The sequence below is a fragment of the Variovorax cryoconiti genome (genome assembly GCF_051216395.1).
Classification (GTDB): Bacteria; Pseudomonadota; Gammaproteobacteria; order Burkholderiales; family Burkholderiaceae_C; genus Variovorax.
On the sequence record NZ_JBPJZI010000003.1, the window covers coordinates 391628 to 447082 of the forward strand.

Here is a 55455-nt window from a genome sequence, read left to right on the forward strand (position 1 = left end):
GATCGAGCGGCCGTCGTGCCGCAGCAGGCGAGCGGCCGGTGGCGTGCGGCGCGGCCGCATCGGCCCGATGCCGTCGGCCAGTGCCAGATGCACAGGCGCCACCATGAAGGCCAGGGCTGCGGCCGCCAGCAGGCGCCGGCGGAGTCCGCCCGGGCCGGCGTGCCGCGTGATCGAGGGGTGGTGGGATGGAGTCATGAGGTGTTGCCAGTGAGGTGGGTCCAGAGCGCCTCGCAGCGCGTGTCGTCGATGTCGAAGCGCGGCATGGTTCGCGGCAGCATCACGTGCGCCGGATCGATGCCCTCGCGCAAGGTGCGGCAGAAAGTGCTCAGGTCATAGGCGACGGGCGGCCCGCCCCGACGCGACAGGGCGGCGCGCAGGTGCTGGCTGTCGAGCGGTGGTCCGGGCAAAGCCGGCCAGCCGTTGGCGGCGAGCGGTGTGACCGGGCCGGCATGGCATTGGCTGCAGCGCGCCGTCCGGGCCGGCAAGGGTGTCGCGTGGCCCGACAACGTGGCGGTGAGCGGCTCGCGGCCGTCGAACAGCCGCGCACCGCGCGCTTCGGTCGCGGTCACGTTGCGTGCGACCCAGACGGTGGTGGCCAACGCCAGCAGCAGGGCCATCACGATCACGGCGATCGCCGTGCGCGTGGCGCGCCGACGCCCGGAGCCGGGCGCTTGCTTCATCGCCACGACCTCAGCGGATGTTGACCGTGCGCGCCACGCTGGGCACGCCCTGCGCGTCGAGCGCGAAGAGCATGTAGTTGCCGGTGAGCAGCATCCCGCGATCGGACGGAATCGAGAGTGCGTAGTCGCCCGCGCTGCCGGTGAAGTTGACCGGAATGCGCCGTTGGTCGGTGTTCACCGAATGCGTCGTCGACGCCATGCGCACCAGCGCGAAGCGGCTCACTGCGCGATCGGTCTTGACCGCGATGGTTTCGCCCCATGTCGCTTTGGCGGGCGCAGCGGTGAGTGTCGGGCGCGGCGCGGGCGAGCCGTCGGGTGCGAGCAGATAGGGTGGTGTGTAGATCTCTGCGTCGGCGTGGTCGCCGGCGCAGTTGCATAGGCCACCACCGCCCGACATCACGCGGCCGTCCATCAGCAACAGCGCGGTGCTGTGATAGTTGCGGGCCGTCTTCATGGCCGGCAGCGTGATGAACGTCTCGGTGATGGGGTTCCACAGCTCCGCCGCGAGCACGCCGAAATCGTCCGAAAAGCCCACGGGCTGCGTCTGGCCGCCGACGACGATCACTTCGCCGTTCGGCAGCACCACGCTGTTCAAGAAGGTGCGGCCATAGGCCAGCGGCGCGACCTTGCGCACCGTCGCGGGCTTGGGCGGGCCGGCGTTGATGTCGATGATGTAGGCGCTCTTGAACGCTTCCCCCCAGTCATGGTTGGGCGCGCCGCCCAGCTTGAGGATCTTGCCGGTGTCGTACATCACGGCGCTGCCGGTCATGGCGTAGGCGTCGTCGCCGCGCGGGCCGGCCTGGATGATCGCGCCCTTGCCGCGCGTGTCGATCCAGTGCATTGCGGCACTCGGTCCGGCCTGGAACACCCAGCCGCCCGCCTGGCCGAACAACCACATGTGGTTGTCGGCGCGGTAGACGCCTCGGCCGTCGGATCCGTTGAGCGGCGGGTCGGCCACGTTGCTGGCGTCCGGCATGTTCGCCGGCACGCCGGCCAGCGCGCGCCAGGTCTTGTTGGTGACCGACCAGACCTCGCCGACCTTGCCGCCCTGTCCGCCGCTCCATGAACCGCCGACCGTGAAGACCGAGCCGTCGGACATCGTGGTGCTGGCGTTGTAGGCCCGCGGCACGTTCAGCGTCGCGCTCCTCGTCCATTTGGCCGTCGCGGTGTCGTAGAGGGAGGTCTGGCCCGCATCGTTGCCGCCCGACACCATGATGGCGCCGTCGGCCAGCATGCTGAGACCTTCGCAGAACATCTCGTGGCCGGGGTTGATCGCGGTGGCCGCAGTTGCCTTCTTTTCGACCGGATCGAACACCGAGGTGTAGGTGGCCGTGCTTTCGGGTCCAGGACCGAAATATGTGGGGGCGCGCGCCGACCAGATCAGGATCTTGCCGTCGGGCAGGTTGGCTGCCGATGCCGGCACCAGGGGCAGCGCGATCGGGTCGGTCCAGGGGCGGATCGCGGCGGTCGACTGGGCCGCGGTGTAGCCCGCCGCGGTGAAGCGGTAGTCCACGGCAGGGAGCCAGGTGTCGCCGTGGCGGGTCTGCAGGCGGGCGATCAGCTCACCGCCATCGACCGGCAGCCCGGCGACGGCGAGGTGCGTGTCGGCGGTCGTGCCGTCGAACAGCGGGGCAGCAGTGCCGGGCCGCGCGACCGTGAGCCGGTAGGCGTCCGCGTCGCTGGCGGTCCAGTCGAAGGTCACGCGCGCGCCACCGAGCTTGCTGGGCGCGCTGGGGCTGAGGAGCACGGCGGCCTGGGGGGCAGGCGCAGGGGCGGGTGATGGCGACGGGGATGGGGATGGTGCGGGCGAGGGCGCCGGCGCCGGCGTCGGCACCTCGCTACCGCTGCCGGATCCCCCGGCCGCCGTGCCGCCGGATTCACCGCCACCACCGCCGCCGCAGGCGGCCAAAAGGGAAAGCGTCGCGCAGGCGAGCGCCAGCGCCCGAGGTGGGAATCGGTTCATATGAACTCTTTCGTATTAATGTGTGACAGGGCGCAGGCTAGCCATGCCAATGGGCTTTGCCAACCCCGGCCCACCTCGGTCGCGGCAAAATGCGTGAATGAATGCGCTCAACGTTTCGGAATATGTGCAGACCCTCGGGCTGCAGGCCAAGGCCGCCTCGGCCCTGATGGCCAAGGCGGACGCCGCCACCAAGAACAAGGCCCTGAAGGCGCTGGCCCGCCGTCTGCGCGAAAGCGCCACCGACCTGGCGCCGGCCAATGCGAGCGACATCGAACGCGCCACGGCCGCCGGCCTGTCGGCACCGATGGTCGACCGCCTCAAGCTCACGCCGAAGGTCATCGAAACGGTGGCGCTCGGCTGCGAGCAGCTGGCGGCCATGCCCGACGTGATCGGCGAGATCAGCGGCATGAAGCAGCAGCCCAGCGGCATTCGCGTCGGCCAGATGCGGGTGCCGATCGGCGTCTTCGGCATGATCTACGAGAGTCGGCCCAACGTGACCATCGAGGCCGCGAGCCTGGCCATCAAGAGTGGCAACGCCGCCATCCTGCGCGGCGGCTCGGAAGCCATCGAGTCGAACAAGGCGCTGGCCGAGCTGGTGTCGGCCTCACTCGCCGAAGCCGGCCTGCCGGTGGATGCGGTGCAATTGGTGCAGACGACCGACCGCGAGGCGGTGGGCCAGCTCATCGCCATGCCGCAGTTCGTCGACGTGATCATCCCGCGCGGCGGCAAGGGGCTCATCGAGCGCATCAGCCGCGACGCCAAGGTGCCGGTCATCAAGCACCTGGACGGCAACTGCCACGTCTACGTCGACGACAGCGCGCCGCTGGACATGGCGCTCCGGGTGGTCGACAACGCCAAGACCCAGAAGTACAGCCCCTGCAACGCCGCCGAGGGCCTGCTGGTGGCGGCCTCGGTGGCCGAGCTCTTCCTGCCCGAGATCGGTGCGGTGTTCGCGGCCAAGGGCGTCGAGATGCGTTGCGACCCGGCGGCCGCGCGCATCCTGCGGGCCGAGGGGGCGCTGCACGGCGAGACGGGGACGATCGTCGATGCGGTCGAGTCGGACTGGTCGGAGGAATACCTGGCGGCGGTGATCAGCATCAAGGTGGTGGACGGCGTCGACGAGGCCATCGCGCACATCAACCGCTACTCGAGCCACCACACCGACGCGATCATCACGCGCGACCACATCAACGCACAGCGCTTCTTGCGCGAGGTCGACTCGGCCAGCGTCATGGTGAATGCGAGCACGCGCTTCGCGGACGGCTTCGAGTTCGGGCTGGGCGCGGAAATCGGCATCAGCACTGACAAGTTCCATGCGCGGGGCCCGGTGGGCATCGAAGGCCTGACCTCCCTCAAATACGTGGTGCTGGGGCAGGGCGAAATTCGAAGCTGAAAGCCGGACTGAAGGGCGCGATGCCGGAAACGCACTGTTTTCGGCTTGTCATCGGGGCGGGTGGCCCCAAATCCTACAATTGCAGTCCACCTTTCTGCAGAAATCGCATAAGAAGGCCGCCCGCATGGTCCCCCATCTCGTCACCGCCCTGACCGGCCCGATCAATGAACTCGAACAGCGCGTCCTGGATTCCACGCCAGCGATCGAACGCTGGTTCCGGCTGGAATGGATGGAGCACACGCCGCCCTTCTACAGCTCGGTCGACATCCGCAACGCCGGCTTCAAGCTGGCGCCGGTCGACACCAACCTCTTCCCCGGCGGCTGGAACAACCTGACGCAACAGATGCTGCCGCTGGCCGTGCAGGCGGCACAGGCGGCCATCGAGAAGATCTGCCCGGAGGCGCGCAACCTGCTCGTCATTCCGGAGAACCATTCGCGCAACACCTTCTACCTGGCGAACATCGCGCAGCTGGTGCGCATCTTCCACATGGCCGGGCTGAACGTGCGGGTCGGCTCGATCGATCCGGCGATCAAGTCGCCCAAGAAGATCGAGCTGCCCAACGGCGACACGGTCACGCTCGAGCCGGTGGTGCGCACCAAGCGCCGCCTGGGCATCAAGAACTTCGACCCCTGCACGATCCTGATGAACAACGACCTGTCGGCGGGCACGCCCGGCATCGTCGAGGACCTGCACGAGCAGTACCTGCTGCCGCCGGTGCATGCGGGCTGGTCGGTGCGCCGCAAGAGCAACCACTTCCGCAGCTACGAAGAGATTTCCAAGCGCTTCGGCAAGCTGCTGGGCATCGACCCCTGGCTGATCAACCCGATGTCCAGCCTGGCCCAGGGCGTGAACCTGGGCGAAGGCGTCGGCGTGGACGTGATCACCAGCCACGTCGACGCGATGCTCACCAAGGTGCGCCGCAAGTACAAGGAATACGGCATCAACGAGAAGCCGTTCGTCGTCGTCAAGGCCGACAGCGGCCCCGGCGGCACCAGCGTGATGACGGTGCGCGACGCGCGCGAGGTCGAGGCGCTGAGCGCCCATGCGCACAGCCAGACCAGCTCGAAGGGCAGTGCCCCGGCGCTGATGGACCTGATCATCCAGGAAGGCGTGCTGACGAACGAGCGCGTGCACGACGGCGTGGCCGAGCCGGTGGTCTACATGATGGACCGCTACGTGGTGGGCGGTTTCTACCGCGTGCACGCCGACCGCGGCATCGACGAAAGCCTGAAGTCGCCCGGCGCCAGCTTCGTTCCGTTGGCTTTTTCCGACAGCGCGCACCTGCCCCAACCCGGCGCCAAGCCCGGTGCCAGCGCCCCCAATCGCTTCTACATGTATGGCGTGATCGGCCGTCTGGCCATGGTGGCTGCGAGCTACGAGCTCGAGGCGACCGACCCGGACGCCGAGGTCTACGAGTAGGCGGCAATACCCGGCCGTAGCACATTTCGTCCCCTTGCGGGGACTGGCGGCACGGGCAAAATAGCCGTCCTCTATAGCCAACGGAAATCCAGGGTGGGGTGGACGCAGCGGACGCATCCGTTGCTTCTCAGCCCGCCGGTGCCAGGCACCGACGCCTTTTTCCACGACTTCGTGTCAGCCCCCAAATCTTCCTCCGCCGGCCTGATCATCGGTGCCATCGGCGTCGTCTACGGCGACATCGGCACCAGCGTCCTCTATGCCACCAAGGAGGTCTTCGGCCACGGCCATGTGCCGTTCACGCACGAGAACGTCTACGGCATCCTGTCGATGTTCTTCTGGACGCTGACCATCATCGTCTCGCTCAAATACGTGGTGCTGGTGCTGCGCGCCGACAACGAGGGCGAAGGCGGCCTGGTCGCGATGCTGGCGCTGGCCTCGCGGGCGGTGGCCGACAAGCCGCGGGTGCGCAATGTGCTGCTGGCCGTCGGCATCTTCGGCACCTCGCTGTTCTATGGCGACGGGGTCATCACGCCGGCCATCTCGGTGCTGTCGGCGGTCGAGGGCCTGGAGGTGGTGTCGCCGCACTTCAAGCACTACGTGATCCCGATCACGCTGGTGGTGCTGTTCTGCCTTTTCGCCGTGCAAAAGCGCGGCACCGCGGGCATCGGCAAGTTCTTCGGCCCGATCACGCTGGCCTGGTTCCTCGTGCTGGCGGTGCTGGGCGTGTCGCAGATCCTCGGCCACCCGTCGATCCTCAAGGCGATGAGCCCGCACTACGCACTGAAATTCATCTGGGACAACCCGATGACCAGTTTCATCGTGCTGGGCGCCACCGTGCTGTGCGTCACCGGCGCCGAGGCGCTCTATGCCGACCTCGGCCACTTTGGCAAGGGGCCGATCCGCATCGCATGGTTCTCCGTCGTGATGCCTGCGCTGACGCTCAACTACTTCGGCCAGGGCGCCCTGCTGCTGGAGAACCCGGAGGCGGTGAAGAACCCCTTCTTCATGATGGCGCCCGAGTGGGCGCTGATCCCGCTGGTGCTGCTGGCGACGCTGGCGACGGTGATCGCCTCGCAGGCCCTCATCACCGGCGCCTTCAGCGTGACGCGCCAGGTCATCCAGCTGGGCTACCTGCCGCGCCTGAACATCGAGCACACCAGCGTGCGCGCGGCCGGCCAGATCTACATCCCCTTCATCAACTGGGGCCTGTTCGTGGCGATCGTGCTGGCGGTGGTGATGTTCCGCTCGTCGAGCAACCTGGCGGCGGCCTACGGCATCGCGGTGACCACCGACATGCTGATCACCACGGTGCTGACCTTCTTCGTCATCCGCTATGCCTGGAAGCTGCCGCTGCTGCTGTGCGTCGGCGCCACGGCCGCCTTCTTCGTGGTCGACTTCGCCTTCTTTGCATCGAACCTGCTGAAGCTGCCCGACGGCGGCTGGTTCCCGCTGTTGATCGGCGGCGCCATCTTCATGCTGATGATCACCTGGAAGGAAGGCCGGCGTCTGATGGGCGAGGTGCAGCGCACGGATGCGATCGACCTGCGCAGTTTTCTCGATGCGGTCTTCGTGAGTCCGCCGGCGCGGGTCGACGGCACGGCGGTGTTCCTCACTGCCGAGCCGGGCGTCACGCCCAATGCGCTGCTGCACAACCTCAAGCACAACAAGGTGCTGCACGAGCAGAACCTGTTCGTCACCGTGCGCAACCACGAGGTGCCGTGGATCCCGATGGACAAGCGCATCGAAGTGGAGGCCCTGGGCCGCCACTGTTGGCAGGTGATGGTGCACTACGGCTTCAAGAACGACGTCGACCTGCCGCGCGCGCTCGAGAACGCACGCCTGCGCGGCTGCCAGCTCGAGCCGATGACGACCAGCTACTTCCTGTCGCGCGACGTCGTCATCCCGACGCTCGGCAGCGGCATGGCGCCGTGGCGCGAGAAGCTCTTCGCGCAGATGCACCACAACGCGAGCGGCGCGGCGAACTTCCTGAACCTGCCGAACAACGCGGTGGTGGAGCTCGGGTCGAAGATCGAGATCTGAGGCCGGGGCGGGCAGCGCGGCAAGCTTTGTGCTTGAGGGTTCCCATGCCCGAACCCGTTACCGCCGCCGCCACCGCCGCCATGCCCACCCTGCGCCACAGCCATTTCGAGGACGCCCAGGCGATCTTCGCCGGCACGCTGTTCGTGTCGCTGGCGCTCATCCTGTTCAACCAGGTCGGGCTGCTGACCGGCGGCGCGGCGGGCCTGGCCTTCCTGCTGCACTACGTCACCGGCATCAGCTTCGGCAAGCTGTTCTTCCTGATCAACCTGCCCTTCTACGGTTTCGCGTGGATGCGCATGGGGCGGGAGTTCACGGTCAAGACCTTCATCGCGATCACGATGCTCTCGGCCATGACGGAATGGTCGCCCGCGCTCTTCGCCATCGATCGCCTGCATCCCGCGTACGCGGCCGTGCTGGGCGGGCTGTTGCTCGGCGCGGGCTGTCTCTTCCTGGCGCGGCATCGCGGCAGCCTGGGCGGCGCGACCATCGTTTCGCTCTACATGCAGGAGAAGCACGGCTGGCGCGCCGGCAAGGTGCAGATGGGCATCGACTGCAGCATCGTCGCGCTGGCCTTTCTCGTCATCGAACCCAGCCGGGTTCTGTATTCGGTGCTGGCGGCGGTGGTGATGAGCGTGTTCCTCGCCGTCAACCACAAGCCCGGCCGCTACATGGCGATGTAGCGTTCAGCCGAGACCGAGCATCTGGCCCAGGCTGCGCTCCGACGCGGGGCGGTCGAGCGCGATGTTGCGCTCGAGCACCAGCAGGTGTTCTTCCATGAGCCGCACCGCCGTGTCGGCGTCGCCGCGCGCGATGGCGTCGACCACCTCGGCATGTTCGTCGTGCTCGCAGGCGGCGTTGCCGGGCGGTTCGTAGAGCGCCACGATGAGCGAACAGCGCGACATCAGCTCCGTCAGGTAGCGCTCCAGGATCGGGTTGCGCGCCAGCCGCGCCACGCGCAGGTGGAAGCTGCTCGCCAGCCGCGCCCATTCGGGTTGGGCGAGGCGGTGCATCGCGCCATGCTCTTCCTTGAGGTGCCGGCGCAGTTCGGCGATGTCGGCCTTCTTCGCATTGCGAACTGCCATGCGCACCAGCGCGGCCTCCAGGGCGCGCCGGGCCTCGAAGATCTGCCGCGTCTCTTCCGGCGAGGGCATCGCGACGATGGCGCCGCGGTTCGGCCGCAGCTCGACGATGTGGTCGTGCGCCAGGCGCTGCAGCACCTTGCGCACCAGCGCGCGGCTCACGCCGAACAGCTCGCACAGAGAAGCCTCCGGCAGTTTGGTGCCGGGCGCCAGCCGCTGGTTGGTCACGCCTTCGAAGACGGAGCGGTAGATGCGCTCTTCGATGTCGTCGTCCTTGCTGTCGGTCGTCATGCGAAGTCGGCTGGACGTTCCACCGCCAGCTGTTGCATGTGCGCGGCGATCGCGCCCGGCGTGGTGAACCACACGTCGCCGCGGTCGCGCGCACGCGCCAGGTGCTCAAGCGCCGTGCGCAGGTGCCGCAGCCGGTACGGCTGTCCGACGATGTACGGATGCAGTGCGAGCCCCATCACCAGCGGCTGCGCGCGCGACTGCTCGCGCATCTCGTCGAAGTTGTCGATCACCATGGCGGTGAAATCCTTCGCGTCCATCAGGCGGCCGACGATCATCGGGATGTCGTTGAGCTCCTGCGGATACGGCACCGACCAGAGCGCGCCGCCGCCGCGGGTGCGCATGCGCACCGGCTGGTCGTCATGGCACCAGTTGAGCGTGTAGCCGTAGCCGGTCTCGGCCAGCAGGTCGGGCGTCAGGTGGGTCTCGGAGATCCACGGCGACAGCCAGCCGGCCGGCGTCTGGCCGCTCTCGCGCTGCATGCGGTCGCGGCAGCGCACCAGCAGGGCGCGCTCGTGCGTTTCGTCGAGCACGCCTTGCCGCTCCGCGTTGCTGTGGCCGTGGCCGATGAGCTCGTCGCCGCGGGCCACGCAGGCCTGCACCAGTTCCGGGCAATGGTCGTAGAGGGCCGTGTTGATCAGCGCGCCCGTCGGCAGGCCGAGTGCGTCGAACAGATCGAGGCAGCGCCACGCGCCCACGCGGTTGCCGTATTCGCGCCAGCCGTGGTTGAGCACGTCGGGCTGCGGCGAGGCCGGGCCAATGTTGGCGCCCAGCCCGTCGCCGAAGGCGAAGTGCTCGATGTTGAAGCCCAGGTACACCGCCAGCCGTGCGCCGTTCGGCCACACGTAATCGGGACGGCGCGTGATGGGGCGGTAGTCGAAGCGGTCGTGCGTGGGGAGCCGATCGGGCCAGCGGGTCGTCATGCGGCGATTTTCACAGGGTCGCCAGACCGGCGCGCACCATCAGCCATTCGGCGCTGTCGTTCCACACGTCCATCTGCGTGATGAGGCCCTGGCGCACCACGTAGCGGTCGACGTAGCGGTTGCCCTCGAAGGCCTCGCCGTCGGGCCAGGCGCCGTAGAGCGTGCCCAGGCTGTAGACCACGGCTTCTTCTGGCGTGCCGCCGGCCACCACCTCGGTGCGCTCGATCTTCTTCTTGACCCACGCATAGCGCTTGGCGTTGAAGGCCGAGGTGTCCCCGGGCTGCGTCATCGGACGGTTGCCGGTGAAGCGGATGCGGATGTCCGGCGCGGTGTAGCGCGACGCGGACACGGGGTCGGGAATCATGACCAGGCGCAGGAATTCGTCGACCACGGCGGCGGGGTCGGTGATCGCCGGTGCGTCGGTCGGGCGGGTGGTGTGCATTGTTTTCTCCATCAGGGGCCAGCGTGGTGCATGGCCGGTCGGTGTGCGTCGGTGCAGCAAGTCCCGTGCCGATTGTCGACTCGATATCGTTTGTATTGTCGACAATTATCTGAACAGATTGTCGACTTGGCACGCGCTTTGCATCCGTTTCGTCAACGCCGACTCGGCGCGCCTTCGATGCACCGACTTGGGTGCGTCATCCACGTCAGCCCCATCCATGTCGTTTTTCAGGAGCTCTTCCATGACCCGCTTCACCTTGCGCTTCAACCGCCGCACGCTCTGCCTGGCCGCCGCGGCCGCCTGCCTGACCTCGGGCACCGCGGCGCTTGCCGCCGAGCCCATCAAGATCGGCCTGGTGACGGCCCTGTCGGGCCAGTCGGCACTGGCCGGCGAAGCCATCACGCGCGGCCTCACCGTGGCCATCGACGAGATCAACGCCAAGGGCGGCCTGCTCGGCGGTCGCCAGCTCGAACTGGTGCGCCGTGACGACGAGGCGAACCCCGCCAAGGGCGTGGTGGCCGCGCGCGAACTGATCTTCAAGGAGAAGGTGGCGGTGCTGTTCGGCGGGCTCGACACGCCGGTGTCGATGGCCATCGTGCCGATCGCCAACCAGGAGAAGACGCCTTTCATGGGCCCCTGGGCCGCGGGCACGCCGATCACCAAGAACGGCGCCAACCCCAACTACGCCTTCCGCGTATCGGCAGTCGACGAGATCGTCAACGTCGGCATGCTCGACTACGCGCAGAAGAACTTCAAGTCGAGCAAGTTCGGCATGATCCTGGTGAACAACCCGTGGGGCGAATCGAACGAGAAGGGCCTGCAGGCCGCGCTCGCCGCCAAGGGTCTGAAGGCCGTGGGTGTCGAGAAGTTCGAAGGCAGCGACGTCGACGTGGTGCCGCAACTCACGCGCCTGAAGGCGGCCGGCGCCGACACGCTCTTCCTGGTCGGCAACGTCGGCCCGTCGGCGCAGGTGGTGAAGTCGCTCGACCGCATGGGCTGGCAGGTGCCGATCGTCTCGCATTGGGGCCCGGCCGGCGGCCGCTTCACCGAGCTCGCCGGCCCGTCGGCCAAGAGCGTGCACTTCGTGCAGACCTACAGTTTCTTCGGCAAGCAGTCGCCGGTGGGCGAGAAGGTGATCGCCGCGCTCAAGGCCAAGTACCCGGCCATCAAGGGGCCGGACGACATCACGCCCGCCGTGGGCGTGGCCAACGCCTACGACGGCATGCAGCTCGCCGCATTGGCCATCGCGGCTGCCGGCTCGACCGACGGCGACGCGGTGCGCCAGGGCTTCTACAAGATCGGCAAATACGAAGGCCTGATCAAGACCTACGACAAGCCCTTCTCGCCGACGGTGCACGACGCCGTGACCGCCAGCGACTACGTGTGGGCGCAGTTCATCGACAACCGCATCCTGCCCGTGGGCATGGTCGCCGCGAAGTAAAGGGCGCGCATGCTGTTGTCTGCGTGGATCAGCGGGCTGGGGCTCGGGAGCATGTACGGGCTGATCGCCCTGGGCTTCTACGTCACCTTCGCCGTGTCGGGCACCGTCAACTTCGCGCAGGGCAGCGCGATGATGCTGGGGGCGGTGTTCACCTTCTGGTTCGCGCAGACGCTGGGCTGGCCGATGCCGCTGGCCATCGTGCTGGCGCTGGCGCTGTGCGGCGTGTATGGCCTGCTGGTGGAGTTCGCCGCAGTGCGGCCCTTCGCGAGCCGCGGCTCTGACGCCTGGCTCATGGCCACCGTCGCGCTCGGCATCGTGGTCGACAACCTGGTGATGTTCACCTTCGGCAAGGAGCCGCGCAGCCTGCCGTCGCCGCTGGCCGTCACGCCGCTGCAGATCGGTGACCTCGGCCTGGGCGTGTACCCGCTGCAATTGATCATTCCCGTCGTCGGCCTGGCGCTGGCGGCGGCGCTGCACGTCATTGCGCGCCGCACGCGCTGGGGCATCGGCATGCTGGCGGTGGTGCAGAACCCGGCGGCCGCGCGGCTGATGGGCATCCCGATCCGGCGCGCGGTGGCGGTGGCCTTCGCGCTGTCGGCGGTGTTCGCCGGCGTAGCGGGCGTGCTCATCGCGCCGCTCTTCAACGTGCAGGCCGACATGGGCACGCTGTTCGGGCTCAAGGCCTTCGCGGTCGCCATCCTCGGCGGCATCACCAGCGCCTGGGGCGTGATGATCGCCGGGTTGCTCTTCGGCCTGGCCGAGGCGCTGATCACGTCGACGCTCGGTTCCGGCTACACGCAGATCCTCACCTTCGCGCTGGTGATCGTGGTGCTCGCGATGCGGCCGCAGGGGCTGTTCGGTCGCGCGGCGGTGAAGAAGGTATGAGCGCTGCAGGTATGCGCTGGCGCACGTGGATCGGGCTGATCGGGCTCGTGGCGATGATGGCTGCGGGCGTCGCGCTGGCGGCCACGGTCAACGGCTACTACGTCTTCGTGCTGGCCAACGTCGCGCTGTTCGCGATCGTGGGCATCGGGCTCAACGTGCTGGTGGGGCTGACGGGGCAGGTGTCCTTCGGCCACGTCGGCTTCTATGCAATCGGCGCGTACGCCGTCGCCATCCTCACCGGCAAGGCCGGCTGGAGCTTCTGGGCGGCCTGGCCGGTCGGTGCGCTGCTGGCGGGCGCCATGGGCGCGCTGCTGGCGCTGCCGGCGTTGCGGGCACGCGGGCCGTACCTGGCGATGATCACCATCGCCTTCGGCTTCATCGTCGAGCATGCGATCGTCGAAGCGCGCGACCTCACGGGCGGACAGAACGGCATCATGGGCATCGCCGGCCCGGTGCTCGGCGGCTTCGCGCAGGGCGAGCGTGCGGCTGCGATGCTGGCCGTGGTCACGGCCGGCGTGGCGCTCGCGGCCTTCGCATTGCTCTCGCGTGGCGGCTGGGGCGCGGCGATGCGCGCGGTGCGCGACAGCGAGACGGCGGCCGAATCGATCGGGCTCGACCCGCTGCGCATCAAGACGGTGGCCTTTGCTGTCTCCGCGTTGTGCGCCGGTGCGGCGGGTGGCCTGTTCGCGCCGCTGTCGGGCTTCGTCACGCCGCACACCTTCGGCTTCGGCCAGTCGATCCTCTTCGTGCTGGTGGTGATGATCGGCGGCGCGGGCTCCATCGGCGGGCCGCTGGTGGGTGCGCTCATCGTCGGTCTGCTGCCTGAAGCACTGGCGAGCCTGGAGGAATACCGGCTGCTGTTCTTCGGCCTGCTGCTGCTGGTCGTGCTGTGGGCGGCGCCGGACGGTGCGGCGGGCCTGTGGCGCCGCGTGATGTCGCGCCTGATGCCAGCGAAGGCGTCGGTGCCGACCGCGTCGTCGAACGCGCCCGTTGCGCTGCTGTCGCGCTCTCTCGGTGCAGCGCTCACGGCCGACGGCCTGACGATGCAGTTCGGCGGCGTGCGCGCGGTGAGCGATCTCGGCTTCGAGACGCGCGCCGGCGGCATCACCAGCCTGATCGGCCCGAACGGTGCCGGCAAGACCACGGCGCTCAACATGCTGAGCGGCTTCTACCAACCCACCGGCGGCGGCTTCCGGCTCGGCACGACGCCGCTGCAGGGCCTGCGCGCCTTCCGCATCGCGCGTTCCGGCGTGGCACGCACCTACCAGACCTCGCAGCTCTTCGGCAGCCTCAGCGTCGAAGACAACGTGGCGCTCGCGCTGGGTCGCGGCACGCTCGGGCCGTTGCTCGGTGCGAAGCGCTTCCGCGCTGCGTCGGCGCGCGCCCAGGCGCGCCAGCTGCTGGCCTTCTGCGGCTACACCGGCGCAGCCGACACGCCCGCCGCCGACCTGGCGCACGTCGACCGCCGCCTGGTCGAGATCGCCCGCGCGCTGGCCACCTCGCCGCAGGCGCTGCTGCTCGACGAACCCGCGGCCGGCCTGTCGCGCGAAGACAAGGCGCAGCTCGCCGCGCTGCTGCAGCGCATCGCCGCCGCGGGTACCGGCGTGCTGCTGGTCGAGCACGACATGGAACTCGTGATGGGCATCTCGCAGCACATCGTGGTGCTCGATGCCGGCCAGCGCCTGGCGGTCGGCGATGTCGCGGCGATCCAGGCCGACCCGGCGGTGCGCAAGGCCTACCTTGGCGAGGCCATGGTCCCAGGGGATGCGAAGGCCGTGCGCCACGCCGTGCCCGCCGATGCACCGGAGGTGCTGGGCGTCGGCGCGCTCGTCACCGGCTACGGCGCGAGCCCGGTGCTGCACGGCATCGACCTGCGCGTGAAGCGCGGCGAACTGGTCGCGCTGCTGGGCGCCAACGGCGCGGGCAAGTCGACCCTGATGCGTTCGCTCGCCGGCCTGCACCGGCCGGTGAAGGGCGGCATCCACCTGGAAGGCACGGAACTCACCGGCCTGCCGGCCGAGCAGATCGTCGCGCGCGGCCTGGTGCTGGTGCCCGAGGGGCGGCAGGTGTTTCCGGAACTGACGGTGCGCGACAACATCCGCCTCGGCGCCTTCCTCGACAGCCGCGACGTCGATGCGCGGCTCGAATCGATGCTGCAGCGCTTCCCGCGCCTGCGCGAACGGCTGCACCAGCGCGCGGGGCTGCTGTCGGGCGGCGAGCAGCAGATGCTCGCCATCGCCCGCGGCCTGATGTCGAAGCCGCGCGTGCTGCTGCTCGACGAGCCGTCGCTGGGCCTGGCGCCCAAGGTCATCGCCGAGCTGTTCGAGGCGCTCGACGCGCTGCGCAGCGAAGGGCTCACCGTGGTACTGGTCGACCAGATGGCGGCGCTCGCGCTGGCGCTGTGCGACCGCGCGTACGTGATCGAGGGCGGGCGCATCGTGGCGCAGGGCAGTGCGGCCGAGATCGCGGCCGACGGCGCGCTGGCGCGGGCCTACCTCGGCGCGGTCTGAATCCGCGTTCCGGCGCTCGGACGGCGGCGCTTCCCGCTGCCCGGCACAATCGCCGGATGCGTTTCTTCAAGGACCTGAGTCTCTCGGCCTTCACCGCGGGCTTCGTCGCGGTGCTGGTCGGCTTCACCAGCTCGGTCGTCATCGTGTTCCAGGCCGCGCAGGCCTTCGGCGCCACGCCCGAGATGATCGCCTCGTGGATGTGGGCGCTCGGCCTCGGCATGGGCCTCGCGTCGCTGCTGCCGTCGCTGTGGCTGCGCAAGCCGGTGATGATCGCGTGGAGCACACCTGGCGCGGCGGTGCTGGCCACGGCCGGTGCCGGCTACGGCATGGGCGAGGCGGTCGGCGCCTTCATCGTGTGTGCCGCGCTCATCACGCTGGCCGGTGCGACCGGCTGGTTCGAGCGGGTGATGAACCGGATCCCGATGGCCATCGCCTCGGCGCTGCTGGCCGGCGTGCTGGCGCGCTTCGGGCTGTCGGCCTTCGCGGCGGCGCAGACCGCGCTGCCGCTGGTGCTGCTGATGCTCGGCACCTACCTGGTCGGCAAACGGATCGCGCCGCGCTACGCCGTGCCGCTCACGCTGGGCGTCGCCATCGCCTATACGGCGATGCGTGGCGAGCTGGCATGGTCCACCGTGCACTTCAGCCTGGCGATGCCGGTGTTCACGATGCCGGTCTTCACCTGGCAGGCGGCCGTGAGCCTGGCGCTGCCCCTGTTCGTGGTCACGATGGCGTCGCAGAACCTGCCGGGCGTGGCCGCCATCCGCGCGGCCGGCTACGACATGCCGGTCTCGAAGCTCATCACGCTCACCGGCGTGGCCACGCTGGTGCTCGCGCCCTTCGGCGGCTACGCGCTCAACCTGAGCGCCATCACCGCCGCCATCTGCATGGGCCGCGAGGCGCACGAAGACCCGGCGCGGCGTTACACCGCGGCCGTGAGCTGCGGCGCGATCTACGTCGTGATCGGCCTGTTCGGCGCGGCCGTCACTGGCCTGCTCACCGCCTTTCCGAAGGAACTGGTCGCGGCCATCGCCGGGCTGGCGCTGCTGGGCACCATCGGCGGCGGGCTGGCGGCGGCGTTGCGCGACGAGTCGCACCGCGAGGCGGCGCTCATCACCTTCCTCGTCACGCTCTCGGGCGTGAGCCTTGCCGGCATCGGCTCGGCCTTCTGGGGCGTGGTGGCCGGCGCCGTGGCCTTGGCGATCCAGCGCATCGGAAAAAAGGCTGCCGCGGGCAAGGACATCGCACCTGCCTGCAAGATCAAGCAAGACAGCAAGGCGGCCATCCGGGCCGCCGGAAAGACACCATGAGCCGCAACATCCTCTTCGTCGCCGACCCGCTCGACCAGTTCAAGATCTACAAGGACACGACCTTCTCGATGATGCGCGAGGCGCAGCGCCGCGGCTGGCGCATCGCCGCCTGCCTGCCGCAGGACCTGACGTGGAAGTCGGGCGGCGTGGTCACGGCCAACGTGCAGCAGATCACGCTGACCGGCGATGCGACGACCTGGTACCACGTCGACATCGAGGAGTCGAAGGCGCTGAAGGACTTCGACGTCGTGCTGATGCGCAAGGACCCGCCCTTCGACGCCGAGTACATCTACGCCACGCACCTGCTGGAGCAGGCCGAGCGCGAGGGCGCGCGCGTTGTCAACCAACCGCGGGCGCTGCGCGACCACCCGGAAAAGCTCGCGATCATGGAGTTTCCGCAGTTCGTCACGCCGACGCTGGTCACGCGCAGCGCGGGCGCGGTGCGCGACTTCCACGCCGAGCACGGTGACATCATCCTGAAGCCGCTCGACGGCATGGGCGGCATGGGCATCTTCCGCGTCAAGCAGGACGCGATGAACCTCGGCTCCATCATCGAGACGCTCAACAAGGACGGTGCCGAAACCATCATGGTGCAGCGCTTCGTGCCGCAGATCGTGGACGGCGACAAGCGCATCCTGATCATCGGCGGCGTGCCCGCGCCCTTCGTGCTGGCGCGCATCCCGCAGGGCACCGAAGTGCGCGGCAATCTGGCGGCCGGCGGCAAGGGCGTGGCCCAGCCGCTCACGCCGCGCAACCGCGAGATCGCCGAGACCGTGGGCCAGGCGCTGGCGCCGCGCGGCCTGCTGCTGATCGGCCTCGACGTGATCGGCGACAGCGTCACCGAGATCAACGTGACCAGCCCGACCTGCTTCCAGGAGATCACCGAGCAGACCGGCTTCGACGTGCCGGCGATGTTCCTGGATGCGCTGGAAGCGGAATTGAAAAAGGGACCGTGAGGTCCCTTGGGGTGCAACCACGGCGCCGAAGCGCTAGGTGATCAGAATTCGACCGAGGCGGTCAGGCTGAAAGTCCGCGGGTTGCCGAGCACCAGATAGCCCGAGCCCGGGTAGCCGCCGACCGAGGCCCAGTAATCGCGATCGGTCACGTTGTCGACGCGCGCGCGCAGCGTCACCAGCTTGCCGCCGATGTCCGTCACGTAGCGCGCGCCAATGTCCAGCCGCGACCAGCCCGGCACGCGCAGCGTGTTGGTGGCATTGGCGTAGCTGCTGCCCGAGGCGACCAGGCGCGCATCGAGGGACAGGCCGGTCACGCCCGGCACGCTCCAATCGACGCCGATGCTGCCTTGGCGCTTCGGCACGCCGATGACGTCCTTGCCGTCGGTGGTCGCGCTACCGGTTTCCTTCTGCTCGGCGTCGAGCAGCGTCAGGCCGCCCAGCACGCGAAGGCCCTTGACCGGCTCGCCGAAGACGGTGAATTCGACGCCTTGATGGCGGTCCTTGCCGGCCGACGTGAAGAAGCCGTTGTCCACCAGTGCGCGCGGCTTCTCGGTCGAGAAGAAGGCCACGTTGCCACCGATGTTGCCGCCGTCGTACTTGACGCCGACTTCCTTTTGCTTCGAGACGTAGGGCTTGAGCTGTTCGCCTACGTTGCGGACGGGGATGCCGTTCTGTTGGGCCGGTGCGGTTTCGCCCTGCGACAGGCCTTCGATGTAGTTGGCATACACCGACAGGTCGTTACGCGCCTTGAACACGAGGCCGACGACTGGGCTGGTCCGACCTTCGCTGTATGAAGTCTCGACGCCGCCGGCCGCGGTCTGCACGCCGTTGCTGACGACGCGGTAGGAGGTGTCGCGGGTGGCGAGGTTCTGATTGCGCAGGCCCAGCGTGAGCAGCGCGCGGTCGTCCAGGAATGACAGCGTGTCGCCGATGGCGAAGCTGTTCAGGCGCGTCTCGCCGTTGATGGCCGGGCTGTTCAGATCGTTGCCCAGGAAGGTCAGATTGGTCTGCGGGTAGTAGCGAGGCGTGTAGATGTTCGACGCCAGCGTGCCGCCGGCGCCCAGGCCGAGGCCGTAGGCGTTCTTTTTCTCGAGGCCGAAGTACGAGGCGGCAAGTACCCATTCGTGTCCCACGCTGCCGGTGCGCAGCTTGCCGCGCAGGCCGATCTCGGCCGTCTTCACGTCGTCTTCACGGGTGTTGTCGAAGCGCGACGTGGTGAAGGCGCCGGTGCTGCCGTTCGACACCGTGGCGCCGGCCAGCGAGTTGGCTTCGTGGCTGCTGCGTACGCCCGCGGCCGCCCAGGCCGTGATGTCGGAGGTGATGTCGTATTCGCCGCGCACCGTGCCGAAGGTGTCGCGTTCGTTGGAGAAGGTCCACGGCTGGGCGAAGTTGGTCTTGTTGTCGGGGGCGGATGGCACCACCGTCACGGCCGCGCCCAGCGTCACGTTGGGTCGGGTGTTGCTCAGCCGGTGTTCCTGATGGCCGATGTCCGCAGAGATGCGTGCGTTGCGGCTGCGCCAGTCGAGGCCGACCGAGACCACATCGAGCTTGACGTCTTCGTCGTCCACCGCCGTGCCGCCATTGCGGTGCGCGGCGTTGATGCGGATGCCGGTGCTCTGGTCGGGGCCGAAGCGGCGCGAGATGTCGGCCGCCACGTACCCCTGGGAGCCGCTGGAAACGCCGGCGGTGACCTGCGTCAGCGGGTCGTTGCCCGCGCGCTTGGGCAGCAGGTTGATGTTGCCGCCGATGCCACCACCACTGGGCGTTGCGCCGTTCAGGAAGGCGCTGGCGCCGCGCAGCACTTCGACGCGTTCGAACAGTTCCGACGAGATGTACTGGCGCGGCAACAACCCGTACAGGCCGTTGTAGGCGATGTCATCGGAATTCACGATGAAGCCGCGAATGAAGTACGACTCCTGGAAGTTGCCGAAGCCGCGTGCGACACGCACCGTTGGGTCGTTCTGCAGCACGTCGGCCACGCTCTTGGCCTGCTGGTTCTGGATCAGTTCGCTGGTGTAGCTCGTCGTGGAAAACGGCGTGCTCATGATGTCCTGTGTGCCCAGGATGCCGACCCGCCCACCCCGCGCCACCTGCCCGCCCGCATAGGGCTTGGTCAACCCCTCCGCCGACGCATCTGCGCTGGCTTCCACCGTCACGGTCGACAGGGTGCCGGAAGCGGCGGTCGGGGTGGTTTGTGCAGACGCCGACAGCGCGTGCAGCGCAAGCGCCGCGGCCAGGGTGACGGGCCGCAGCGGAAAGCGGATGGAAGACATGAACGGTTCCCTCTTTATTGGAGTGCAAATGAGAACCGTTATTATCTTTGCCGGCTTTCCGGCACGCGCGCAGGCCGCTGCAAAAAGAGCGGCGGCGTTGTTTCCGCGCGACCCCGGTGCTCAGCCGGCCCGGCGGCCGTCGACGAAGACGGCGACCTCGCCCGCCGCGAACGGCGTCCACTGCTCGTTGGTCGTCAGCGGCGCGGTCACGATCACGGCGACGCGGTCGTCGAGCGTGGTGTGCTGCGAGAAGTCCATCTGCACATCCTCGTCGGCCAGCTTCGCCAGCGTGAACGGATGCTGCCGCTCGATGTACCAGAGGTTCGTCGACGCATGTGCCCAGAGCGCCTGGCCGTTCGACAGCATGAAGTTGAAGGTGCCGTGCCTGGCGAGCTGCGGCGCCAGCTCGCGCAGCGTCAGCGTGAGCTCGGCGATGCTGGGCACGTCGGCATGCGACTTGGCCAGTTCCTGCATCACCCAGCAGAAGGCGTGTTCGCTGTCGGTGCTGCCCACCGGATGGAAGTTGCCGTGCAGCCGCGGCCGGAAGTCCTTCAGGTCGCCGTTGTGCGCGAACACCCAGTAGCGGCCCCACAGCTCTCGCACGAAGGGATGGCAGTTCTGCAGGTTGATGGCGCCTTGCGTGGCCTTGCGGATGTGCGCGATGACATTGCGGCTCTTGATCGGATAGCGGCGGATCAGCTCCGCGACCGGCGAATCGCAGGCCGGCAGGTGGTCGACGAAGTGACGCAGGCCGCGGTCCTCGAAGAAGGCGATGCCCCAGCCGTCGGCATGGTGGTCGGTGCGGCCGCCGCGCTGCGCAAAGCCGGTGAAGCTGAAGGTCACGTCGGTGGGCGTGTTGCAGTTCATGCCGAGCAGTTGGCACATAGTCAGGACTCCTTCAGCGGCGTGGGGGCGGTGGTGCGAACGCGCAGTTGCAGGGCCGCCAGGATGGCAATGGCGCACAGCGCCGACAGCATGAAGAACACCTCGTTGAACGCGGCCAGCCGCGCCGGGCTGCTGGCCGCCTGCGCGAGCGAATCGCCATGTGCGGCCAGGCGCCATTCGAGCGCGATGGCGCACAGGCTGACGCCGGCCGCGCCGCCGAGCATGCGCAGGAAGCTGATCGCGCTGGCGCCCTGCGGGATGAGCGGCTTGGCCAGCGGGCGCATCGAGCCCAGGTTGAGCGACGGCAGGATGAAGCCCAGCCCGATGCGTCCGATGATGGCGAAAGCCACCAGCAGCCACAGCGTGCTGCCCAGCGTGAGCACCTTCATCAGCGCGAAAGACACCGCCAGCAGCGCGAGCCCGATGCTGACCAGCAGCCACGTCGGTTGGCGGTCGGCCAGCCGTCCGACCAGCGCGATCGAAATGGCCAGCACGATGCCGGCCGGCAGCATGATGGTGCCCACGTGCGAGGCCGACAGGTGCAGCGCGACCTGCATGTACACCGGCAGCAGGTAGGTCGAGCCGAACAGCGCCGCGCCGTAGATGAACGACACCACGCTGCCCATCGCGAACGGCCGGTAGCCGAAGAGCGCCATGTTCATGAGCGGCGCACCACCACCGGCCGCCAGACGCTTCTGCCACCACACGAAGACGGCCAGCGACACCACGGCGCCCAGCAGAAGCGCGGCGGCCTCGATCGGCGCGTCGCCGCGCAACTCGACCAGGCCATTCAGAAGGCACAGCGTGCCGACCAGCCCGATGAGCAGGCCGCGCCAGTCCAGCCCGCCCGCGCGCATGGCGGTGACGCCGCCCGGCGCCGTGGTCGGCACGAACTTGTAGGCCAGCCAGATCGACGCGAGGCAGAACGGCACCACCATGAAGAAGATGGAGCGCCAGCCGAACAGGTCGACCAGCACGCCGCCGATGCTCGGCCCGATGGCCGGCGCCAGCACCACGCCCATGCCGAAGATGCCGCTGGCGCGGCCCTGCTCATGTGGCTCGAAGGCGCGCAGGATGATGATGGCCGGAATCGGCTGCACCACGCCCGCGGCCAGCCCTTCGGCCACGCGCGCCAGCAGCACCAGCGAGAAGTCGTTGGCCAGCCCGCCGGCGATGCCGCCGGCCAGCAGCAGCACCATCGTGCCGACATAGGTGCGCCGGTAGCCGTAGCGCCCGAGCAGCCAGGGCGTGGTGAGCATCGACACCGTCATGGCCACCATGAAGCCCGAACTCACCCACTGTGCGCGCTCCTGCCCGAGCGCGAAGTGGTGGCTCATGCCGGGGATGGCCACGTTCACGATGGTCGACGACATGATCGACGCCATCGTGCCGACCATCACCGAGAGCAGGAGGAACCAGCGGTAGCGCTCGCCGTAGCGGCTGCGCAGCGAGGGAAGCGGGGTGTCGTTCATCGGGGTGGGTCGGGCGGCGGCATGGCCGTGTTGGCCTGTCCTACAAGGATACGGGTCTTTGCGCTGCGGAGCGCCGCCGCACGGCGCGGACAATGCCAGGGCTGTCACGCCAGTTGCGCGGTTTCACGTCGCACTGTTTTTGCATCTCAAAAGAACATACACCATGGACTCCATCCTTCACGACGGCAGCGGCGCCGCATCGACCGAAGCGCCCGATGCGCCCGCCAGCGACAGCCACTCTCTGGCTGCGGATCTGCGCGCCCCGACGATCAGCCGCGCCTACCAGTGCCAGTGCGGCCGCCCGGTCTTCCTCGGCAACAGCCAGTGCCTGGCTTGCCGCACGCCACTGGGCTACGTCACCGAGCGCCTGGGCGTCGTGCCGCTGGCACCGGCCACCCACGACAACGCCGAACCCGAGACCTTCACCGTGTTCGGCGACACCGGGGGCAAGGCCTGGCGCCGCTGCCACAACTTCCTCACGGCCTCCGGCTGCAACTGGATGGTGCCGGCGCCGCGCGAAGGCGACGCCGCATCGTTCACCGCCGACGGGCTTGCGCCTGGCTTCTGCCTGTCGTGCAGCGCCACGCGCACCATCCCCGACCTGTCGATCGAGAGCAACGGCGACCTGTGGCGCAAGCTCGAGCAGGCCAAGCGTCGCCTGCTGTCGCAACTGCTCGCCCTGGGGCTGCCCGTGGTCACGCGCCATGCCGATCCGGTGCACGGGCTGGCCTTCGACTTCCTCGGCAAGATGCCGGGCGGGCCGCATGTGCTCACCGGGCATGAAGAGGGCGTGATCACGCTCAACGCCGAAGAGGCGGAAGACGCCGTGCGCGAACGCATCCGGGCCGAAATGCGCGAGCCCTACCGCACGCTGGTCGGCCACTTCCGCCACGAGATCGGCCACTACTACTGGGACCTGCTGGTGTTGCCCACGCCCTGGGTGGACGACTACCGTGCTTTGTTCGGCGACGAACGCGCCGACTACGCCACCGCCCTGCGTACCCACTACGAGAACGGCCCGCCGGCCGACTGGGCGAACCGTTTCGTCACCAGCTACGCCAGCTCGCACCCCTGGGAAGACTGGGCCGAGACCTGGGCGCATTACCTCCACATGGCCGACACGGCCGACACGGCGATGAGCTTCGGCGTCGACGCGCAGAACGTCGAACTGGCGAGCGATCTGTTCGAGCCGTCCGACCTGTGGCAGCCGGAGCACCCTGGCGCGATGAAGTTTCTCGACTTCCTCAACGGCTGGGTCCGGCTCACCAATGTGCTGAACGAACTCTCGCGCAGCATGGGCCAGCCGGACTACTACCCCTTCGTGCTGCCGCGCGCGGCCGTGGGCAAGCTGCAGTTCATCCACCAGGTGATCACCGAGCAGCGGCAGCGCAGCCAGACAGGCGCTGCGCAGTCGAAGGGCACGAGCACCGACGTGGCGTTGGACGGCTCCCCATTGAGCGTGCCGCCCGCAACGGGTCAAGCGCCTGCGCCGCCGATCGAGACGGTCGGCATGGTTCAAGGCCAAACCCAAGGCCAGGATCAAACGCAAACGCAAACGCAAACGCAAACGCAAACGCAAACCCAGGCGCAACAGCCCTTCTTCCAGACAGGCTTGCAGCAGAACCAGGGCATGTTCGACCACAACGCGGGCAACGTGCAGCCGCACTGAGGCAAGGTCCAGGGCTGATCGTTCAGACGGTCAGGTCGGCCGCCGCGGCGCAGCGCGCACAGATGCACGCCAGGCCGCGCGCGGTTTCGGGTACCTGCTCCCTGAGCCCTTGATCGAAGCGCGCCGTCATGCACCAGCACGGCCCTTGGGCGACGCCGGTCGTCCGCTCGATTTCCATCGCGCACGCGTTCGTCTCGCCGCAGAGCGGGCAGCGGGCCGGGTCGATGGTGGACAGGGTGGGCATGGTGTGATTGTCGTCCGCACCATCGAGACCGTTCAACGCGCCGCGTCGTCGCTCAAAAAGGCGAAATGCGAGGGCATCGGGCTCGATTCCGGCAGCACGTACACCAGGCCGTGACGCGTGCCCAGTACCGGTTTCACCTGCGTGTCGTAGAAGGCTGCCGGCACGTTGATGCAACCGTAGGAAATGCGGTTGTCGGCGACGCTCGCCGAAGCCAGCCGCTGCAGACGCCGTTCGGCCTTGTTCGTTGCGCGCACGCGGTGCATGGAGATCGCCGCGTCGTAGTCGACCCACACGATGTCTTCGCCAGAGGTGTTTCGGCCGGGCTCCGAGACGAAGCGCCCCGCCGGGGTGGTGCGTTCATGCGGCTGGATCTGCGCCATGGGCCGTTCGCCGATGCCAGGCACCGACGCATCGCCGCGCGCCAGGCCGAGCAGCACCGGCGACGACGCCTTCAACGCGCCGTCGGCGTCATAGATGAAAAGGCGTGCGCCTTGCTTGTCGATCACCGCAAAGGGCTGATGCTGGTTGTCGCCAGCGGCCACGGCGCGCTGTGCGAAGGCACCGGCATTGGCATCGCCGCCAGTTGTCGCATGCGCCGGCACCAGTGCTGCACCGCAGAGCATCGACATGGCGACGAGTCGAGACAGAGAAGAGGGCATGAAGCGGTCCCGAAATCCTGAGAGAGATAGACGATGGGCCGGCGACCGCGTGCGGTCGCCGGCCCTCGTCGACTGGCCAAGCATCGACTTGGCCGTCGAACTCAGTTGCGGTCCGCGCGAGCGGGGCGCATGGCGGGTTCGGCGGGCGCGTTGGGCGCCTGAGCGGGCATGCTGGTCGTGCCGCTGTTCATCGGCGTGGTGCCGGCAGCAGGTGTCGGGGTGCCGGTCGTGCCCATCGGCGTGCCTTGCTGCGTCTGCTGGCCGGCACCGATGGCGGGGTTCGCCACGTTGGGGTTCGGCGGATTGCCCTGCGCCATGGCGACGCCGGCGGCGCCCATCAGCAGAGCGGCGAGAAGGGGAGCGGTGCGCTTGATCATGATGTATCTCCTTGGATGGATGAGAGGGAATCGAACCGGAGGACCCGGCGCTGACGCGATGGACAGCTGCACTCACCCTAGGCGGCTCGGGCGATGCCCCCGTCGTCTCAACGCGCGGTGCCGTGTAGGAGAGGCATGCCCACGGCTGTGGCGCAGGGGGCTTCGGCACTGACGGCCAGGGATGGCGTTGCCATTCGTCGGCAGAACGCGGGCCGGGCGGCATGGATTAGCTGTGCTCGCATGCGGCTCGAAAAATGCTCGTTTGTTCGGAGCGTGGGGTGACTCCTACGATGCCGCATCGACGCCTTCATTCCGGGTCGCCCTGCTTCACTTTTCCAAGGATCTCGCGCCATGCATGCTGCCTTCCCAACCCGCAGACGCCTGCTCGCCGCACTGACCGGTGCGGCTGCGCTGCTGGTACCCGCACTGGCGCCTGCGCAGGACAAGTTTCCGTCCAAGCCCATCCGGGTCATCGTCCCCTTCCCGCCTGGCGGCATCAACGACACGGTTGCGCGGCCGGTGCTCAAGAAGATGGGCGATCTGCTCGACATCGGCTTCGTGATCGAAAACCGCCCTGGCGCCAGCGGCACCATCGGCACCGCCGCCGCAGCCCGTGCAGAGCCCGACGGCTACACGCTGCTGCTAGGCGCGGCCAGCACCATGGCCGTGGTGCCGCACATGATGAAGACGGTGCCCTATTCGCCGACACAGGACTTCGTTCCCGTCGGCGGCATCGCCTCGGTGCCGAGCGTGATGATCAGCGGGCGACTGGACAAGTACCCGAACTACGCCGCCGTGCTCGCCGACCTGAAGGCCCGGCCGGGCGCACTGACCTTCGGCTCGGCCGGTCCCGGCACCTCGCACCACACGCAGATGTCCTTCCTCAACCTTGAACTGGGCACCAGCATGCTGCACGTGCCCTACAAGGGCAGCGGCCCGGCCATGGCCGACCTGCTCGGGGGGCAGATCGATTTCCTGATGGACCCGGTGCCGACCGCGGTCGGGCAGGTGCAGGCCGGCAAGGTGGTGCCGATCGCCATCACCAGCGCCAAACGCTCGCCGCTGCTGCCCAATGTGCCGACCTTCATCGAGCTCGGCGTGAAGAACTTCGAGGTCAGCACCTGGTTCGGCCTGTTCGCGCCAGCCAAGACGCCGCCCGCGGTGCTGGCCCGCCTGACCGGCGCCTTGAACGATGCCCTGCGCGACCCGGAGATCGCGCAGACGATGTCCTCGAAGGGCATGGACCCGTTGCGCAAGTCGCCCGCTGAGATGGCGCAGTACGTGGCGCAGGAGAACGTGCTGTGGAAGGGTGTGATCGAGAAGACGAAAATAGGGCTCGATTGACCGCCTCCCTCGCCTGAATGCGCAGAATGCTCCCGCCGCTCGCCACGCTGCGCCCCTTCGAGGCGGCGGCCCGGCTGGGCTCGTTCACCGCGGCGGCCGACGAGCTGGCGCTGACGCAGGGCGCGGTGAGCCTGCAGATTCGGAACCTCGAGAACTTCCTGGAAAAGCGCCTGTTCGAGCGCCAGGTGCGCCGCGTCGAACTCACGGAGGACGGGCGCCAGTACTACGCCGCCTGCCTGCGCGCACTCGACGAGGTCGAGCGCGCGACGCGGCGCATGCTGGCGCAGCGCGACCACACCATCCTCACCGTGTCGGCCTTGCCGACGCTGGCCACGCTGTGGCTCATGCCGCGGCTCGGCGCCTTCACCTCGGCCTACCCCGACATCGAGGTGCGCGTGGCCACGTCGATCGCGCCGGTCGACTTGCGCGGCAGCGACGTCGACATCGCGCTGCGCGTCGGCAAGCTGCCGGGGCGGCACTACGGGCGCGACCAGCCGGGCATCGACCTGGTCATGACCGACCGCTGGGAGGGCATCGAGGCCGACCTGCTGTTCGACGACACGCTGGTGCCCGTCATCGCCAGCAAGCTGCTCAAGCAGGGCGCGGCGATCGAGTCCGCCGCCGACCTGTTGAAGTACACGCTCATCCACACGGCCAGCCGCCAGAACGCATGGCGCGATTGGTTGATGGCCCTCGGCGTCCCCTACCGCAGCCCCAAGCGTTCGGCGGAGTACGGCCACTTCTTCATGGCGTTGCAGGCCGCGCGCGAATGCAAGGGCATCGCCATCGTGCCGCGCAAGCTGTTCCAGATGTACAGCGAGCAATCGTCCGAACTCGTGGTGCCTTTCGAGGCCGACGTGCCGAGTGCCGGCGAGTACTACATGCTCACCCACGAGTCGCGCGCCGACGATCCGGCCGTGCGCAAGTTCCGCAAGTGGGCGCTGCTCATGGCGGAGGCCGACCGCGACAGCGTGAAGAGCGCGAAGACACCGAAGCCGTCGCGCAAGGGCTGAGTGCATGCATCAGTTCGACCAATGCGGCTGGGAGAAATGCTCGTTTGTCTCGCGTGCTGCGCCTTCTTAAGATTCCTTCATCTCGTTCCATAAGAAAGAAGACATGCCCGCTTCCCGCACACCCCTTCGCGTCGGCATCGCCGGCCTCGGCGCCGTCGGCAAGAAGATCGCGCAGGCGCTCGACGACGACGGCATCCCCGGCATGACGCTGGCAGCCATCGCGGTGCGCGACGAGGTGCGTGCGAAGGCGTCGCTGTCGCTGCGCGCGATGCCGCGCTTCACCGACATCGATCACCTCGCGGAACATTGCGACATCGTCGTCGAATGCGCCCCCGGCGCGCTGCTGGGGCGCATCGCCACGCCGGTGCTCAAGGCCGGCAAGACGATGGTGGTGCTCAGCGCCGGCGCGCTGCTGTCGAACATGGAACTGGTCGACGTCGCGCGCGAGCACGGCGGCACGATCGTCGTGCCGACCGGCGCGCTGCTGGGCCTCGATGCGGTGTGCGCCGCGGCCGAAGGCACGATCGAATCGGTGCGCATGGTCACGCGCAAGCCGGTGCGTGGCCTGGTCGGTGCGCCCTACCTGGTCGAGCACAACATCGTCATCGACGACATCACCGAACCGCTGCGCATCTTCAGCGGCTCGCCGCGCGAGGCGGCGGTCGGCTTCGCGGCCAACCTCAACGTGGCGGTCGCGCTGTCGCTCGCCGGCATCGGGCCGGACCGCACGGTGCTCGAGGTCTGGGCCGATCCGGGCATCGACCGCAACACGCACCGCATCGAGGTGGTGTCCGACTCGGCGTCCTTCTCGATGGAGATCCGCAACATTCCGACCGAGAACCCGAAGACCGGGCGCATCACCGCGCTGAGCGTGATCGCTGCGCTGCGCAAGATGACGGCGCCGCTGCGCGTCGGTACCTGAGCCGGATCGCTCAACGGGTGCGCGGCGGCTTGCGCAGCGCATCGCGCAGGCCGCCGACGATGCCGGCCTGCGCCGGCCGTGCACGCGTCACCATGCCGATCTCGCGGTGGAAGGTGGCGTCGCCCAGCGTGACGACCCGCACGCCCTCGGGCACGCGCCAGTTGGCGCGCACGCGCGGCAGCAGGGCGGCGCCCATGCCCAGGCCCACCAGCTGCACGATGCCTTCGAGCTCGTCCATCTCCACCGCGTCCTGCACCTCGATCGCTTCGCTGCGCAGGAAGCGGTCGACCAGCCGGCCGCCGAAGGACGCGCGGTCGTAGCGCAGGAAGGGTTCGCTGCGGAGGATGCGGCGCCAATCTCGGTTGCTACGGCCCTTGGCCTGCGGCGGCGCCAGCAGCACGAAGGGTTCCTGCCACAGCGGCTCCCACACGAGCTCGGGCGGCAGGCTGAAGGGCGGCCGGATCATCACGGCGGCATCGAGCTCGCCGGCATCGACCATGCCCAGCAGCGCCAGCGACACGCCCGGCACCACGCGCAGCCGCACCTGCGGCACGCTGCGCCGCAGCTCGACCAGCGCGGCCGGCAGCCCGCCCGCCTGCACCGAGGCGATGGCGCCGATGCGCAGCGCCACCGAGAAGTCCGCGGCGGCCGGCCCGGCGTGCAGCTGTTCGGCCATCAGCACCAGGGCCTCGGCGCGCGTGAGCGTGTCGCGGCCGGCCTCGTTGAGCGTGGCGGTGCGGCCCGCGCGGTCGAACAGCGCGAAACCCAGCGAAGCCTCGAGGCGCTGGATCTGCGCGCTCACGGCCGACTGCGTGAGCCCGATGTGTTCGCCGGCGCGCGAGAAGGTGCCGTGGCGCGCCACGGCGATGAAGGTGCGCAGTTCCTTGAGCATCGGTACAGATCAATGAAAGTGATGAGTCAGAGAAAAATATATCGTTTTTCAGAGTCAGCGGATTTTCCTAGACTTCTGCTTTCCTTTTCCAACGACCAGAGACCCCATGACCACCGCTGCCGCCGCCACGATCCCGCCCTTTCACCTCGCCTTCCCGGTGCACGACCTGTCGGCCGCGCGCGCCTTCTACGGCGAACTGCTGGGCTGCCCCGAAGGCCGCAGCTCGCCGGACTGGATCGACTTCAACTTCTACGGCCACCAGATCGTGGCCCACCTGGCGCCCGACGAATGCGCGAATTCCGCGCTCAGCCAGGTCGACGGCCACGGTGTGCCGGTGCGCCACTTCGGCGCCGTGCTGTCGATCCCGCAGTGGGAAGCGCTGGCGGCCAAGCTGAAAGGCGCCGGCACCGAATTCGTCATCGAGCCCTACATCCGCTTCAAGGGCGAACCGGGCGAGCAGGCCACGATGTTCTTCCGCGACCCGTCGGGCAACGCGGTGGAGATCAAGGCCTTCGCCAGCCTCGAATCGCTCTTCGCGAAATGAGCGGCAGCGGCATCGCGCTGTATTGCGCCCAGGCGCAGGCTTCGGCGTGGGCCGACGGCCTGCGCGCGGCCTTGCCCGGCACGCAGATCGACCTGTGGCCCGAGGCTGCGCGCGGCGCGCGGCACGCGATCGTCTGGACGCCCACGCAGGAATTCATGGACGCGCACCCGGCGCTCGAACTGATCTTCAACATGGGCGCGGGCGTCGACGCGCTGCTCCGTCTGCGCCTGCCGCCGAAGGCGCGCATCGTGCGTATCGAGGACGGCGGCATGGCGGTGCAGATGGCCGACTACGTCTGCCATGCGGTGCTGCGGCATTTCCGCGAGTTCGATGTCTACGACCGCACGTCCGCGGCCGGCCAGTGGCTGCAACGCCCGGACCGCGCGCGCAGCGACTTCCCCGTCGGCGTGATGGGCCTGGGCGTGCTCGGCCAGCGCGTGGCGCGTGCGTTGCAGCCCTTCGACTTTCCGGTGCGCGGCTGGAGTCGCTCGCCGAAAACGATCGAGGGCGTGCGCTGCTTCAGCGGCGCCGAGCAGTTCGACGACTTCCTGGCCGCCAGCCGCTTCCTCGTGTGCATGGTGCCGCTCACGTCCGACACCCGCGACATCCTGTGCCGTGCGTCGCTGTCGAAGTTGCAGCCTGGCGGCTACCTGATCAACGTGGCGCGCGGTGCGCACCTGGTCGAGGACGACCTGATCGCGCTGCTCGACAGCGGGCATCTCGCGGGCGCGATGCTCGATGTGACGCGCACCGAGCCGTTGCCCGAAGGCCACCCGTTCTGGTCGCACCCCAAGATCACGATCACGCCGCACATCTCGGCGCAGACCGTGGTGTCGGAATCCATCGCGCAGATGGTCTCGAAGATCCAGGCGGTGCAGCGCGGCGAGGTGCCGGCCGGGCTGGTCGACCCGGCGCGGGGCTACTGAACCCGGCGAGGGATCAGGCCTCGCCCTTCACCTTCAACCGCCACGCATGCAGCAGCGGCTCGGTGTAGCCGCTCGGCTGCTCGACGCCCTTGAACACCAGGTCCTGCGCGGCCATGTAGGCCGCAGAGGTCTTGAAGTGCCCGGCCATCGGCTGGTAGACGCTGTCACCGGCGTTCTGCCCGTCGACCACCGCGGCCATGCGTTCGAAGGTCGCGTTGACCTGTTCCTTCGTCACGATGCCGTGCAGCAGCCAGTTGGCGATGTGCTGGCTGCTGATGCGCAGCGTGGCGCGGTCTTCCATCAGGCCGACGTTGTGGATGTCGGGCACCTTCGAGCAGCCGACGCCCTGGTCGATCCAGCGCACCACGTAGCCCAGGATGCCCTGCACGTTGTTGTCGAGTTCCTGCTGCTTCTCCTCGGCGGTCCACACCGGCTTCGGGGCCACCGGCACCTGCAGCAAGTCGTTCAGGATGTTGTCGCGTTCGGCATTGCCGTCGATCTTCTCCAGTTCCTTCTGCACGTCCGCCACGCTGACCTGGTGGTAGTGCAGCGCGTGCAGCGTGGCGGCGGTGGGCGAGGGCACCCAGGCGGTGTTGGCGCCGGCCTTGGGGTGTGCGATCTTCTGCTTGAGCATGTCGGCCATCAGGTCGGGCATGGCCCACATGCCCTTGCCGATCTGCGCCTTGCCGCGCAGGCCGCACGAGAGGCCGACCAGCACGTTGTTCTTCTCGTAGGCCGCGATCCACGGCGTCGTCTTCATGTCGCCCTTGCGCAGCATCGCGCCGGCCTGCATGGCGGTGTGCATCTCGTCGCCGGTGCGGTCGAGGAAACCGGTGTTGATGAAGGCCACACGCGCGGCGGCTTCGGCGATGCAGGCCTTCAGGTTGACGCTGGTGCGGCGCTCCTCGTCCATGATCCCGAGCTTGACGGTGTTGGCGGGCAGGCCGAGCAGCTGCTCGACACGGCCGAACAGTTCGCTGGCGAAGGCGACCTCGGTCGGGCCGTGCATCTTCGGCTTGACGATGTAGATGCTGCCGGTGCGCGAGTTGCCCTTGCGCTTGAGGTCGATGGTGGCGATGGTGGTGGTCACGACCGCATCGAGGATGCCTTCGGGAATCTCCTTGCCGTTCGCGTACAGGATGGCCGGGTTGGTCATCAGGTGGCCCACATTGCGCAGGAACATGAGCGAGCGGCCGTGGAGCTTCATCGGCTTGCCGTCGGCACCGGTGTATTCGCGGTCGGGGTTGAGTCCGCGCGTGAAGGTCTTGCCGCCCTTGGCGACTTCTTCGGTCAGCGTGCCCTGCACGATGCCGAGCCAGTTCGCATAGGCCGTCACCTTGTCGGCCGCATCGACCACCGCCACCGAGTCTTCGAGGTCGAGGATGGTCGAGAGCGCGGCTTCCGTCACCACGTCGCTCACACCCGCCGGGTCGGTCTTGCCGATGGCCGTGCTGCGATCGATCTGGAGGTCGAGGTGGATGCCGTGGTGTTTGATCAGCACCGACGACGGTGCTGCCGCATCGCCCTGGTACCCGACGAAGGCGGCCGGGTCCTGCAGCGACGTGTCGCTGCTGTGCAGCGTGACGACGAGCCGGCCGTCCTTCACGCGGTAGCCGGTCGCGTCCTTGTGCGAGCCGTTGGCGAGCGGCGCCGCCTGGTCGAGCACGTTGCGCGCGAAGGCGATGACCTTGGCGCCGCGCACCGGGTTGTAGCCCTTGCCCTTCTCGGCGCCGTCGGTCTCGGGGATGGCGTCGGTGCCGTAGAGCGCGTCGTACAGCGAGCCCCAGCGCGCGTTGGCGGCGTTGAGTGCGTAGCGCGCATTCAGGATCGGCACCACCAGCTGCGGGCCGGCCTGCTGCGCGAGCTCGGCGTCGACGTTCGACGTGGTGGTCTGCACGTCCTTCGGCTGCGGCAGCAGGTAGCCGATCTTTTCGAGGAACGCACGGTACGCGGGCATGTCGGTGATCGGGCCGGGGTGGGCCTTGTGCCAGCCGTCCATCTCCGTCTGCAGGCGGTCGCGCTCGGCCAGCAGTGCGATGTTCTTCGGCGCCAGGTCGGCGACGATGGTGTCGAAGCCCTTCCAGAAGGTCGCGCTGTCGACGCCCGTGGCGGGCAGCACCTTGTCTTCGATGAAGCGGTGGAGTTCGTTGGCGACCTGGAGGCCGTGGACGGTGGTGCGATCGGTCATGGAAACCTCGACGGTGGAACGGTGGGGAGACGGAAAAAAACGGTTGGCACGCAGTGTGGGGGCGCACGGGGCGTGTGCACAGCAGTGCGCTTGGCGTCTACTTTATTGCATCTCCAGAAGAAGATTAATCCGCCGTAAATCCATTGATTGATGACCTGAATGTAGGTAATCGACCTCGGAGGCGATCCGGCGCATGGCGACAATGGATGCTTCCCTCGAATTTTTCACGGATCTCCCCGCCATGTCCCAGCCCGATGTGCTGATCAGCGAAGTCGGCCCGCGCGACGGCCTGCAATCGGTCAAGGCCACCATGCCCACGGCCGACAAGCTGCGCTGGATCGACGCGCTCCACGCCGCGGGCGTGCGCGAGATCGAGGTCGCGTCCTTCGTGCCCGCACGGCTGCTGCCGCAGATGGCCGACGCGGTCGAGGTCGTGCGCCACGCCATCACTTTGCCCGGCCTCACCGTGATGGCGCTGGTGCCCAATCGGCGCGGGGCCGAGGCGGCGCTGGCCGCGGGCGTGCACAAGCTCACCGTGCCGGTGTCGGCCAGCGAGGCGCATTCGCTCGCCAACGTGCGCAAGACGCGCGAGGCGATGGTCGACGAAGTGCGCGCCATCGCCGCGCTGCGCCGCGACATCGCGCCGCATGTCGGCTTTGAAGCCGGCCTGTCGACGGCGTTCGGCTGCACGCTGCAGGGCGAGGTGCCGGAAGACGAGGTCATCCGCCTGGCCGCGCAGTGCATCGAGGCGGGGGCCGACGAGGCGGGCCTGTCGGACACCGTGGGCTACGCCAACCCGGCGCAGGTGCGCCGCCTGTTCCGCCGCCTGCGCGCGGAGATCGGCGAGCACGCCGGCGCCGCCCACATGCACAACACGCGCGGGCTCGGCCTGGCCAACTGCCTGGCGGCGTACGAGGAGGGCGTGCGCACCTTCGACGCGTCGCTCGGCGGGCTGGGCGGTTGCCCGTATGCGCCGGGTGCGTCGGGCAACGTGGTCACCGAGGACCTGGTCTTCATGTTCGAGGCCATGGGCGTGCGCACCGGCATCGACATCGAGCGGCTGATCGCGGCCCGCGCGCCGCTGATGGCCGGCCTGCCGGGGGAGCCGGTGTACGGCATGACGCCGGAGGCCGGCTTGCCCAAGGGATTTGCAAAAGGATTCGCCAAGGAAATGAAGCATGTCTGAGCCCACGCCACTGCCTTACGCGAACATCCGCGTCGTCGAGTTCACCCACATGGTCATGGGCCCGACCTGCGGCATGCTGCTGGGCGACCTCGGCGCCGAGGTCATCAAGGTGGAACCGATCGCCGGCGACGACACGCGACGGCTGCTCGGTTCCGGCGCCGGCTTCTTCCCCACCTTCAACCGCAACAAGAAGAGCATCGCACTCGACCTGAAGAAGCCCGAGGGCCTGGAAGCCGCACTCAAGCTCGTCGCCACCGCCGACATCGTGAGCGAGAACTTCAAACCCGGCACGATGAAGAAGCTGGGTCTGGACTACGACACGCTCAAAAAGCTCAACCCGCGCCTCATCTATGTCAGCCACAAGGGCTTCCTGCCCGGCCCCTACGACCACCGCACTGCCCTCGACGAGGTGGTGCAGATGATGGGCGGCCTGGCCTACATGACCGGCCGCGCCGGCGACCCGCTGCGCGCCGGCACGAGCGTGAACGACATCATGGGCGGCATGTTCGGCGCCATCGGCGCGATGGCCGCGCTGCGCCAGCGCGAGCTGACGGGCGAGGGCTGCGAGGTGCAGTCGGCGCTGTTCGAGAACAACATCTTCCTGGTCGCGCAGCACATGATGCAGTTCGCCGCCACCGGCCGCGCCGCCGACCCGATGCCCAGCCGCATCTCGGCCTGGGGCATCTACGACGTGTTCACGGTGAAGGATGGCGAGCAGATCTTCCTGGCCGTGGTGAGCGACAAGCAGTGGGCCATCTTCTGCCAGGCCTTCGGGCTGCAGGAGATGCACGCCGACCCGCGCCTGTCCACCAACAACGACCGCGTGCGCGCCCGCGACTGGATGATGCCCATCCTGCGTTCGCACCTGGCCGACACCAGCGCCGCCGAGCTGAGCGCGGTGTTCGAGAAGAACGAGTTGCCCTTCGCGCCCATCACCCGGCCACAGGACCTGTTCGACGATCCGCACCTGAACGCGACCGGCGGTCTGGCGCCGGTGCGCATGAACGACGGCAGCGAATCGAAGGTGCCGCTGATGCCCTTCACGCTCGGCGGCCAACGGCCGGGCATCAGGCTGCAGCCGCCACTGCTGGGCGAGCACACGAACGCCCTGCTGAAGGAAGTCGGCTACAGCGACGACGAGATCGCGGCCCTCAAGACCCGACACATCACGACCGGCGACTGAGCATGGAGCCAACCCACGGCGGGCTCAGGCTTTTGGCCACGACCTAGCCGTCGTGACCAGCCTGCCATTCAGTAGGGCGAGGTGATGGCGATCGAATGTCCGCTTCCGGCGAGCAATTCGTGGCGTGCACTCGCAGACTGCGACTTTCATTTTCGGAGGTCGGAATGGGTTTGCTGGCAGGGAAGACAGTCATCATCACGGGTGCAAGCTCGGGCATCGGGCAGGCGGCGGCCTTGCTGTTCGCCGCTGAGGGCGCAGCGCTGGTTCTGGGCGCGCGGCGAGAAGCTGCGTTGGATGCCCTCGTCGTGCGCATCGGTGCAGCGGGCGGGCGCGCAGTGCAGCTTGCCGGCGATGTCCGCAACGAGCAGTTCGCGGCCGACTTGGTGGCCTTGGCGCTCGCGCGCTTTGGCCGGCTGGATGTCGCATTCAACAACGCCGGCACGCTCGGTCCTCTGGGGCCGACACCCGAGATCGCCTTGGCCGACTGGAACGACACCATCGCGGTGAACCTGAGCGGCGCCTTCCTGGCGGCCAAGCACCAGATCCCGGCCATGATCCGCCAAGGCGCAGGCAGCGTGATCTTTACCTCCACCTTCGTCGGACACACGGCCGGCTTTCCGGGCGTCGCCGCTTACGCGGCCAGCAAGGCAGGCCTCGTTGGCCTCACGCAGGCCCTGGCCACCGAGTTCGGTGCGCAGGGCATCCGTGTCAACGCACTTCTGCCGGGCGGCACCGATACGCCCATGGCCCACGAGATGAGCACTACGCCCGAAGCACTGAGGAAGGTGGCGAGCCTGCATGCGCTGCAGCGCCTCGCCCGTCCGGAGGAACTGGCACGCGTCGCGCTTTTTCTGGCCTCGGAGGCTGCGTCCTTTGTCACCGGGTCGGCCCTGCTGGCCGATGGCGGGATTTCGGTTTACCGGGCGGGCTGAGCGGGACTCGACACGCGCGCGCCGAGCGTCTGCGCGGCCGGTAGGGGCTGCCAGCCGCCGCCCAGCGCGCGGTCCAGGTTGACGCGCGCCGAGAGCTCGTCCGCACGCAACTGCAAGGCTGTCTGCTGCGCGCTGAACAGGTTGCGCTGGGCATCGAGTTCGTCGAGGTGCGAGGCATAGCCTTCGCGGTAGCGGTTGCTCGCCACGCGCAGCGTTTCTTGGAGTGCCGCGCGCTGCGCGTCGACCTCGACGCTCTGGCGGCTGAGTTCATCGACCGAGGCGAGCTGGTCTTCCACCTCGCCGAAGGCCGTGAGCACGGCCTTTTCATAGCCGGCCAGCGCCTGCGTGCGGCGCGCGTCCGAGGCCTGCACGCCGGCGCGCAGGCGACCGCCTTCGAACAGCGGCGCGAGGATGCTGCCGCCGATGCTCCAGAGCTTGAACGGATCGCCGGTGAGTGCGCTCGAGCTGATGCTGCCGAGCGTGGCCGAGAGCCGCAGCGACGGCAGCAGTTGCGCGCGCGCAGCGGCCAGCTGCGCGTCGCTCGCCGCCAGCTGCGCTTCGGCGCCGGCGATGTCGGGGCGGCGGCGCAGCAGGTCGGACGGCAGGCCCAGGTCGGGCAGCGCGACCAGCTTGAGTTCGGTCAGCGGGAGCCCGCGCGGCACCGGGCCGGGCGGCGCGCCGGCGAGCAGGCTCAGCGCATGTTCCTGGCGGCGGATGGCGAGTTGCAGTTGCGGGATGACCGCCGCCGTGGCGCGGTACTCGGCCTCGCTCTGTTGCGTTTCGAGCGCCGAGGTGTAGCCGCGTTCCTGGCGCGAGCGCGCGAGCTTCAACGCCGAATCGCGTGCTTCCAGCGTCTGACGCGCGACGTCGAGCCGCGCATCGAGCGCGCGCAGATTGATGTAGCCCGACGCCATGGTCGCGGCCACGCTCAGCGCCGCGCTGTCGCGTGCGGCCTCGCTGGCCTGCAGCTGTGCGTTCGAGGCCTGGTCGAGGGCGTCGATGCGGCCCCACAGGTCGACCTCGTACGACGCCTGGAACTGGGGCTGGCCCACGGTCGACAGATAGGGCTTGCCGCTCGCCGCGCTGATGCTCTGGCTGCGGCTGCCGCTGAAGCCGGCTTCGAGCGTCGGCAGGCCGGCGGCGCGCTGTATGTCGACGAGCGCACGGGCCTCGGCCACACGTGCGGCAGCGCTGCGCAGGTCGGTGTTGTGGGCCAGCGCCTGGTCGACCAGCTGGTCGAGCACCGGGTCGCCGAAGGCCCGCCACCAGCCGGTTTCGAGCACGGTGCCGGGTGTTGCCGGTCCGCGGCCCTGCCAGGCTGCGGGAACGGCCGCTTCGAGCGTCGGGGTGGTCGGGGTCAGGCTGCTGCAGGCCTGCAGCAACGCCAGCACGATCGGCGCGAGCGCGGCGCGGCCGGCGGCCAGGACGGCGGCGGATCTCATGGCCGGGGCTCCGTCGTCGTCGCCGTCGTTGCCGTCGCGCGCGTGTTCACGCTCACCACCACCGACATGCCCGGCCGCAGGCGCTGTGCCATCGCCTGGTCGGTGTCGATGGCGATGCGCACTGACAGGCGCTGCGGGATCTTGGTGAAGTTGCCGGTCGCGTTGTCCTGCTTGATCACGCTGAACTCGGAGCCGGTCGCCGGCGAGAGGCGTTCGACATGCCCTGTGAGGCGCGCGCCGGACAGCGCATCGACATCGAAGTGCGCCAGCTGCCCCGGCACCATCTGCGCGGTCTGCGCTTCCTTGAAGTTCGCGACGATCCACACCTGCGACGGCACGACGGCCATCAGCTGCGTGCCCGGCGTCACGTACTGGCCCAGCTTGACGCCGACTTCGCCCACGTGCCCGTCGCGCGGTGCGCGGATCTCGGTGTTGTCGAGGTCGATCTCCGCGAGCTTCACGGCGGCACGCGCCGATTCGACGGCGGCCTCGACGGCATCGCGGTTGACCACCACGGTGCGCAGGTCCTGCGTGGCGACGGCGCGGCCGGCCTGCGTCTGCAGCGCGGCGGCCTCGGCCTGCTTCACGCTGGCCTCGGCCTGGTGCAACGCGGCTTCGGTCTGGTCGCGTTCGCGCTGCGAAAGCGAGCCGTCCTTGGCGAGCGGCGTAGCGCGGCGCATGTCCGACTGGGCCCGCGTGAGTTGAGCCCGCGCGTTCAAGAGCGCTGCCTGCGCGCTGGCGATCTGCGCCTGCGTGCTGCCGATGGCGGCCTCGCGCGAACGCCTGGCCTGCGCGGTGTTTGCCAGGTTGGCCTCCTGCGCGGCGAGCGCGCTGCGCGCCTGCTCGAGCTTCTGCCGGTAGATGCGGTCGTCGAGCTTCACGATCACCTGGCCGGCCTTGACCGCCATGTAGTCCTGCACGTCGACCTCGGCCACGTAGCCGTCGACCTTGGGCGCGACGATGGTCACCATGCCTCGCACATAGGCGTTTTCGGTGGTTTCGGTGCCGGTGTGAAAGGGCGGCAGGCGCCAGGCGTAGAGCACCAGCGCCACGCAGGCGAGGGTGGCGATCAGCACGATCCAGCTGCCGCGCGAACGAAGGGTTTTGGTCAGGAGAGACATGGTGAGAAGCGATCAGGAAGAAGCGGCAGGTGCTGTCGACGCATCGGTCGGCACAGTGGCGGGAGTGGCACGGCGGGCGCGATGCCAGCGGTGCGTCTTGGCACCCGCGAAGACGAGAAAACCAAGGGTCGATATGAGCGCCACGGCGCGGAACAGGTCGTTGTAGGCGAGCACATAAGACTGCTGCGTCACCTGCTGCGCGAGCAGGCCCAGGGCCTGGGTGCTGCGCGCGGCCGTGTCGTTGAGGGTCGACGCGTAGGCGCCGCCGAGCTGCGCCAGGCGCTGCACCACCTGCGGGTCGGACAGCTGCATGTGTTCGAGCAGGCGCTCGTAGTGCAGGCGCTGGCGGTCCTGCAGCAGCGTGGCCAGCCAGGCCTGCCCGATCAGGCCGGCCAGTGCCTGGCCACCGCTGAAGACGGCGACGAAGCTCACGATGTTCTTCATGCCGCCCGCGATCACGTTGCTGAAGCCTTGCAGCAGCGCCGACGCCAGGAACATCGCGCTGGCGGTGGCCAGCAGCGTCTGCGACAGGTACAGATCGTGGGGGCGCGTCAGCACGGTCGACTGGCTGTCCATCCACGCGGCAATGATGATCAGCACCAGCGCGATGTCACCGAGCACGCCGAAGCGCTTGGACGGCAGCGCGAGCAAGGCCAGCAGGAAGCCGCCCACCGTGCCGGCCGTGACCCAGAGGAACAGCGGGTGCATCTGGTCGTTGGTGAAGCCCAGGGTGTTCATGAGGCCCACCGCGCCGGTGGTCTGCTCCGACAGGATGATGCGGAACAGCAGCGTTGCGCCCATGAATCGCAGCATGAAAGGGCTCACCAGCCAGCGCAGGTCGAGCAGCTGCTTCTCGCGCGGCAGCTCGAAGGCCAGGTAGAGGCCGAAGCACAGCACCGACCCGGCCAGGCACAGGCCCAGCCAGGGCGTGTCGGTCCACCAGTGCAGGCGGCCTTGCGTCAGCACCACGCACAGCAGCGCGAGCGAGGTCGCGTACAGCGCGAAGACGAGGGCGTCGCCCCTGGCGAACATCTGCTGCGTCGGCATGGGTTTGATGCGGACCACGTTGATGGCGGCCACACAGAGGATGGCGAGCGCCGCGTCCACCACGTTGAGCCCTTGCCACTGGCCGATCTGCAGCAGGTCTTCGGAAATCACGCGTGACAACGGCGCCCCGAGCTGCAAGGCCGCGAAGGCCAGCACCGCCCCGATGAAGACCTTGGGCCCGGCCGGAAAGGCCTGGACCATGTAGAGCACGGTCAGGCTGCTGAGCGGCGCGGCGGCCAGGCCGAGCGCTGCGCGCACCAGGAGTGCCGAGCCCAGGTGCTGGGTGAACAGGTGCGCCACCGCCAGCAGCAGGTAGAGGGGAATGACGATGTCGGCGAACTTGCGCAGGCCGTACTGGTAGCGCACCTTGGTCAACAGCAGCGAGGCCGAGATGTTGGTGGCGTAGTAGGCGGTGGTGAGCCAGCTGGCCTCGGTGGGCGTGACGCCGAGCGTGCCCTGGATGCCGGTGAGGTTGGAATTGACCAGGTTCACGCCCAGGCCCTGCGTGATGCCCAGCAGCACGGACACGGCGGCGAAGGCCAGGCCTTCGCGCAAGTCATACGGCGCGACCGGGGGCGCTGCCGGGGCCGCTGCGGTTGCCGCGACGGGTTCGCGTTCGTCGCTCACTGGATTGCCTTCGCCTCCGGCTGCGGAGCGAGCTTGCTTGGGGCGGCCCGGCGCGTCGCTCATGTCGGGCGTGCCTCGCCGGGCTGGCGCGCCAGCGGCATCACGAGCTCGTCGACGACCCGGGCGATCGACGCCCGCGTGACTTTCTGGCTGCGCGTGTTGTAGCGGTAGAGGATCATGGCCGGGACCAGGTCGAGCAGCAGATCGGTGTCGGCCGGGGCGTCGATCTCGCCGCGCGCGACCGCGCGCTCCACCAGCGCGCGGACCTTGGCGCGGCGTGCGGTGAGCCGCTCGGGCGCGACCTTCTCGGTCCAGGCCATGTGCTGGCGCACGTTGCCCAGCATCTCCTGCACGGCGGCCTGCATCACGTGGTTGCCGATGCCGTAGTAGTGCGCGTAGATCTTCACGAGGTCGCCGCGCAGCGTGCCGGTGTCGACCTCGACTTCGATGGGGGAGTGCAGGGTGAGGGCGTCGGCCAGCAGCTCGTCTTTCGACTTCCAGCGGCGGTAGAGCGAGGCCTTGCCGGCGCCGGCGCGCTGCGCCACGGCGTCCATCGTCACGGCCTGGATGCCGGATTCGCCCAGGATTTCCATCGCGGCGCGCAGGATGCTCGCGTCGAGCGCGGCGTCGCGGGGGCGGCCGGGGGTGGGAAGGGCGGTGTCGGTGGTCATGTATTGCGGAACGATGTAGTATCGAAACTAGATTGTATCGAAACAAGGGTTTTCCCGCTGACGCGCGACAAGGCCGCGCGGGCACTCCGGATAATCCGGCACCCATGGACCGCCTCACGCAACTCGAATCCTTCGTCTCGGTCGCCACTCGGGGCAGCCTGACTGCGGCGGCCAAGGCCGAGGGCGTGGCGCCGGCGATCATGGGCCGGCGCATCGACGCACTGGAGGAACGGCTGGGCGTGAAGCTGCTGCTGCGCACCACACGCCGCCTCACGCTCACGCACGAGGGCAGCGCGTTCCTCGAGGACTGCCAGCGCCTGCTGGTCGAATTTGCCAATGCCGAGGCCAGCGTGAGCGCCGGCGGCGTCAAGGCCAGCGGCCACCTGCGGGTGACGGCGCCGGCCGGCTTCGGGCGTCGCCATGTCGCCCCGCTGGTGCCGCGCTTCCATGCGTTGCACCCCGAGGTGACGATCTCGTTGAACCTGAGCGACCGGGTGGTCGACGTCACCGGCGAGAGCTTCGACTGCGCGGTGCGGGTCGGCGACCTGCCCGATTCGTCGCTGGTGAGCCTGCGCCTGGCCGACAACCGGCGCCGCTGCGTGGCGACGCCGGCCTTCCTGCGCCGCCATGGCACGCCGCGCCATCCGTCCGACCTGGCACGCTTTGCCTGCCTGACGTTGTCGAGCGATGCCTCGCAGACGCGCGGCTGGGCGTTCCGCGTGCCGTCGACCGGCGGCGAGCCCGAAACCATCCACCTGAAGCCGAGCGGCCCGCTCGACTGCTCCGACGGCCAGGTGCTGCACGACTGGTGCCTGGCCGGCCACGGCATCGCCTGGCGCAGCGGCTGGGAGATCGAGGCCGAGGTCGAGGCTGGCCTGCTGGTGCCGGTGCTCGACGAGTTTGCGGCACCGCCGAACGGCATCTACGCCGTATTCCCGCAGCGCAAGCACCTCGCACTGCGGGTGCGGCTGTGGCTGGATTTCCTCAAGGCCGAGTACGGGCGCCCGGAATTCTGGAGCGGCACAATCGCGCCATGACCTTCGAAGCCATCCTCGCCTACCTGCACCTGCTGGCCATTCTCACGATGGTCGTCTTCATTTCCAGCGAAGCCGCGCTGTGCCGGGTGCAGTGGCTCAACGCCGCGGTGGTCGAGCGGCTCGCCAAGGTCGACCGGGTCTACGGCATCGCCGCGGTCATGGTGCTGGCCACCGGCGTGGCGCGCACCGTCTGGGGCGTGAAGGGCACCTCCTGGTACTGGACCAACCCGCTGCTGCACGTGAAGCTCACACTCTTCATCATCGTGGGCGTGATTTCGATCTTCCCGACCCTGACCTACGTCCGCTGGCGCAAGACCCTGCGCACCACCGGCGCCCTGCCGGCCGAGGCCGACATCCAGAAGACCCGCAAGCTGGTGATGGTGCAGGCGCACCTGATCGCGCTGATCCCGCTGGTCGCCGTCTTCCTCGCGCGCGGTTTCGGCAAATAGAAAAAACAAACCCCGCGTGTGCGGGGCTCGTTTTTTCCAGAACACCGCGGAACCGGCTTCGCCGGGCCGCTGGTGTTGCCCCCTGACAGGGGGAGGGCGCTGCCACACGAAGTGGGCAAGCCTCGGGGGTCAGGCCTTATTACTCAGACAGGTCTTCATGAAGGCCTTGCGGGCGTCGCCGGCCAGTGCCTTGGTCTTGGCGTCGACGTTGCAGGTCTTCATCTTTTCCTGCTGGGTCACCTTGGCGCCGCCGTCGGCCGACAGGCAGCCCTTCATGAAGGCCTTGCGGTCGTCGCCCTTCTTCTCGCCGGCGTCCTTGTTGCAGGTGGCCATCTTGCCTTGCTGGGCGGTGGGAGCCTTGGCGGGGGCGGCCGCCTTGTCCTGGGCCTGTGCGGCGCCGAAGGACAGACAGGCGCCCAGTGCGATCAGGGAAAGGATGTTCTTCATGATGTGGTTCCTCGAAGGTTGATCGGGTGACAGCAACCCGGCGATGGCCGGGCCCGTTCATGCTAACGGCCGATCGCACGCCGCGGATGACCGTGCCGAGGCCCTCGGGGTTCTCCCCCGGTAAAATCCCGCGATGCTATTGGTCAAACAGGAGCTGCTCGCGGCGCTCGCGAACACGCTCGAATCCTTCTCGTCCGGCGCCGGAGCCAAGGCCGCCTTCGAATCGCCCAAGGTGGCGGCGCATGGCGATTTCGCCAGCACGGCCGCCATGCAGCTGGCCAAACCGCTCGGCCGCAAGCCGCGCGAACTGGCCGAGCAGCTCAGTGCCACGCTTTTCGCCACGCCGGCTTTCACGCAGTGGGTTGAGGCGATCGAGATCGCCGGTCCCGGTTTCCTCAACATTCGCCTGAAGACCGCCGCCAAGCAGCAGATCGTGCGCGAGGTGCTGGCCGCCGGCGACGCCTTCGGCCGCCAGCCGGTGCGGGGCGACAAGGTGCTGGTCGAGTTCGTCTCCGCCAACCCGACCGGCCCGCTGCACGTGGGCCACGGCCGCCAGGCCGCGCTGGGCGACGCCATCTGCAACCTGCTGGCCGCCCAGGGCGCGGACGTCTGGCGCGAGTTCTATTACAACGACGCCGGCGTGCAGATCCAGACGCTGGCCAGCAGCACGCAGCTGCGCCTGCAGGGCTTCAAGCCGGGCGACGCCGAGTGGCCGAGCGGCGAGAAGGCCGCGGCGTACAACGGCGACTACATCGCCGACATCGCCGAGGACTTCAAGGCGAAGAAGACGGTGAGCGCCGATGACCGCGAATACACGGCCAGCGGCGACGTGGACGACATCGACTCGATCCGACAGTTCGCCGTGGCCTACCTGCGCCGCGAGCAGGACCTGGACCTGAAGGCGTTCCAGGTGAAGTTCGACAACTACTACCTGGAGTCCAGCCTGTACACCAGCGGCCGCGTGGCCGCGACGGTGCAGAAGCTGGTCGACGCCGGCAAGACCTACGAACAGGACGGCGCGCTGTGGCTCAAGTCGACCGACTACGGCGACGACAAGGACCGCGTCATGCGGAAGAAAGACGGCACGTACACCTACTTCGTGCCCGACGTGGCCTACCACATTGCCAAGTGGGAGCGCGGCTTCCACACGGTGGTGAACATCCAGGGCACCGACCACCACGGCACCATCGCCCGCGTGCGCGCCGGCCTGCAGGCGGCCGGCGTCGGCATCCCGGCCGGCTACCCCGACTACGTGCTCCACACCATGGTGCGGGTGGTCAAGGGCGGCGAAGAGGTGAAGATCAGCAAGCGCGCCGGCAGTTACGTCACGCTGCGCGACCTGATCGAGTGGACCAGCACCGATGCGGTCCGCTTTTTCCTGCTCAGCCGCAAGCCCGACACCGAATACACCTTCGACGTCGACCTGGCGGTCACGAAGAACAACGACAACCCGGTCTATTACGTGCAGTACGCGCATGCGCGTATCTGTTCGGTGCTCACCGCGTGGGGTGGCGACGAGGCCACGCTGAAGGATGTCGACCTGTCGGCGCTCGAGAGCCCGGCGGCGCAGGCGCTGATGCTGATGCTGGCGAAATACCCCGAGATGCTCACCGCCGCCGCCAAGGATTTCGCGCCGCACGACGTGACCTTCTACCTGCGCGAACTGGCTGCCAGCTACCACAGCTACTACGATGCCGAGCGCATTCTGGTCGACGAGGAACCGGTCAGGCTCGCCCGGCTGGCGCTGGTCGCCGCCACCGCGCAGGTGCTGCACAATGGCCTCGCGATTCTCGGCGTGAGCGCGCCGCGCAAGATGTGATGACCTCTTTTTCCTCCCCATGAAAACAAGACAACGCGGCAACACGGTCATCGGCCTGATCATCGGCATCGTCCTGGGCCTGGGCGTGGCGCTCGGCATCGCGGTCTACGTCACCAAGGTGCCGATTCCGTTCATGACCAAAACCCAGCGCGGCGGTGCCGAGCAGGACGAGGCCGAGGCCCGCAAGAACAAGGACTGGAACCCCAACGCGCCGCTCGCCGGCAAGCCGTCGGCGCGCACCCCGCCCGAGCAGCCCGCCTCGGTCGGCCCGCTGAACCCGGCCGTGCCAGCCACCGGCCCGGTGCCAGCGGTGGTCGCGCCTGCTACGCCGGCGACCCGGCCCCGCACCGATGCCACGGCACCCGCCGCCTCGTCCGACCCGCTGGGCGACCTGGCCCGCGCCCGCGCCGGCACCGCCGCCCCGGCCACCACCACGGCGGCGGCCGACGGCACCGACCCCTTCGTGTACTTCGTGCAGGCCGGGGCCTTCCGCAGCACCGACGACGCCGAGGCGCAGCGTGCCAAGCTGTCGCTGATGGGCGTCGAAGCGCGCGTCACCGAGCGCGAGCAGGCCGGCCGCACCGTCTACCGGGTGCGCGCAGGCCCCTTCAACAAGAAGGACGACGCCGACCGCCTGAAGTCGCGGCTCGACAGCGGCGGGCTCGAATCCAACCTGGTCCGTGTCCAGCGCTGAACGCCTGAACGTCTCACCGATCGGTGCCCCAGGCGCCCACCATCCCTGGCTGCGGGAACTCCGCAGCCGCTGCCCGGCTCTGTCAGCCGCACAGGAGAACCTTTGATGACCATGAACCGCCGTGATTTTTCGCTGACCGCCGCCTCGATCGGGCTGCTTCCTCTCGCCGCCACCGGCGTGCATGCCCAGGCCCGCCCGCCGAAGGCCGGCACCGACTACATCGTGCTGGGCAAGCGCGCACCGGTCGACACGCCCGCCGGCAAGGTGGAAGTGGTCGAATTCTTCTCGTACAACTGCCCGCACTGCGCCGCCTTCGAGCCGCGCCTGGAGCCGTGGGTCAAGACGCTGCCGGCCGACGTGGTGTTCAAGCGCATCCCGGTGCCCTTCGTGGGCAACGACACCGAAGCCAAGCAGCGGCTCTACTACACGCTCGAAGCCATGGGCAAGGTCGACGCCTTCCAGATGAAGCTGTTCCAGGCCATCCACCAGCAGCGCCAGCCGCTGGTCGGCGACGCCGCGATCCTGGCCTGGGCCGAGAAGCAGCCCGACCTGGACGGCAAGAAGTTCGCCGACCTGTTCAAGTCCTTCTCGGTGGCCGGCAAGGCCAAGCGCGCCACCCAGTTGACCAGCGACTATCAGGTGGCCGGCGTGCCGGCGCTGGGCGTGGCCGGGCGTTGGTATGTGGACGGCGACACGGCCGGTTCGCTCGACCGGGCGCTGGAAGTTGTGGGCCTGCTGGTGGCTGAAGCCCGCAAGGGTTGAAGACCGGAGGACCGGCGACTGTTCACCACGGCCGTTTCAAGAATGTCAAAAGCCCGCCTCGGCGGGCTTTTTCGTCCGAGCGACCGGATGCACTGATCCGGCGCATACAATCGTCGAGCAAGTTTCGTGCCTTTATGACACATCGACCCCACACTCCCCTTTCCTCCCTCCTGCGCGCCGGCTTCGCCGCGCTGCTGCTCGCCGTCGCCACGGTTCCGGCGCTGGCTGAAAAGGCCGATCGCACCAAGCCCATGAACATCGAGGCCGATGCCATGCGCTACGACGACCTGAAGCAGACCAGCGTGTTCACCGGCAACGTGGTGGTGACCAAGGGCACCATCATCATCCGCGGCGCGCGCATCGACGTGCGCCAGGACCCGGAGGGCTACCAGTACGGCGTGGTCACCGCGGCGCCCGGAAAGCTGGCTTATTACAAGCAGAAGCGCGACTCCGGCGTCGACGAGTGGACCGAGGGCGAGTCGGAGGTCATCGAGTACGACAGCCGCGCCGACAACGTCAAGTTCATCCGCCGCGCCATCATGCGGCGGCTGATCGGCGCGAAGGTCAACGACGAGACCACCGGCGCGCTGATCGTCTACGACCAGAGCAACGACACCTTCACCGTGAACGGCGCGCCGCTGCCCCCGGGTGCCAGCGTGGCCGCCGGCGACCGGGGCAGCCGCGTGCGCGCCATCCTGACGCCGAAGGCAGCCGGCGCGGAAGCGGCGCAGCCGAGCGCACCCGCCGTGCCGGCATCTGCACCCGGCCGGGGCCTGCGCCCCAGCACCACGCTCGGCGGAGAAGCGCGCCCGTGAACGACAGCGTGGACATCGCGAAGCACGCCGCACCCCCTGCGGCCGTCGAAGGCAGCCGGCTCCAGGTGCGCGGGCTGCAGAAGCGCTACGGCAGCCGGCAGGTCGTCAAGAACGTCTCGCTCGATGTGCAGAAGGGCGAGGTCGTCGGTCTGCTCGGGCCCAATGGCGCGGGCAAGACGACTTCGTTCTACATGATCGTGGGCCTGGTGCGGGCCGACGCTGGCGAGATCAGCATCGACGGCGAGCCGATCGCGCACATGCCGATCCACCGCCGCGCCCGCATGGGCCTGAGCTACCTGCCGCAGGAAGCCTCGATCTTCCGCAAGCTCAGCGTGCAGGAGAACGTGCGTGCCGTGCTCGAGCTGCAGCGCGAGCCCGACGCCAAGGGCCGGCTCGTGCCGATGTCGAAGAAGCGCATCGACGATCGCCTGAACGAACTGCTGTCGGACCTGCGCGTCGAGCATCTGCGCGATTCGCCGGCGCTGGCGCTGTCGGGCGGCGAGCGACGCCGCGTCGAGATCGCCCGTGCCCTGGCCACGCAGCCGCGCTTCATCCTGCTGGACGAGCCCTTTGCCGGGATCGACCCGATCGCCGTGATCGAGATCCAGCGCATCGTCAGCTTCTTGAAGAGCCGCGGCATCGGCGTGCTTATCACCGACCACAACGTGCGCGAGACGCTGGGCATCTGCGACCACGCTTTCATCATCAGCGACGGGCAAGTGCTGGCACAAGGCACGCCTTCGGAGATCGTCGACAACGCCGAGGTACGCCGCGTGTACCTGGGCGAACACTTCCGCATGTAAGGGGAGGGCGAAACTCCCATGAAGCAGGGCCTGTCGCTCCGCGTTTCGCAGCACCTTGCGCTCACGCCCCAGTTGCAGCAGTCGATCCGGCTGCTGCAGCTGTCCACGCTCGAACTGAGCCAGGAAGTGGAGCAGATGCTCGACGAGAACCCGTTTCTCGAGCGCACCGCCGAAGAGGCCGCCCGTGAGGAGTTCGGCGTCGACGCCGCCGATGCGCCGCCGCCGCGCGACGACGACTTCGCGCCCGGCCCCGCCGCCGCCAGCAACGACAGCACCACCAGCACCACCGAGGCCGAGGCGCCGGCGGTCGACGCGACCGAAGCCACGCCCGACTGGGAAGGCGACGGCACTGTCGACATGGCACCCGACGACAGCGAATGGGGCGGCGACGCGCCCCCGCGCGCCAACAACCTGGGCGACGACGAACGCGCCGATGCCACCGAGCTGGCGCGCAGCCAGGAGTCGCTGCAGTCCCATCTGCACCGCCAGGCCCTGAGCCTGCGCCTGAACGAAAGCGACCAGGCGGCGCTGCGCTTCCTGATCGAATCGCTCAACGAAGACGGCTACCTCGAGGACTCGCTGCCCGCCCTGGCCTCGGGCCTGGCCGGCGACGACAACGACGAGTTCGACGGCCTGGTGCACCACTTCCAGGTGGCGCTCGGCCTGCTGCAGAGCCTGGAACCGGTCGGCGTGGGCGCACGCGATCTGGGCGAATGTCTCGCCATCCAGTTGCGTGCGCTGGCCCGTGCGAACGAAAGCGCCGAAGAGACGCAGGTGCGCAAGACCGCCATCGCGATCTGCAAGCAGCCGATGGAACTGCTCGCCCGGCGTGACTTCAAGCGCCTGGCCACGCTCACGCGCAGCAACGAGGAAGAGGTGCGCTCGTCGCTGCAACTGATCGCCACGCTCGAACCCAAGCCGGGTCGGCGCTTCGTCGATGTGGAACGCAACGTGGTGGTCCCCGACGTGATCGTCACGCGCATGGGCGCCGGCACCAACATCAAGTTCCGCGTGATGCTCAACCCCGACGTGATGCCGCGCCTGCGGGTGCACGACATCTACGCCGGCGCGCTCAAGCAGCACAAGGGCGAGGGCAGCCAGGCGCTGTCGCAGCGGCTGCAGGAGGCGCGCTGGTTCATCAAGAACATCCAGCAGCGCTTCGACACCATCCTGCGCGTGAGCAATGCCATCGTCGACCGGCAGAAGAGCTTCTTCGTGCACGGCGAGCTGGCCATGCGGCCGCTGGTGCTGCGCGAGATCGCCGACGAGCTCGGCCTGCACGAATCCACCATCAGCCGGGTGACCACGGCCAAGTACATGTCCACGCCCTACGGCACGGTCGAGCTGAAGTACTTCTTCGGCTCGGCGCTGGGCACCGAGACCGGCGGCAACGCGTCGAGCACCGCGGTGCGTGCGCTCATCAAGCAGTTCGTCACGGCCGAGAGCATCAAGAAACCGCTGTCGGACAGCCAGATCTCCGAGATGCTCAAGGAGCAGGGCATCGAATGCGCCCGGCGCACCGTGGCCAAGTACCGTGAAGCGCTGCGCATCGCGCCGGCCAACCTGCGCAAGGCGCTCTGAGTCCGCACCATGAACCAGCTCCATCTCTTTCTGCCTTGCGCCGCCGGCGTCGAGGACTTTCTGGCGCAAGAAGTGCACGGCCTCACCGGCCTGGCCGGCGACGACCTGATGGCCTCGCGCGGCGGCGTCTTCGTGCGCGGCTCGTGGCGCGACGCCATGAAGCTCAACCTGCACAGCCGGTTGGCGCAGCGCGTGCTGATCGAACTGGCGCACGCGCCGTACCGCAGCGAGAACGACCTCTATGCCATCGCCAGCGGCGTCGCGTGGGAGATCTGGTTCACGCCGCAGCAGACCTTCAAGATCGAGACCACGGCGCAGCACAGCCCGCTGCAGAGCCTGAACTTCGCCACGCTGCGCATCAAGGACGCCATCGCCGACCGCTTCCGTGCCAAGGCCGGCGGCGTGCGGCCGAGCATCGAGACGCAGTGGCCCGACGTGCGCGTGTTCGCCCACCTCACCACCGACCACTGCACGCTCTACATCGACACCTCGGGCGAGCCGCTCTTCAAGCGCGGCTGGCGCCAGGACACCGGCGACGCGCCGCTGAAGGAAACCCTGGCCGCGGCCATGCTGGCCGCCAGCGGCTGGTGGAACCCGGAAACCGGCGCCGTGTCCGAAGCGCCGCTGTACGACCCCTGCTGCGGCAGCGGCACCATCGCCATCGAGGCAGCGCAGATCGGCCTGGGCATTCCGGCCGGCGCGCTGCGGCGCTTCGGCTTCGAGAAGCTGCTGCCCTTCCAGCCGCACGTGTGGGAGTCGATCCAGAACGAGGCCGCCGATGCGCCCGCCAGGACCGCGCCGGCCATCTTCGGCAGCGACGTGTCGCACCGCATGGTCGACTTCGCCGAACGCAATGCCGAGCGGGCCGGTGTCGCCGCGGCGATCCAGTTCCGCGGCGGCGATGCCTTGCAGCGCATGCCGCCCGAAAGCGCTCCACAGGGCGGCGTGATCGTGCTGAACCCGCCGTACGGCGAGCGGATCGAGGTCGGCGGCGTGGCGCGTGCCGGCGCCCGCGAGCAGGCGGAAACCGAAGACGGCGGCGAGTTCTTCACCCAGCTGGCCAGCCACTGGAAGAAGAGCTACGCCGGCTGGACGGCCTGGGTGCTCACGCCCGACCTGCAGCTGCCCAAGCGCATGCGCCTGAAGGAGTCGCGCCGGGTGCCGATGTGGAACGGGCCGATCGAGTGCCGGCTGTTCCGCTTCGACATGGTGGCCGGTTCGGCCCGCACGCCGCGTCCATAGCTTCCGCGCACCGCCTTCAGCCGTGCGCCAGCGGCTGGTCGGCCGGCAGGAAGCGCTGGAACAGGTCCGACACGAAGGCCGCGCCACCGTCGGCCTGCACCCCCGTCAGGTACAGGCCGCGCCAGTACGGCGAGCGCCGGCCCCGGCTCTCCTCGAACATCCGGTCCACCACGCTGCGCAGCCCGGGCTGCAGGGCGTTCACCTGGTCGAAGAAGGCATGGATCGCAAGTTGGTCCGCGGCGCTGGTCGCCTCATCGAGCAGGCGCAATCGCAGCGCCTGCAATCGCGCCGCGATGGGTTCGAACAGCTCGCTCAGGCGGTCTCCCGCGGCTGGCGCGGCGCTGCGGTCCTGCAGGGGCAGGCGGTGCCCGAGCGCCTGCGCCAGCACGTCGGGCGGCAACGCGCCGTACACGGTGTCGTAGCCGGGCAGCCGCTCCAGGCCCGTGACGATGAGGTAGACCGGCAGGCGCAGCTGCAGGTGCTCGGCCGCCTCGTCGACCACATGCCGAAGGCGCGCCGTGCCCGGCGTGACGTCCGCGGCCTCGCCCAGCAGGCTGGCGGCACCGACGCAGACCACCACGCCATTGAGCGGCAGCCGCTCGCGCTGCTCGGCCAGTTCCATGAGCGCCTGGTACCAGAGGTTGCGCGTGCGGCGCGAGCCGGAATCGCAGACGGCCGCGGAGCTGGTCTCGATCGCGGTCATGGTCTCGAAGAACCACCAGCGCCAGAAGGCGCGCCCGCTCGTGTCGCGGTCGTGCGCCACCGGCAGCGGCGACACGCTGTGCGCGGCCGTCAGCAAGCCCGGCACGTCGGCCGCCGTGTCGCCGATGAAAAGGAACCACGGGATGCCGTAGAGACCCTCGTGCGACGGGCGTGCCGCCGTACCGGTCCGTCGCAGCCCGCGCCGTGCCTGTGCCACGGCTTCGCGCATGACCTGCAGCGCCGCGAGTTCCGACGCCGACTCGGCTGGCCCGAGGGCCGCGATGCGTGCGCGCAGCGCGCGCCGTCGCGCGGCCTGCGGCGCGCCGAGCAGCCACCACCACAGGGCGATGAACGCGACGCCGCAGAGGGCGACCAGTTGCCAGAAGGTGGCCGGCAGGGAAGACAGGGCGGACATGGCGCTTCTCCTGGAATGCGTCGATTCAGCGCGCAGTGGTTTCTAGAAACAGGAAGTCCGCGACCAGGCGCTGGCTTCCCGGGTTTGTCGCGATCGACTCGCGCAGCGCTGCCAGGTAGGCCGGCGCGAGCTCGAAAGGCGGCCGATCGGCCAGGCGTTCGAAGGGCGCTGGCGAGGCGACCACGGCCACCAGCACGGTGCCGAAGGGCGGGCTGACGAGCCAGCTCGTGGGCATGTTCTCGCCCAGCGTCACGGTCTGCCGGGCCGGCAGGCGCGCGCGTGGGGATTCCGACATCAGGTGCAGCACCGCGCCATCGCTGGTGTAGTAGTCGACCCGCACATGGCTGGCGTAGACGGGCCCGGTGACCTGCAGCCGCACCGCATCGCCTTCGCGCAGCCGGCCCACGGGTGCCGAGGGCGCCTCGATCCGCAGGCCGGCCTTGCTGTCCTGGTTGCGCAGCTGGTAGGGCTTGAGGATCGCGGCCACCTCGCAGTAAGGCCAGGCGCGGATGCGCAGGTCGAAATCCGGCGTCTTGGCCTGCGGCAGGGCCGCGACGTCCTGCCGCACGCGCGCGCCGTCTTCGGAGCTGGCGACAAAGCCGCTGACGTGCGCGCTGCCGTCGGCGCTGGTCGCCAGCGCCAGGTCGGCGCAGGCGTAACGCTGCAGCTGCGCGGCCACGCGTTCGGCGGGCGCGGTCGGTGGCCTGGCCCGGTCACCGAGCAGCAGGCTGATCAGGTAGACGCTGGGGGCGAGCAATGCAACGGCACCGGCGGCCCGCACCAGCGCGCGGCGGCGGCGCTGGGGCCGCCGTCGCGCCGGTGGGTCCGACGAGGCATAAGGCTGCGGCGTGAGCCGAGTCCGTGCCAGCGCGTCGAGTTCGACCGGGGGGGTCGGCAACTGCTGGCCATGCAGGCGCTTGAGCTTGCCCCACTCGCCGGTGTCGGCGTCCTCGAAGTAGTACTGCCCCCGGAAGCCCAGCGCCAGCGCGTACCAGTAGACCTCGCGCACCGCGCCGTCGTCCGGGCCGAGCGCCGACAGGTGGTGGAAGAACTCGGTCTGCGCGTTGCTGGAATTGAAGAGCGTCGATTGCAGGGCGTCACCGGCATCGTCCGCACCGGCCAGCCGTTGCAGCAGTTCGTCGAACCAGGCCACCGCCGCGAAGCTCGCCGACTCGACCCGCGCGGCCGACCAGCCGGCCAAGCGCGCCGCGCCGCGCGCCGCATCGAGCAGCGCGCGCGCCTGTTGCCGCGCGGCCACCGGGTCCGTCATGGCGCTGCCGGCCTCCCGCGCGGCCGCGAGCCGCAGCCCGAAGGCGAAGAAGGCCGAGAAGGCGTCGAGCAGGCGTGCCATGGCTGTCATGCCGACGCGGCTGTCGTGCGAGGCCGGTCAGGCGTGTGCCGGAATCGATGGCCCATGCTGTCCCCGTTCTCGTGGCTTGGGGGAAAACCATCCCACCGGCCCCGGCGCGCGCCAATACCGCAGGGGGTCTATGCCTTTCGGCAGTCGGTCATGCCTTGCTGCGCAGCCCGATCGCCGTTATCTTCTGCCGTTTCGGAGTTCACCCGAACCCGGGGGTTACGTCATGAAAATCCTGATCGCCGACGATCACCGACTCGTCATGGAAGCGGTCAAGGCCAAGCTGGCCGAACTCGAGCCTGGCATCGAATTCGTCCTGGCCATGAGCGTCGACGAGTTGCTGGCCGCCGCCTCCGACGACCTGGACCTGGCGCTGATCGACCTGAACATGCCGGGCGCGGAAGGCCATGCCCATATCGACGAGATGCGCCGGCGCCATCCGGCCGTGCCGGTGATCGTGCTGTCGGGCACCGAAGACCCGACGGTGATGCGCGCGACCATCGAGCGCGGCGTGCTGGGTTTCATCCCCAAGGCCTATTCGCCCGACGTGATGATCTCCGCCGTGCGGCTGGTGCTGGCCGGCGGCGTCTACGTCCCGCCGATGATGCTGTCGGCCGTGCCTGCCGGCATCGTGGCCGGGGTGCCGGCGGCCGAGGTGGCACGGCAACTGGGCGGCGCCAGCCACACGCTCGACCACCTGCGCAATGTGCTGACCGACCGGCAGGTCGAAGTGCTCCAGCTGTTGTCCCAAGGCAAGCCCAACAAGCTGATCGGCCGCGCCCTCGGCATCAGCGAGGGCACCGTCAAGATCCACCTCGCGGCGATTTTCCGCGCGCTCAACGTGCGCAACCGCACCGAGGCGGTGGTGGCCGCGCAGGCGCTGACCGAAGCCTGAGCCCGTCCGCGCCGGCGTCGCCTACTCGCCGAGCTGCAGGAAGACACGCCCGCCGTCGATGCGCACCGGATAGATCCGCAGGCCCGCAGTGACCGGCGCGCAGGTCGCGCGGCCATCGCGAATGTCGAACCGGCCCTGATGCAGCGGGCACTCGATCTCGAAGCCTTCGAGGAAGCCGTCGCACAGCCGCGCGCGGCCATGGGTGCAGGTGTTGTCGGTGGCGAAGACGCGGCCGTCGACCTTGTAGAGGGCGATGTCGCGGCCCGCGACCTGCAAGCCGACCGCGTTGTCATCGAACACGTCGTCCTCGTTGCAGGCGTCGGTCCATGGGGTGTCGCTCATAGAGAGGTTCTCAGATCGGGTAGATGATGGAATTCGGGATCATTTCGCTGTCGTACACGCACAGGCGCGAAGCAAACCGGAGTCCGTCCGGCGTCCGGACGATGGTGTCGATGTAGCGGCCGACGTTGAAGACGGTCGACGCCTCTGACAGCTTGGTGCGGAAGACCGCGTAGTTGGCTTCCACCTCGAAGTGGTCGTGCGTCGCCGACCGGATCAGCGGTGCGCCGACGACATGACGCTGGTAGTACGGGTCGTGGAACAGCGTCTCGCGGATGCCGTAGACGCGGTCCTTCAGCATGCCCTTGCTCTCGAAGAACAAGGTCGCGAGCGGGAAGCCGCGCTCGTGGTTCTCGCGCGGGATCAGCTTGTAGAGGCAGTCCTCGACGAAGAACGCCGGCCACAGGTCCCAGTCGCCGGAATCCACGGCCTGGGCGTAGTCGGCGTGCAGGCGCGCGATCGCGATGTAGTCGTGGAAGCCGATGTCGGGTGCAGCGCCTGCTGCGCTCGCGTGGATTGTTTCGTTCATGTCGGTCATGGGGTTCAGGCCTCCATGACTTCGCGCCAGTAGGCATACATGCCGCGGATCAGCGTCTCGGTCACCATGTGGTCGGTGTCGCCGACCTCGCGCCCGCCGAGCTCGGCCAGCGTTCGGTGGAAGGGCTTCTGCTCGAAGCCCTGCTGCGAGAACTCGATGACCTCGCCGTCGTCGGCCGAGACGAAGCCGGCCGGGCCGAAGAGATTGGCCTGCCGCAGCCGACGCTGCGTCATCTCGTCGGTGTCGTCGTCGAAGCCGAAGTGCGTCCACACGAAATCGAAGGCACCATGGCCGTCGGGCTGGATGTGGCGGGTGGAGACGCTGTTGACCTGCTGCTGCAGGATGACGCTCGGGAAGAGCGTCATCATCACGGCCGTCGGCCCACCCCACCACGGCTCCGGCACGATGTCGAGGAAGCGGGGGTCGTTGAGCGTCATGCTCTCCTTGAAGCTCGAGACCTGCGTCACCTGCTCCGCTTTGCCCGACTGGCCGCGCGTGGAGATCATCGCGGCGTGGCGGTGCCGGGCGTCCATCTTCAGTTCGCTCTTGTTGTCGGCGCGCCAGAGTCCGAAGGTGACGAACCAGGTGTGCAGCAGGCCGGGGTGGTACGGGTCCT

Annotated in this window: 52 protein-coding genes (2 of these 52 only partly in view); 28 read left to right on the forward strand and 24 right to left on the reverse strand. The window is 68.7% G+C overall.

Translation table 11 applies throughout. The annotated features are described in order from the left end of the window. The 3 genes in view from ACSFA2_RS10905 to ACSFA2_RS10915 are tightly spaced (at most 10 nt apart) and all read right to left on the reverse strand, a layout consistent with a single transcriptional unit that may run on beyond the window. Positions 1-195, reverse strand: partial view of an SCO family protein gene (locus ACSFA2_RS10905; protein ID WP_435455343.1) — the 5' end (the start) only. 420 nt of this gene lie to the left of the window's left edge; only the first 195 of its 615 coding nucleotides appear in the window; it begins with the start codon at positions 193-195; its stop codon lies beyond the left edge, outside the window. Then, positions 192-680: a hypothetical protein gene (locus tag ACSFA2_RS10910; RefSeq protein WP_435455344.1), complete on the reverse strand. Its 489-nt coding sequence runs from the start codon at positions 678-680 to the stop codon at positions 192-194. The genes ACSFA2_RS10905 and ACSFA2_RS10910 overlap by 4 nt, the downstream gene beginning before the upstream one ends. A 10-nt stretch (positions 681-690) precedes the next feature. Next, on the reverse strand, positions 691-2427 hold the full coding sequence (locus ACSFA2_RS10915; RefSeq protein ID WP_435455345.1) for a galactose oxidase early set domain-containing protein: 1737 nt from the start codon (positions 2425-2427) through the stop codon (positions 691-693). A 313-nt stretch (positions 2428-2740) separates the two neighbouring features. Here ACSFA2_RS10915 and ACSFA2_RS10920 point away from each other — a divergent pair, with 313 nt between their 5' ends. The 4 genes from ACSFA2_RS10920 to ACSFA2_RS10935 all read left to right on the forward strand — a co-directional run bounded on the left by ACSFA2_RS10920 (position 2741) and on the right by ACSFA2_RS10935 (position 8176). Further along, positions 2741-4036: a glutamate-5-semialdehyde dehydrogenase gene (locus ACSFA2_RS10920; protein ID WP_435455346.1), complete on the forward strand. Its 1296-nt coding sequence runs from the start codon at positions 2741-2743 to the stop codon at positions 4034-4036. A gap of 124 nt (positions 4037-4160) precedes the next feature. Beyond that, positions 4161-5456 carry a glutamate--cysteine ligase gene (gene gshA, locus ACSFA2_RS10925; protein ID WP_435455347.1) on the forward strand — a complete coding sequence of 432 codons (1296 nt, stop codon included), beginning with the start codon at positions 4161-4163 and terminating at the stop codon, positions 5454-5456. Between the two features lie 171 nt (positions 5457-5627). Continuing rightward, positions 5628-7496 (forward strand): potassium transporter Kup, encoded by a 1869-nt coding sequence (locus tag ACSFA2_RS10930; protein ID WP_435455348.1) that lies wholly within the window; start codon positions 5628-5630, stop codon positions 7494-7496. Between the two features lie 44 nt (positions 7497-7540). Then, a complete protein-coding gene (locus ACSFA2_RS10935) occupies positions 7541-8176 on the forward strand; it encodes a YitT family protein (RefSeq protein ID WP_435455349.1) in 636 nt (211 codons plus the stop codon). 3 nt (positions 8177-8179) lie between these two features. Here the strand turns inward: ACSFA2_RS10935 and ACSFA2_RS10940 are convergent, their stop codons facing one another. From ACSFA2_RS10940 to ACSFA2_RS10950, 3 genes are read right to left on the reverse strand one after another with little or no spacing between them, the layout of a single operon-like run. Continuing rightward, the gene (locus tag ACSFA2_RS10940) at positions 8180-8866 is read right to left on the reverse strand and encodes a GntR family transcriptional regulator (RefSeq protein WP_435455350.1); all 687 of its coding nucleotides are present in this window, start codon (positions 8864-8866) and stop codon (positions 8180-8182) included. Next, entirely contained in the window at positions 8863-9786 is a 924-nt protein-coding gene (locus ACSFA2_RS10945; RefSeq protein ID WP_435455351.1) for a polysaccharide deacetylase family protein, read from the reverse strand. The genes ACSFA2_RS10940 and ACSFA2_RS10945 overlap by 4 nt, the downstream gene beginning before the upstream one ends. A gap of 10 nt (positions 9787-9796) precedes the next feature. After that, positions 9797-10228, reverse strand: coding sequence for a nuclear transport factor 2 family protein (locus tag ACSFA2_RS10950; protein ID WP_435455352.1), 432 nt, complete (start codon positions 10226-10228; stop codon positions 9797-9799). Positions 10229-10469: 241 nt separating this feature from the next. Between ACSFA2_RS10950 and ACSFA2_RS10955 the strand changes: the two genes are divergently transcribed. The 5 genes from ACSFA2_RS10955 to gshB are packed head-to-tail and all read left to right on the forward strand — an operon-like array spanning position 10470 to position 17327. Next, positions 10470-11669, forward strand: a complete 1200-nt coding sequence (locus ACSFA2_RS10955) for an ABC transporter substrate-binding protein (RefSeq protein WP_435455353.1) — start codon at positions 10470-10472, stop codon at positions 11667-11669. A gap of 9 nt (positions 11670-11678) precedes the next feature. Then, positions 11679-12554, forward strand: a complete 876-nt coding sequence (locus tag ACSFA2_RS10960) for a branched-chain amino acid ABC transporter permease (RefSeq protein WP_435455354.1) — start codon at positions 11679-11681, stop codon at positions 12552-12554. Between the two features lie 53 nt (positions 12555-12607). Next, positions 12608-15064, forward strand: a complete 2457-nt coding sequence (locus tag ACSFA2_RS10965) for a branched-chain amino acid ABC transporter ATP-binding protein/permease (RefSeq protein ID WP_435455510.1) — start codon at positions 12608-12610, stop codon at positions 15062-15064. A gap of 56 nt (positions 15065-15120) precedes the next feature. Beyond that, positions 15121-16371, forward strand: a complete 1251-nt coding sequence (locus ACSFA2_RS10970) for a benzoate/H(+) symporter BenE family transporter (RefSeq protein ID WP_435455355.1) — start codon at positions 15121-15123, stop codon at positions 16369-16371. Further along, positions 16368-17327, forward strand: coding sequence for a glutathione synthase (gene gshB / locus ACSFA2_RS10975; RefSeq protein ID WP_435455356.1), 960 nt, complete (start codon positions 16368-16370; stop codon positions 17325-17327). Before ACSFA2_RS10970 ends, gshB begins: the two co-directional genes overlap by 4 nt. A 41-nt stretch (positions 17328-17368) precedes the next feature. On the opposite strand, the gene ACSFA2_RS10980 is transcribed toward gshB, so the two are convergent. From ACSFA2_RS10980 to ACSFA2_RS10990, 3 genes are all read right to left on the reverse strand, one after another. After that, on the reverse strand, positions 17369-19600 hold the full coding sequence (locus ACSFA2_RS10980; RefSeq protein WP_435455357.1) for a TonB-dependent receptor: 2232 nt from the start codon (positions 19598-19600) through the stop codon (positions 17369-17371). Positions 19601-19720: 120 nt separating this feature from the next. Then, on the reverse strand, positions 19721-20485 hold the full coding sequence (locus ACSFA2_RS10985; protein ID WP_435455358.1) for a class II glutamine amidotransferase: 765 nt from the start codon (positions 20483-20485) through the stop codon (positions 19721-19723). Between the two features lie 2 nt (positions 20486-20487). Continuing rightward, positions 20488-21957 carry an MFS transporter gene (locus ACSFA2_RS10990; RefSeq protein WP_435455359.1) on the reverse strand — a complete coding sequence of 490 codons (1470 nt, stop codon included), beginning with the start codon at positions 21955-21957 and terminating at the stop codon, positions 20488-20490. Positions 21958-22120: 163 nt separating this feature from the next. Here ACSFA2_RS10990 and ACSFA2_RS10995 point away from each other — a divergent pair, with 163 nt between their 5' ends. Next, on the forward strand, positions 22121-23626 hold the full coding sequence (locus ACSFA2_RS10995; protein WP_435455360.1) for a zinc-binding metallopeptidase family protein: 1506 nt from the start codon (positions 22121-22123) through the stop codon (positions 23624-23626). 22 nt (positions 23627-23648) lie between these two features. Here the strand turns inward: ACSFA2_RS10995 and ACSFA2_RS11000 are convergent, their stop codons facing one another. The 3 genes from ACSFA2_RS11000 to ACSFA2_RS11010 form a co-directional block, all read right to left on the reverse strand. Further along, entirely contained in the window at positions 23649-23870 is a 222-nt protein-coding gene (locus ACSFA2_RS11000; protein WP_435455361.1) for a cysteine-rich CWC family protein, read from the reverse strand. Between the two features lie 32 nt (positions 23871-23902). Then, entirely contained in the window at positions 23903-24529 is a 627-nt protein-coding gene (locus ACSFA2_RS11005; RefSeq protein ID WP_435455362.1) for a L,D-transpeptidase, read from the reverse strand. 101 nt (positions 24530-24630) lie between these two features. Continuing rightward, entirely contained in the window at positions 24631-24906 is a 276-nt protein-coding gene (locus ACSFA2_RS11010; RefSeq protein ID WP_435455363.1) for a proteophosphoglycan ppg4, read from the reverse strand. Positions 24907-25257: 351 nt separating this feature from the next. Between ACSFA2_RS11010 and ACSFA2_RS11015 the strand changes: the two genes are divergently transcribed. The 3 genes from ACSFA2_RS11015 to ACSFA2_RS11025 all read left to right on the forward strand — a co-directional run bounded on the left by ACSFA2_RS11015 (position 25258) and on the right by ACSFA2_RS11025 (position 28185). Continuing rightward, on the forward strand, positions 25258-26250 hold the full coding sequence (locus ACSFA2_RS11015; RefSeq protein WP_435455364.1) for a Bug family tripartite tricarboxylate transporter substrate binding protein: 993 nt from the start codon (positions 25258-25260) through the stop codon (positions 26248-26250). Between the two features lie 26 nt (positions 26251-26276). Further along, positions 26277-27263 carry a LysR substrate-binding domain-containing protein gene (locus tag ACSFA2_RS11020; RefSeq protein ID WP_435455365.1) on the forward strand — a complete coding sequence of 329 codons (987 nt, stop codon included), beginning with the start codon at positions 26277-26279 and terminating at the stop codon, positions 27261-27263. A gap of 103 nt (positions 27264-27366) precedes the next feature. After that, positions 27367-28185, forward strand: a complete 819-nt coding sequence (locus ACSFA2_RS11025; RefSeq protein WP_435455366.1) for an aspartate dehydrogenase — start codon at positions 27367-27369, stop codon at positions 28183-28185. Positions 28186-28195: 10 nt separating this feature from the next. On the opposite strand, the gene ACSFA2_RS11030 is transcribed toward ACSFA2_RS11025, so the two are convergent. After that, the gene (locus ACSFA2_RS11030; protein WP_435455367.1) at positions 28196-29077 is read right to left on the reverse strand and encodes a LysR family transcriptional regulator; all 882 of its coding nucleotides are present in this window, start codon (positions 29075-29077) and stop codon (positions 28196-28198) included. A gap of 106 nt (positions 29078-29183) precedes the next feature. Here ACSFA2_RS11030 and ACSFA2_RS11035 point away from each other — a divergent pair, with 106 nt between their 5' ends. Together ACSFA2_RS11035 and ACSFA2_RS11040 are read left to right on the forward strand one after the other, a co-directional pair. Beyond that, a complete protein-coding gene (locus tag ACSFA2_RS11035) occupies positions 29184-29621 on the forward strand; it encodes a VOC family protein (RefSeq protein WP_435455368.1) in 438 nt (145 codons plus the stop codon). After that, a complete protein-coding gene (locus ACSFA2_RS11040) occupies positions 29618-30547 on the forward strand; it encodes a 2-hydroxyacid dehydrogenase (protein ID WP_435455369.1) in 930 nt (309 codons plus the stop codon). Before ACSFA2_RS11035 ends, ACSFA2_RS11040 begins: the two co-directional genes overlap by 4 nt. Positions 30548-30560: 13 nt before the next feature. On the opposite strand, the gene ACSFA2_RS11045 is transcribed toward ACSFA2_RS11040, so the two are convergent. Next, positions 30561-32735 (reverse strand): malate synthase G, encoded by a 2175-nt coding sequence (locus ACSFA2_RS11045; protein ID WP_435455370.1) that lies wholly within the window; start codon positions 32733-32735, stop codon positions 30561-30563. A 241-nt stretch (positions 32736-32976) separates the two neighbouring features. Between ACSFA2_RS11045 and ACSFA2_RS11050 the strand changes: the two genes are divergently transcribed. From ACSFA2_RS11050 to ACSFA2_RS11060, 3 genes are all read left to right on the forward strand, one after another. Continuing rightward, on the forward strand, positions 32977-33921 hold the full coding sequence (locus ACSFA2_RS11050) for a hydroxymethylglutaryl-CoA lyase (protein WP_435455371.1): 945 nt from the start codon (positions 32977-32979) through the stop codon (positions 33919-33921). Continuing rightward, the gene (locus tag ACSFA2_RS11055) at positions 33914-35104 is read left to right on the forward strand and encodes a CaiB/BaiF CoA transferase family protein (RefSeq protein ID WP_435455372.1); all 1191 of its coding nucleotides are present in this window, start codon (positions 33914-33916) and stop codon (positions 35102-35104) included. Before ACSFA2_RS11050 ends, ACSFA2_RS11055 begins: the two co-directional genes overlap by 8 nt. A gap of 164 nt (positions 35105-35268) precedes the next feature. Further along, the gene (locus tag ACSFA2_RS11060; RefSeq protein WP_435455373.1) at positions 35269-36036 is read left to right on the forward strand and encodes an SDR family oxidoreductase; all 768 of its coding nucleotides are present in this window, start codon (positions 35269-35271) and stop codon (positions 36034-36036) included. On the opposite strand, the gene ACSFA2_RS11065 is transcribed toward ACSFA2_RS11060, so the two are convergent. The 4 genes from ACSFA2_RS11065 to ACSFA2_RS11080 are packed head-to-tail and all read right to left on the reverse strand — an operon-like array spanning position 36021 to position 40944. Next, on the reverse strand, positions 36021-37478 hold the full coding sequence (locus ACSFA2_RS11065; protein ID WP_435455374.1) for an efflux transporter outer membrane subunit: 1458 nt from the start codon (positions 37476-37478) through the stop codon (positions 36021-36023). The two genes, ACSFA2_RS11060 and ACSFA2_RS11065, sit on opposite strands and share 16 nt — an antisense overlap. Continuing rightward, a complete protein-coding gene (locus tag ACSFA2_RS11070) occupies positions 37475-38599 on the reverse strand; it encodes an HlyD family secretion protein (RefSeq protein ID WP_435455375.1) in 1125 nt (374 codons plus the stop codon). Before ACSFA2_RS11070 ends, ACSFA2_RS11065 begins: the two co-directional genes overlap by 4 nt. Before the next feature lie 12 nt (positions 38600-38611). Beyond that, positions 38612-40273: an MFS transporter gene (locus tag ACSFA2_RS11075; RefSeq protein ID WP_435455376.1), complete on the reverse strand. Its 1662-nt coding sequence runs from the start codon at positions 40271-40273 to the stop codon at positions 38612-38614. A gap of 59 nt (positions 40274-40332) precedes the next feature. Beyond that, on the reverse strand, positions 40333-40944 hold the full coding sequence (locus ACSFA2_RS11080; protein WP_435455377.1) for a TetR/AcrR family transcriptional regulator: 612 nt from the start codon (positions 40942-40944) through the stop codon (positions 40333-40335). Positions 40945-41048: 104 nt separating this feature from the next. Here ACSFA2_RS11080 and ACSFA2_RS11085 point away from each other — a divergent pair, with 104 nt between their 5' ends. Together ACSFA2_RS11085 and ACSFA2_RS11090 are read left to right on the forward strand one after the other, a co-directional pair. Further along, positions 41049-41981, forward strand: coding sequence for a LysR family transcriptional regulator (locus tag ACSFA2_RS11085; RefSeq protein ID WP_435455378.1), 933 nt, complete (start codon positions 41049-41051; stop codon positions 41979-41981). Next, positions 41978-42430 carry a DUF2214 family protein gene (locus tag ACSFA2_RS11090; protein ID WP_435455379.1) on the forward strand — a complete coding sequence of 151 codons (453 nt, stop codon included), beginning with the start codon at positions 41978-41980 and terminating at the stop codon, positions 42428-42430. Before ACSFA2_RS11085 ends, ACSFA2_RS11090 begins: the two co-directional genes overlap by 4 nt. A gap of 129 nt (positions 42431-42559) precedes the next feature. On the opposite strand, the gene ACSFA2_RS11095 is transcribed toward ACSFA2_RS11090, so the two are convergent. Continuing rightward, entirely contained in the window at positions 42560-42877 is a 318-nt protein-coding gene (locus ACSFA2_RS11095) for a PsiF family protein (RefSeq protein ID WP_435455380.1), read from the reverse strand. A gap of 133 nt (positions 42878-43010) precedes the next feature. Between ACSFA2_RS11095 and argS the strand changes: the two genes are divergently transcribed. From argS to ACSFA2_RS11130, 7 genes are all read left to right on the forward strand, one after another. Continuing rightward, positions 43011-44696 (forward strand): arginine--tRNA ligase, encoded by a 1686-nt coding sequence (gene argS, locus ACSFA2_RS11100; protein WP_435455381.1) that lies wholly within the window; start codon positions 43011-43013, stop codon positions 44694-44696. Between the two features lie 19 nt (positions 44697-44715). Further along, on the forward strand, positions 44716-45390 hold the full coding sequence (locus tag ACSFA2_RS11105; RefSeq protein WP_435455382.1) for an SPOR domain-containing protein: 675 nt from the start codon (positions 44716-44718) through the stop codon (positions 45388-45390). Between the two features lie 111 nt (positions 45391-45501). Next, positions 45502-46152, forward strand: coding sequence for a thiol:disulfide interchange protein DsbA/DsbL (locus ACSFA2_RS11110; protein WP_435455511.1), 651 nt, complete (start codon positions 45502-45504; stop codon positions 46150-46152). A 134-nt stretch (positions 46153-46286) separates the two neighbouring features. Further along, positions 46287-46967, forward strand: coding sequence for a lipopolysaccharide transport periplasmic protein LptA (gene lptA, locus ACSFA2_RS11115; protein WP_435455383.1), 681 nt, complete (start codon positions 46287-46289; stop codon positions 46965-46967). After that, positions 46964-47770: an LPS export ABC transporter ATP-binding protein gene (gene lptB / locus ACSFA2_RS11120; protein WP_435455384.1), complete on the forward strand. Its 807-nt coding sequence runs from the start codon at positions 46964-46966 to the stop codon at positions 47768-47770. Before lptA ends, lptB begins: the two co-directional genes overlap by 4 nt. A gap of 18 nt (positions 47771-47788) precedes the next feature. Next, positions 47789-49351 (forward strand): RNA polymerase factor sigma-54, encoded by a 1563-nt coding sequence (locus ACSFA2_RS11125; protein ID WP_435455385.1) that lies wholly within the window; start codon positions 47789-47791, stop codon positions 49349-49351. Positions 49352-49360: 9 nt separating this feature from the next. Then, a complete protein-coding gene (locus ACSFA2_RS11130) occupies positions 49361-50593 on the forward strand; it encodes a THUMP domain-containing class I SAM-dependent RNA methyltransferase (RefSeq protein ID WP_435455386.1) in 1233 nt (410 codons plus the stop codon). Between the two features lie 16 nt (positions 50594-50609). Here ACSFA2_RS11130 and ACSFA2_RS11135 read toward each other — a convergent pair whose 3' ends face one another. Together ACSFA2_RS11135 and ACSFA2_RS11140 are read right to left on the reverse strand one after the other, a co-directional pair. Continuing rightward, the gene (locus ACSFA2_RS11135; protein ID WP_435455387.1) at positions 50610-51710 is read right to left on the reverse strand and encodes a type VI secretion protein IcmF/TssM N-terminal domain-containing protein; all 1101 of its coding nucleotides are present in this window, start codon (positions 51708-51710) and stop codon (positions 50610-50612) included. Between the two features lie 25 nt (positions 51711-51735). Next, entirely contained in the window at positions 51736-53070 is a 1335-nt protein-coding gene (locus ACSFA2_RS11140) for a DotU family type IV/VI secretion system protein (protein ID WP_435455388.1), read from the reverse strand. Between the two features lie 223 nt (positions 53071-53293). Between ACSFA2_RS11140 and ACSFA2_RS11145 the strand changes: the two genes are divergently transcribed. Then, on the forward strand, positions 53294-53962 hold the full coding sequence (locus tag ACSFA2_RS11145) for a LuxR C-terminal-related transcriptional regulator (RefSeq protein ID WP_435455389.1): 669 nt from the start codon (positions 53294-53296) through the stop codon (positions 53960-53962). A 21-nt stretch (positions 53963-53983) separates the two neighbouring features. On the opposite strand, the gene ACSFA2_RS11150 is transcribed toward ACSFA2_RS11145, so the two are convergent. The 3 genes in view from ACSFA2_RS11150 to ACSFA2_RS11160 are tightly spaced (at most 10 nt apart) and all read right to left on the reverse strand, a layout consistent with a single transcriptional unit that may run on beyond the window. Beyond that, positions 53984-54304, reverse strand: a complete 321-nt coding sequence (locus ACSFA2_RS11150; RefSeq protein WP_435455390.1) for a non-heme iron oxygenase ferredoxin subunit — start codon at positions 54302-54304, stop codon at positions 53984-53986. A gap of 10 nt (positions 54305-54314) precedes the next feature. Beyond that, entirely contained in the window at positions 54315-54839 is a 525-nt protein-coding gene (locus ACSFA2_RS11155; RefSeq protein WP_435455391.1) for an aromatic-ring-hydroxylating dioxygenase subunit beta, read from the reverse strand. Positions 54840-54844: 5 nt separating this feature from the next. After that, on the reverse strand, positions 54845-55455 hold the 3' portion of the coding sequence (locus ACSFA2_RS11160; RefSeq protein ID WP_435455392.1) for an aromatic ring-hydroxylating dioxygenase subunit alpha. The gene runs 652 nt beyond the window's last position; 611 of the gene's 1263 nt are visible here — the last part of the coding sequence; its start codon lies beyond the right edge, outside the window — the gene reads right to left on this strand; the stop codon is at positions 54845-54847.

Excerpts from the sequence above, each read along its gene's own strand:
- ACSFA2_RS11090 (WP_435455379.1), top strand. The coding sequence starts at position 41,978 with ATGACCTTCGAAGCCATCCTCGCCTACCTGCACCTGCTGGCCATTCTC.
- ACSFA2_RS11025 (WP_435455366.1), top strand. The coding sequence starts at position 27,367 with ATGCCCGCTTCCCGCACACCCCTTCGCGTCGGCATCGCCGGCCTCGGC.
- ACSFA2_RS11040 (WP_435455369.1), top strand. The coding sequence starts at position 29,618 with ATGAGCGGCAGCGGCATCGCGCTGTATTGCGCCCAGGCGCAGGCTTCG.
- ACSFA2_RS10980 (WP_435455357.1), bottom strand. The coding sequence starts at position 19,600 with ATGTCTTCCATCCGCTTTCCGCTGCGGCCCGTCACCCTGGCCGCGGCG.
- ACSFA2_RS10935 (WP_435455349.1), top strand. The coding sequence starts at position 7,541 with ATGCCCGAACCCGTTACCGCCGCCGCCACCGCCGCCATGCCCACCCTG.
- ACSFA2_RS11060 (WP_435455373.1), top strand. The coding sequence starts at position 35,269 with ATGGGTTTGCTGGCAGGGAAGACAGTCATCATCACGGGTGCAAGCTCG.
- gshB (WP_435455356.1), top strand. The coding sequence starts at position 16,368 with ATGAGCCGCAACATCCTCTTCGTCGCCGACCCGCTCGACCAGTTCAAG.
- ACSFA2_RS11095 (WP_435455380.1), bottom strand. The coding sequence starts at position 42,877 with ATGAAGAACATCCTTTCCCTGATCGCACTGGGCGCCTGTCTGTCCTTC.
- ACSFA2_RS11150 (WP_435455390.1), bottom strand. The coding sequence starts at position 54,304 with ATGAGCGACACCCCATGGACCGACGCCTGCAACGAGGACGACGTGTTC.
- ACSFA2_RS11005 (WP_435455362.1), bottom strand. The coding sequence starts at position 24,529 with ATGCCCTCTTCTCTGTCTCGACTCGTCGCCATGTCGATGCTCTGCGGT.
- ACSFA2_RS11105 (WP_435455382.1), top strand. The coding sequence starts at position 44,716 with ATGAAAACAAGACAACGCGGCAACACGGTCATCGGCCTGATCATCGGC.
- ACSFA2_RS10940 (WP_435455350.1), bottom strand. The coding sequence starts at position 8,866 with ATGACGACCGACAGCAAGGACGACGACATCGAAGAGCGCATCTACCGC.
- lptA (WP_435455383.1), top strand. The coding sequence starts at position 46,287 with ATGACACATCGACCCCACACTCCCCTTTCCTCCCTCCTGCGCGCCGGC.
- ACSFA2_RS10910 (WP_435455344.1), bottom strand. The coding sequence starts at position 680 with ATGAAGCAAGCGCCCGGCTCCGGGCGTCGGCGCGCCACGCGCACGGCG.
- ACSFA2_RS11000 (WP_435455361.1), bottom strand. The coding sequence starts at position 23,870 with ATGCCCACCCTGTCCACCATCGACCCGGCCCGCTGCCCGCTCTGCGGC.
- ACSFA2_RS11020 (WP_435455365.1), top strand. The coding sequence starts at position 26,277 with ATGCTCCCGCCGCTCGCCACGCTGCGCCCCTTCGAGGCGGCGGCCCGG.
- ACSFA2_RS11065 (WP_435455374.1), bottom strand. The coding sequence starts at position 37,478 with ATGAGATCCGCCGCCGTCCTGGCCGCCGGCCGCGCCGCGCTCGCGCCG.
- ACSFA2_RS11145 (WP_435455389.1), top strand. The coding sequence starts at position 53,294 with ATGAAAATCCTGATCGCCGACGATCACCGACTCGTCATGGAAGCGGTC.
- ACSFA2_RS10995 (WP_435455360.1), top strand. The coding sequence starts at position 22,121 with ATGGACTCCATCCTTCACGACGGCAGCGGCGCCGCATCGACCGAAGCG.
- ACSFA2_RS11035 (WP_435455368.1), top strand. The coding sequence starts at position 29,184 with ATGACCACCGCTGCCGCCGCCACGATCCCGCCCTTTCACCTCGCCTTC.
- ACSFA2_RS11015 (WP_435455364.1), top strand. The coding sequence starts at position 25,258 with ATGCATGCTGCCTTCCCAACCCGCAGACGCCTGCTCGCCGCACTGACC.
- ACSFA2_RS11110 (WP_435455511.1), top strand. The coding sequence starts at position 45,502 with ATGAACCGCCGTGATTTTTCGCTGACCGCCGCCTCGATCGGGCTGCTT.
- ACSFA2_RS10945 (WP_435455351.1), bottom strand. The coding sequence starts at position 9,786 with ATGACGACCCGCTGGCCCGATCGGCTCCCCACGCACGACCGCTTCGAC.
- ACSFA2_RS11080 (WP_435455377.1), bottom strand. The coding sequence starts at position 40,944 with ATGACCACCGACACCGCCCTTCCCACCCCCGGCCGCCCCCGCGACGCC.
- ACSFA2_RS11085 (WP_435455378.1), top strand. The coding sequence starts at position 41,049 with ATGGACCGCCTCACGCAACTCGAATCCTTCGTCTCGGTCGCCACTCGG.
- ACSFA2_RS11155 (WP_435455391.1), bottom strand. The coding sequence starts at position 54,839 with ATGACCGACATGAACGAAACAATCCACGCGAGCGCAGCAGGCGCTGCA.
- ACSFA2_RS11135 (WP_435455387.1), bottom strand. The coding sequence starts at position 51,710 with ATGTCCGCCCTGTCTTCCCTGCCGGCCACCTTCTGGCAACTGGTCGCC.
- ACSFA2_RS10965 (WP_435455510.1), top strand. The coding sequence starts at position 12,608 with ATGATGGCTGCGGGCGTCGCGCTGGCGGCCACGGTCAACGGCTACTAC.
- ACSFA2_RS11055 (WP_435455372.1), top strand. The coding sequence starts at position 33,914 with ATGTCTGAGCCCACGCCACTGCCTTACGCGAACATCCGCGTCGTCGAG.
- ACSFA2_RS10950 (WP_435455352.1), bottom strand. The coding sequence starts at position 10,228 with ATGCACACCACCCGCCCGACCGACGCACCGGCGATCACCGACCCCGCC.
- ACSFA2_RS11045 (WP_435455370.1), bottom strand. The coding sequence starts at position 32,735 with ATGACCGATCGCACCACCGTCCACGGCCTCCAGGTCGCCAACGAACTC.
- ACSFA2_RS11130 (WP_435455386.1), top strand. The coding sequence starts at position 49,361 with ATGAACCAGCTCCATCTCTTTCTGCCTTGCGCCGCCGGCGTCGAGGAC.
- ACSFA2_RS11030 (WP_435455367.1), bottom strand. The coding sequence starts at position 29,077 with ATGCTCAAGGAACTGCGCACCTTCATCGCCGTGGCGCGCCACGGCACC.
- argS (WP_435455381.1), top strand. The coding sequence starts at position 43,011 with ATGCTATTGGTCAAACAGGAGCTGCTCGCGGCGCTCGCGAACACGCTC.
- ACSFA2_RS10970 (WP_435455355.1), top strand. The coding sequence starts at position 15,121 with ATGCGTTTCTTCAAGGACCTGAGTCTCTCGGCCTTCACCGCGGGCTTC.
- ACSFA2_RS10955 (WP_435455353.1), top strand. The coding sequence starts at position 10,470 with ATGACCCGCTTCACCTTGCGCTTCAACCGCCGCACGCTCTGCCTGGCC.
- gshA (WP_435455347.1), top strand. The coding sequence starts at position 4,161 with ATGGTCCCCCATCTCGTCACCGCCCTGACCGGCCCGATCAATGAACTC.
- ACSFA2_RS11125 (WP_435455385.1), top strand. The coding sequence starts at position 47,789 with ATGAAGCAGGGCCTGTCGCTCCGCGTTTCGCAGCACCTTGCGCTCACG.
- ACSFA2_RS11050 (WP_435455371.1), top strand. The coding sequence starts at position 32,977 with ATGTCCCAGCCCGATGTGCTGATCAGCGAAGTCGGCCCGCGCGACGGC.
- ACSFA2_RS10990 (WP_435455359.1), bottom strand. The coding sequence starts at position 21,957 with ATGAACGACACCCCGCTTCCCTCGCTGCGCAGCCGCTACGGCGAGCGC.
- ACSFA2_RS11010 (WP_435455363.1), bottom strand. The coding sequence starts at position 24,906 with ATGATCAAGCGCACCGCTCCCCTTCTCGCCGCTCTGCTGATGGGCGCC.
- ACSFA2_RS10985 (WP_435455358.1), bottom strand. The coding sequence starts at position 20,485 with ATGTGCCAACTGCTCGGCATGAACTGCAACACGCCCACCGACGTGACC.
- ACSFA2_RS11070 (WP_435455375.1), bottom strand. The coding sequence starts at position 38,599 with ATGTCTCTCCTGACCAAAACCCTTCGTTCGCGCGGCAGCTGGATCGTG.
- ACSFA2_RS10960 (WP_435455354.1), top strand. The coding sequence starts at position 11,679 with ATGCTGTTGTCTGCGTGGATCAGCGGGCTGGGGCTCGGGAGCATGTAC.
- ACSFA2_RS10920 (WP_435455346.1), top strand. The coding sequence starts at position 2,741 with ATGAATGCGCTCAACGTTTCGGAATATGTGCAGACCCTCGGGCTGCAG.
- ACSFA2_RS11140 (WP_435455388.1), bottom strand. The coding sequence starts at position 53,070 with ATGACAGCCATGGCACGCCTGCTCGACGCCTTCTCGGCCTTCTTCGCC.